General features: G+C 44.5%; 50 protein-coding genes and 2 pseudogenes (2 of these 52 running past the window's edge). 18 read left to right on the top strand and 34 right to left on the bottom strand.

Annotated elements, in window-relative coordinates; translation table 11 throughout:
- The 17 genes and pseudogenes from R3D00_27225 to mnmH form a co-directional block, all read right to left on the bottom strand.
- On the bottom strand, window positions 1-268 hold the 5' end (the start) of the coding sequence (locus R3D00_27225) for an iron ABC transporter permease (protein MEZ4776896.1). It extends 1,298 nt beyond the left edge of the window; 268 of the gene's 1,566 nt are visible here — the first part of the coding sequence; the start codon lies at window positions 266-268; its stop codon lies beyond the left edge, outside the window.
- A 3-nt stretch (window positions 269-271) separates the two neighbouring features.
- A complete protein-coding gene (locus tag R3D00_27220) occupies window positions 272-1,264 on the bottom strand; it encodes a cytochrome D1 domain-containing protein (GenBank protein MEZ4776895.1) in 993 nt (330 codons plus the stop codon).
- Between the two features lie 14 nt (window positions 1,265-1,278).
- Window positions 1,279-2,289 (bottom strand): extracellular solute-binding protein, encoded by a 1,011-nt coding sequence (locus R3D00_27215; protein MEZ4776894.1) that lies wholly within the window; start codon window positions 2,287-2,289, stop codon window positions 1,279-1,281.
- Window positions 2,290-2,679: 390 nt separating this feature from the next.
- Window positions 2,680-3,087 (bottom strand): transposase family protein, encoded by a 408-nt coding sequence (locus tag R3D00_27210; GenBank protein ID MEZ4776893.1) that lies wholly within the window; start codon window positions 3,085-3,087, stop codon window positions 2,680-2,682.
- A 2-nt stretch (window positions 3,088-3,089) separates the two neighbouring features.
- Window positions 3,090-3,581, bottom strand: a complete 492-nt coding sequence (locus R3D00_27205; GenBank protein MEZ4776892.1) for a hypothetical protein — start codon at window positions 3,579-3,581, stop codon at window positions 3,090-3,092.
- A gap of 147 nt (window positions 3,582-3,728) precedes the next feature.
- A complete protein-coding gene (locus R3D00_27200) occupies window positions 3,729-4,817 on the bottom strand; it encodes an efflux RND transporter periplasmic adaptor subunit (GenBank protein ID MEZ4776891.1) in 1,089 nt (362 codons plus the stop codon).
- Between the two features lie 12 nt (window positions 4,818-4,829).
- Window positions 4,830-7,973 carry an efflux RND transporter permease subunit gene (locus R3D00_27195; protein ID MEZ4776890.1) on the bottom strand — a complete coding sequence of 1,048 codons (3,144 nt, stop codon included), beginning with the start codon at window positions 7,971-7,973 and terminating at the stop codon, window positions 4,830-4,832.
- A 1-nt stretch (window position 7,974) separates the two neighbouring features.
- The gene (locus tag R3D00_27190) at window positions 7,975-9,342 is read right to left on the bottom strand and encodes a TolC family protein (GenBank protein ID MEZ4776889.1); all 1,368 of its coding nucleotides are present in this window, start codon (window positions 9,340-9,342) and stop codon (window positions 7,975-7,977) included.
- Between the two features lie 89 nt (window positions 9,343-9,431).
- A complete protein-coding gene (locus R3D00_27185) occupies window positions 9,432-9,926 on the bottom strand; it encodes a PepSY-like domain-containing protein (protein ID MEZ4776888.1) in 495 nt (164 codons plus the stop codon).
- 47 nt (window positions 9,927-9,973) lie between these two features.
- A complete protein-coding gene (locus R3D00_27180; GenBank protein MEZ4776887.1) occupies window positions 9,974-10,432 on the bottom strand; it encodes a chromate resistance protein in 459 nt (152 codons plus the stop codon).
- Between the two features lie 59 nt (window positions 10,433-10,491).
- Window positions 10,492-11,355: a chromate resistance protein gene (locus R3D00_27175; GenBank protein MEZ4776886.1), complete on the bottom strand. Its 864-nt coding sequence runs from the start codon at window positions 11,353-11,355 to the stop codon at window positions 10,492-10,494.
- A gap of 286 nt (window positions 11,356-11,641) precedes the next feature.
- Complete coding sequence (locus R3D00_27170) at window positions 11,642-12,412, bottom strand: ADP-ribosylglycohydrolase family protein (GenBank protein ID MEZ4776885.1); 771 nt, start codon at window positions 12,410-12,412, stop codon at window positions 11,642-11,644.
- A 160-nt stretch (window positions 12,413-12,572) separates the two neighbouring features.
- A complete protein-coding gene (locus R3D00_27165; protein ID MEZ4776884.1) occupies window positions 12,573-13,103 on the bottom strand; it encodes a hypothetical protein in 531 nt (176 codons plus the stop codon).
- A gap of 23 nt (window positions 13,104-13,126) precedes the next feature.
- A pseudogene (locus tag R3D00_27160) lies at window positions 13,127-13,672 on the bottom strand (tyrosine-type recombinase/integrase).
- Window positions 13,673-13,680: 8 nt separating this feature from the next.
- Window positions 13,681-13,968, bottom strand: a complete 288-nt coding sequence (locus R3D00_27155) for a hypothetical protein (GenBank protein MEZ4776883.1) — start codon at window positions 13,966-13,968, stop codon at window positions 13,681-13,683.
- A gap of 81 nt (window positions 13,969-14,049) precedes the next feature.
- Window positions 14,050-15,090: a selenide, water dikinase SelD gene (gene selD, locus R3D00_27150; protein ID MEZ4776882.1), complete on the bottom strand. Its 1,041-nt coding sequence runs from the start codon at window positions 15,088-15,090 to the stop codon at window positions 14,050-14,052.
- Window positions 15,087-16,088 (bottom strand): tRNA 2-selenouridine(34) synthase MnmH, encoded by a 1,002-nt coding sequence (gene mnmH / locus R3D00_27145; GenBank protein MEZ4776881.1) that lies wholly within the window; start codon window positions 16,086-16,088, stop codon window positions 15,087-15,089. The genes selD and mnmH overlap by 4 nt, the downstream gene beginning before the upstream one ends.
- Before the next feature lie 191 nt (window positions 16,089-16,279).
- Here mnmH and R3D00_27140 point away from each other — a divergent pair, with 191 nt between their 5' ends.
- The 6 genes and pseudogenes from R3D00_27140 to serA all read left to right on the top strand — a co-directional run bounded on the left by R3D00_27140 (window position 16,280) and on the right by serA (window position 22,912).
- Window positions 16,280-17,533 carry a glycoside hydrolase family 172 protein gene (locus tag R3D00_27140; GenBank protein ID MEZ4776880.1) on the top strand — a complete coding sequence of 418 codons (1,254 nt, stop codon included), beginning with the start codon at window positions 16,280-16,282 and terminating at the stop codon, window positions 17,531-17,533.
- Window positions 17,534-17,652: 119 nt separating this feature from the next.
- Window positions 17,653-18,846 (top strand): GTPase HflX, encoded by a 1,194-nt coding sequence (gene hflX / locus R3D00_27135; protein MEZ4776879.1) that lies wholly within the window; start codon window positions 17,653-17,655, stop codon window positions 18,844-18,846.
- 8 nt (window positions 18,847-18,854) lie between these two features.
- Complete coding sequence (locus R3D00_27130) at window positions 18,855-19,376, top strand: DUF2480 family protein (GenBank protein ID MEZ4776878.1); 522 nt, start codon at window positions 18,855-18,857, stop codon at window positions 19,374-19,376.
- A gap of 91 nt (window positions 19,377-19,467) precedes the next feature.
- A complete protein-coding gene (locus tag R3D00_27125) occupies window positions 19,468-20,484 on the top strand; it encodes an SPFH domain-containing protein (protein MEZ4776877.1) in 1,017 nt (338 codons plus the stop codon).
- Window positions 20,485-20,555: 71 nt separating this feature from the next.
- A complete protein-coding gene (locus R3D00_27120) occupies window positions 20,556-21,623 on the top strand; it encodes a nucleotidyltransferase domain-containing protein (protein MEZ4776876.1) in 1,068 nt (355 codons plus the stop codon).
- Window positions 21,624-21,679: 56 nt separating this feature from the next.
- Window positions 21,680-22,912: pseudogene (gene serA / locus R3D00_27115) on the top strand (phosphoglycerate dehydrogenase).
- Here serA and sprA read toward each other — a convergent pair.
- The 3 genes from sprA to R3D00_27100 form a co-directional block, all read right to left on the bottom strand.
- A complete protein-coding gene (sprA, locus tag R3D00_27110) occupies window positions 22,909-30,384 on the bottom strand; it encodes a cell surface protein SprA (GenBank protein ID MEZ4776875.1) in 7,476 nt (2,491 codons plus the stop codon). The pseudogene serA and the gene sprA overlap by 4 nt on opposite strands.
- Before the next feature lie 171 nt (window positions 30,385-30,555).
- Complete coding sequence (gene ruvA, locus R3D00_27105; GenBank protein ID MEZ4776874.1) at window positions 30,556-31,149, bottom strand: Holliday junction branch migration protein RuvA; 594 nt, start codon at window positions 31,147-31,149, stop codon at window positions 30,556-30,558.
- Between the two features lie 64 nt (window positions 31,150-31,213).
- Window positions 31,214-31,984: an outer membrane beta-barrel protein gene (locus R3D00_27100; GenBank protein MEZ4776873.1), complete on the bottom strand. Its 771-nt coding sequence runs from the start codon at window positions 31,982-31,984 to the stop codon at window positions 31,214-31,216.
- Between the two features lie 109 nt (window positions 31,985-32,093).
- On the opposite strand from R3D00_27100, the gene R3D00_27095 reads away from it, so the two are divergent.
- The 6 genes from R3D00_27095 (at window position 32,094) to R3D00_27070 (ending at window position 38,312) form a co-directional block, all read left to right on the top strand.
- Entirely contained in the window at window positions 32,094-32,735 is a 642-nt protein-coding gene (locus R3D00_27095; GenBank protein ID MEZ4776872.1) for an L-threonylcarbamoyladenylate synthase, read from the top strand.
- Window positions 32,736-32,738: 3 nt separating this feature from the next.
- Window positions 32,739-33,848, top strand: a complete 1,110-nt coding sequence (locus tag R3D00_27090; GenBank protein MEZ4776871.1) for an anhydro-N-acetylmuramic acid kinase — start codon at window positions 32,739-32,741, stop codon at window positions 33,846-33,848.
- Between the two features lie 66 nt (window positions 33,849-33,914).
- On the top strand, window positions 33,915-34,691 hold the full coding sequence (locus R3D00_27085; protein ID MEZ4776870.1) for a DUF547 domain-containing protein: 777 nt from the start codon (window positions 33,915-33,917) through the stop codon (window positions 34,689-34,691).
- 13 nt (window positions 34,692-34,704) lie between these two features.
- The gene (locus R3D00_27080) at window positions 34,705-36,048 is read left to right on the top strand and encodes an FAD-dependent oxidoreductase (GenBank protein MEZ4776869.1); all 1,344 of its coding nucleotides are present in this window, start codon (window positions 34,705-34,707) and stop codon (window positions 36,046-36,048) included.
- Between the two features lie 4 nt (window positions 36,049-36,052).
- Window positions 36,053-37,825 carry a 4Fe-4S binding protein gene (locus R3D00_27075; protein MEZ4776868.1) on the top strand — a complete coding sequence of 591 codons (1,773 nt, stop codon included), beginning with the start codon at window positions 36,053-36,055 and terminating at the stop codon, window positions 37,823-37,825.
- Window positions 37,826-37,901: 76 nt separating this feature from the next.
- Complete coding sequence (locus R3D00_27070; GenBank protein ID MEZ4776867.1) at window positions 37,902-38,312, top strand: group III truncated hemoglobin; 411 nt, start codon at window positions 37,902-37,904, stop codon at window positions 38,310-38,312.
- A gap of 16 nt (window positions 38,313-38,328) precedes the next feature.
- Here R3D00_27070 and R3D00_27065 read toward each other — a convergent pair whose 3' ends face one another.
- The 4 genes from R3D00_27065 to R3D00_27050 all read right to left on the bottom strand — a co-directional run bounded on the left by R3D00_27065 (window position 38,329) and on the right by R3D00_27050 (window position 41,973).
- The gene (locus tag R3D00_27065; protein MEZ4776866.1) at window positions 38,329-39,246 is read right to left on the bottom strand and encodes a DUF368 domain-containing protein; all 918 of its coding nucleotides are present in this window, start codon (window positions 39,244-39,246) and stop codon (window positions 38,329-38,331) included.
- A 143-nt stretch (window positions 39,247-39,389) separates the two neighbouring features.
- A complete protein-coding gene (gene frr, locus R3D00_27060; GenBank protein ID MEZ4776865.1) occupies window positions 39,390-39,953 on the bottom strand; it encodes a ribosome recycling factor in 564 nt (187 codons plus the stop codon).
- 121 nt (window positions 39,954-40,074) lie between these two features.
- Complete coding sequence (gene gatB, locus R3D00_27055; GenBank protein ID MEZ4776864.1) at window positions 40,075-41,532, bottom strand: Asp-tRNA(Asn)/Glu-tRNA(Gln) amidotransferase subunit GatB; 1,458 nt, start codon at window positions 41,530-41,532, stop codon at window positions 40,075-40,077.
- Between the two features lie 96 nt (window positions 41,533-41,628).
- Window positions 41,629-41,973 (bottom strand): 4Fe-4S dicluster domain-containing protein, encoded by a 345-nt coding sequence (locus tag R3D00_27050; protein ID MEZ4776863.1) that lies wholly within the window; start codon window positions 41,971-41,973, stop codon window positions 41,629-41,631.
- A gap of 235 nt (window positions 41,974-42,208) precedes the next feature.
- On the opposite strand from R3D00_27050, the gene R3D00_27045 reads away from it, so the two are divergent.
- The 6 genes from R3D00_27045 (at window position 42,209) to R3D00_27020 (ending at window position 48,480) form a co-directional block, all read left to right on the top strand.
- Window positions 42,209-43,210, top strand: a complete 1,002-nt coding sequence (locus tag R3D00_27045; protein ID MEZ4776862.1) for a hypothetical protein — start codon at window positions 42,209-42,211, stop codon at window positions 43,208-43,210.
- A gap of 171 nt (window positions 43,211-43,381) precedes the next feature.
- Window positions 43,382-45,154 (top strand): caspase family protein, encoded by a 1,773-nt coding sequence (locus R3D00_27040; protein MEZ4776861.1) that lies wholly within the window; start codon window positions 43,382-43,384, stop codon window positions 45,152-45,154.
- A gap of 132 nt (window positions 45,155-45,286) precedes the next feature.
- Window positions 45,287-45,895, top strand: a complete 609-nt coding sequence (locus R3D00_27035; protein MEZ4776860.1) for a sigma-70 family RNA polymerase sigma factor — start codon at window positions 45,287-45,289, stop codon at window positions 45,893-45,895.
- A gap of 24 nt (window positions 45,896-45,919) precedes the next feature.
- Window positions 45,920-47,206 carry a hypothetical protein gene (locus tag R3D00_27030; GenBank protein MEZ4776859.1) on the top strand — a complete coding sequence of 429 codons (1,287 nt, stop codon included), beginning with the start codon at window positions 45,920-45,922 and terminating at the stop codon, window positions 47,204-47,206.
- Between the two features lie 34 nt (window positions 47,207-47,240).
- Window positions 47,241-48,041: a segregation/condensation protein A gene (locus tag R3D00_27025; protein MEZ4776858.1), complete on the top strand. Its 801-nt coding sequence runs from the start codon at window positions 47,241-47,243 to the stop codon at window positions 48,039-48,041.
- Window positions 48,042-48,231: 190 nt separating this feature from the next.
- Window positions 48,232-48,480 (top strand): GlsB/YeaQ/YmgE family stress response membrane protein, encoded by a 249-nt coding sequence (locus R3D00_27020; protein ID MEZ4776857.1) that lies wholly within the window; start codon window positions 48,232-48,234, stop codon window positions 48,478-48,480.
- 4 nt (window positions 48,481-48,484) lie between these two features.
- On the opposite strand, the gene araA is transcribed toward R3D00_27020, so the two are convergent.
- The 10 genes from araA to R3D00_26970 form a co-directional block, all read right to left on the bottom strand.
- On the bottom strand, window positions 48,485-49,993 hold the full coding sequence (araA, locus tag R3D00_27015) for an L-arabinose isomerase (GenBank protein ID MEZ4776856.1): 1,509 nt from the start codon (window positions 49,991-49,993) through the stop codon (window positions 48,485-48,487).
- 14 nt (window positions 49,994-50,007) lie between these two features.
- Window positions 50,008-51,627: a sodium:solute symporter gene (locus R3D00_27010; protein MEZ4776855.1), complete on the bottom strand. Its 1,620-nt coding sequence runs from the start codon at window positions 51,625-51,627 to the stop codon at window positions 50,008-50,010.
- A 24-nt stretch (window positions 51,628-51,651) separates the two neighbouring features.
- A complete protein-coding gene (locus R3D00_27005) occupies window positions 51,652-52,347 on the bottom strand; it encodes an L-ribulose-5-phosphate 4-epimerase (GenBank protein ID MEZ4776854.1) in 696 nt (231 codons plus the stop codon).
- Complete coding sequence (locus R3D00_27000; GenBank protein ID MEZ4776853.1) at window positions 52,344-54,020, bottom strand: ribulokinase; 1,677 nt, start codon at window positions 54,018-54,020, stop codon at window positions 52,344-52,346. Before R3D00_27000 ends, R3D00_27005 begins: the two co-directional genes overlap by 4 nt.
- Window positions 54,021-54,095: 75 nt before the next feature.
- Window positions 54,096-54,788, bottom strand: coding sequence for an NUDIX domain-containing protein (locus tag R3D00_26995; protein MEZ4776852.1), 693 nt, complete (start codon window positions 54,786-54,788; stop codon window positions 54,096-54,098).
- A gap of 39 nt (window positions 54,789-54,827) precedes the next feature.
- On the bottom strand, window positions 54,828-55,418 hold the full coding sequence (locus R3D00_26990; GenBank protein ID MEZ4776851.1) for an alpha-ketoglutarate-dependent dioxygenase AlkB: 591 nt from the start codon (window positions 55,416-55,418) through the stop codon (window positions 54,828-54,830).
- 24 nt (window positions 55,419-55,442) lie between these two features.
- On the bottom strand, window positions 55,443-55,733 hold the full coding sequence (locus R3D00_26985; protein ID MEZ4776850.1) for a Dabb family protein: 291 nt from the start codon (window positions 55,731-55,733) through the stop codon (window positions 55,443-55,445).
- A gap of 17 nt (window positions 55,734-55,750) precedes the next feature.
- Complete coding sequence (locus tag R3D00_26980; protein MEZ4776849.1) at window positions 55,751-56,683, bottom strand: pseudouridine-5'-phosphate glycosidase; 933 nt, start codon at window positions 56,681-56,683, stop codon at window positions 55,751-55,753.
- A gap of 43 nt (window positions 56,684-56,726) precedes the next feature.
- Window positions 56,727-57,617, bottom strand: a complete 891-nt coding sequence (locus R3D00_26975) for a carbohydrate kinase family protein (GenBank protein ID MEZ4776848.1) — start codon at window positions 57,615-57,617, stop codon at window positions 56,727-56,729.
- A 9-nt stretch (window positions 57,618-57,626) separates the two neighbouring features.
- Window positions 57,627-57,671, bottom strand: the final stretch of a protein-coding gene (locus tag R3D00_26970) for a hypothetical protein (GenBank protein MEZ4776847.1). Its footprint extends 1,506 nt past the window's final position; the window shows 45 of its 1,551 coding nt (coding positions 1,507-1,551); the start codon falls outside the window, past its right edge; it ends in the stop codon at window positions 57,627-57,629.

Genomic DNA, 57,671 nt, shown 5'->3' with positions numbered 1-57,671 from the left:
TTTTGAACGGAAGATTTGTTTTGGCAATAAGAAATGCGAAACCACAGCCAATCGTAACGGATAAAACACTCACCGATGCAGCAATGATTACACTGTTCAAAATACTTTTCAGAACGCTTGCCTGAAATATTCCTGTGAAATTTTCCGTGGTGAATTTTCCATCAGTGAAAAGCGAACTGAAGATTAAAAAAAGCAACGGCAATACAACTGCTGCTGAAAAAACTATTGCAGCAAGCCAAAGAAAGTATTTCGATTTTATATTTTTCACTGGTCAGTTTTTAATCATAGCAACTTTCAAACGCTTAGGAGCAACTCCAACAGGAATGGTTTTCACCACTTCATTTTTTTTCAAATCAATTATGGAAATATTATTAGTGCCTGTGTTACTAACTACTCCGTATTTTCCATCATTGGTAAAATCAATCCAGTTCGGGTCTGTTCCAACTGTAATTTCCTTTACCAAAAGTTGTGTTTGTGTATTGATGATGCTAACGCTGTTTCGTATCTGGCTTGTGATATAAAGCAGCGAGCCGTCAGCCGATAAAGCTATTCCGTGTGATGCTTTTCCATCGGCAGGAAATTTTTCGGTTTGCGGAAGTTGAATCCAACTTACAATTTGTTTTTTTTCTGCATCAATAATTAAAGCACCGTTCAGCCAGCGAAGCGACAGGAAAAGTTTTTTTCCGTCATTGGTAATATCAGGTATTCGGGGAAAACCAAAAACAGGAATTTCACCTGTGAGTTTTAATGTGGCAATATCCATTATCACAACTTTTTCATCGCCTTCAAGTGTGATGTAAGCAAGTTTGCCGTCAGGCGAAGGCAAAACAATGTGTGGGTTTCTTCCAACTGAAATTGTTGTATCAACTTTCCAATCATTTGTATTGATGATGCTTAGTGCGCCATCTGCATTGATTGTCGCAAAAAGTTTTTTACCATCCATGCTGAATGCTAATTGATGCGGATGATTGCCGACAGAAATTATTTTGAATACTTTGTTTGTGGCAGCATCAATGATTGCAACGGTGTTGTTTCCTTCATTGCTCACGGCAACCCATTTTCCATCAGGTGAAACATCCACCCCATGCGGATTTTTTCCTGTTACTATATCCGCAATCTTTTCAAGTTTGTTTAAATCAATGACTGAAATAGTTGAGTCATTAAAATTTGTGATGTAGGCACGGTTAGTTTGTGCGTATGCGGAAAATGCAGTGAGCATAATTGTTATGACGACTGCGGTTAGTAAGACGATTTGCTTTTTCATTTTTATTTTTTAAATTATTTATTTGTCCATTGTTTGAGATACTCTTTTATCTGTTCTGATTTTTGCGCCACTGTTCCGTAGTCCACTTTCATCGGAATAATATTATCAAGAGATGGAACGGTTGCAGGAACAGAAACATTTTTATGCAAAGGCATTTGAGCGCAGCTTTCGGCAAGAATTTTTTCCGCTTCTGCTGATAATAAAAAGTCAATCAGCTTTTTTCCATTCTCATTGTTCGGAGAATTATTTATCAACGAAACGGTGTTCGGCACAATGAGATTTCCAAATCCGTTCTGGTCAAGGAAAATCATTTTCACAGGCGAACCTTCTTTGATGGCTTCGTTGCCGTCATCGGTATCAGCCAAGCCCATTGCAACTTCGCCAGTGGCAACTTTCTTTTTTACATCACCATTGCTGGAAGCAATCACCACATCATTCTTTTTCAAATCTTCCATAAACTGTTTTGCTTTTTCATCACCCAATTCAACATACAAAGCGGCAATGTGAAAAGATGTTGTGCCGAATAAAGGATTGGCAATAGCTACTTTCCCTTTGTATTTTTCATTCGTTAAATCAAGAATTGATTTTGGAATGTCTTCGTCTTTCACCAAATCAGTGTTCACCAACAGCACTCTTGCACGGGATGAAAAACCAATCCAGTTAAAATCTTTGTCAATGAAAACGGGATTGATGCCCGATGAAGCGGGAGAATTATAAGTTTCAGTAATTCCTTTTTGTTTCAGCACATCGGCACGCATGGGGTCGCCACTCCAAAACACATCGCACTGCGGATTATTTTTTTCAACAATCAAACGATTGATTACACCTGTTGATTTAGTTTCTTCCGTATCAAAAATGGATTTCACTTTGATACCCGTTTTCTTTTCAAACGCTTTCAGAACAGGTTCGCTGAATATTTGGTCAATGCTGGTGTAAACCACTACTTCGTTTTTGTTTTGGTTGCAGGAAACAATCGCAACCGAAACTAGAATCAGAAGAAATTTAGTTGAAATGATTTTTGTCATAGTTGCTTTTTATTTTTTTAAAATGTAAATCTCCAAATCAATTTTGCTGCCCCGTTGTTTATAGTTGGTTTTAGAAAATCCGCCTGCTTCACTGGGTCGTAACCGTTATTCCACACGAAATAAAAATCAGTTCCGATTTTCGGAATCCAATGCACACGGAAATTTGTTAGCAGTTGGTCTGCTTCCGAATTGTATTGAGCCAATAATGAAACATCAATCTTAGTTGTGAAAGCATAAGTAACCGTGCTAACGAATAATTGAATGTTGTCGTTAACTGAATTTTTGCTGATGTTGTTTAACTCCAATTGCTCTGTGAAGTTAAGATGTTTATTAATGTTAATTCCCAACGAAACAGAAAATGTATTTAATAGACTTGTTCTGGTTTGATACTCAATTAGTTAGGTTAAAGTTCCATAAACCGGCGGAAATTCCGGCGACTTTATTGTAAAAACAGATATTTTTTGTCCGGATACGATCACTCATAAAGCGAAATCGTTTCATTCCGGCGATGGAATTTTCCACCTTTACCCGAAAAGAACTTTTCTCCCGATTGCACTTTTTCTGCTCTTCGCTCAAAGCTGTTTTCTTCTTTTTCTTCTCCGGGATTTGCAGTTGTCCCATGCGATAGATTTTCTCGATTCCCTGATAGCCCAAATCAACGTGGACCGTCTGGTGATCCAACCATCCCCCCTTTTCCGGCTGCAACTCCATTTTCAAAATCGTAAAGTCATGACAAGTGCCCTGATAGGCATAACTGAGGTAACGGATGCATTTATCTGCGTTGGCAAAAATCATCATTTTCAGGGTATGGGTCTTTTTTTTCCACTGTATAAATCTTTCTGATCCTGTTGATTCACAGGGCGTTGGATCCGTTGCTCGGTTGCATCGATGATGATATCGGATTCCGTTTTCCAGTGTTCCATAAAGTCTTCTTCGGTGGCATATTCCCGCCGCGGCAGATAGCCCCCTCGCGCCAGCGCGGCCTGTAGAACCGTTAAACACATCCCCTGCGTTGCATGCGCATTCGAGGGCGCCAGGTCAAAACTCAAGCCCAGAAGGTCATAGCTTAACCCACTTTTGATGCTAAACAGTCCAAAAAATAGCAACGATTCATACGTCTGAAACGTCGAGGGCGAAGCCTGGTTTTCCTGACGTCTTGTCAAGGACTCTCCAAACATTTCTTCGTAGGCTTCCCCAAATAATCTCACCAATTTTTTAAATTGCTCTTCGGTCAGACCTGTGCTCGATCGCCATTGCCGTTCACTTCGTATCGACGTATATGATATACCCATTTTCTCTTTTTTCTACAAGCTACTACTTTTGACTATCAATTACTTACACCAGAACAAGTCTAATATAAGGCATGGAAAATATTTCACGATAAAAATTGTAGGATTAATCTGATGATTGAAATAGTTAACATAATTAAGTCAACTGCTTTATTCAAATTTCGCAATCACTTTTGTGTCAGTTTTCAGTTCTTCGTTTGCTTTTAATACAAGGGTGTCGCCAAGGTTTATGTTGCCGAAAATTTCTGTTTTGTCGGGGAGATTTATTCCTTGTGAAATGTCTATCCATTCTGTTTTGCCGTTGGAAATTCTTATCACTACTTTCTTTTCAAGTGTTGTGAGCACGGCTGAAAATGGAACTACTAAAGATTTTCCTTCTCTAACCACCGTCAATTTTACATCGGCAAACATTCCTGACTTAATAATTTTGTTTTCGTTGTTCACTTCAAATTCCCAAACTTCGCTACGGGTGGCTACATCAATGCTTCCTGCTTTGCGACTTAAAGTTGCTGTGAATTTTTTGTCGGGAATTCCTCTTGTGGTGAACTGAACTTTATTGTCTAACAATTTTATTCCTACCAATGCTTCGGGAACTGCAACACGCAAGCGAAGTGTGTTATCATTTTCCATTTCTAAAATAGGTTTGTCGGTGGGATTGCCAATGTATGCACCTTCATCAGCATTTCTTTTTGTAATTGTTCCGTTGAAGGGTGCAGTGATGGTCAAGTAACTTTCCATTTCCTTGTAAGATTGATATGCAGAAAGTGCTGCCTGAAATTCGGAACTGTCAGCCATGAATTTATTTTTCGCTACTTGCAAATCATTTTCAGAAATTGCTCCTTTGATTGCAGATGCTTTTAGTAAGCGTTCATAAGAATCTTTGCTTGATAAAAATTTTGATTCGGCACTGTTCTTTTTTCCTAATGCTTCAATTGATTTTGATTTTATTTCGGGTGCTTCAATGATTACAAGCACTTGTCCTTTTTTTACTTCCGAACCAATGTCCACATTTATCTTCCCAACATAACCTGAAACTTTGGAACGGATTTGAACTTTCTCGTAAGGAAGAATTTCACCGGGCAATGAAATTTGTTTTTTTATGGAATCGGATTTCAGAATAAATGCTTTCACATTTATTGGTGCGGAATTATTTGCAGCATCATTCTTGTCCGAATTTTTATTTGAACATGCTGCACAAAAAAATGTGGCAACTGCAATTATTATTTTTAATTTTTTCATTCGTGTATTATTTTATGAATTAAAATATTTGCTTTCAGCATCGTCAGGGTCAAGCGAACCACTCTTATATTTTTTTGTTCCGATGATGCTGTGATAAATTCCGGGAACGATAAATAAAGAGGTGGTTGTTGAAAGTATAAGTCCTCCGATTACTGCAATTCCTAAAGGTGAAGTTTGTTCTCCTCCTTCTCCTAAGCCGATTGCCATTGGAATCATTCCCGCTATCATTGCAAAAGTTGTCATTAAGATTGGTCGCAACCTGCTTTTAGCTGCAACCAATCCGAAGTTAGGATGCTCGGCATTTTGTTTTCGTAATTGTTCTGCGTTGCTCACTAAAAGAATTGCGTTTGATACGGCAACACCAATTGCCATGATGCTTCCCATGAACGATTGAATGTTTAATGATTTTCCGCACAACAATAAAAGTAACCATGAACCAGCAATTACAGCAGGCACTACTGAAAGAACTTTGAGTGATAATTTGAACGATTGAAAATTTGCTGCAAGCAAAAGAAAAATTACTATGATGGCTAACAACAAACCTGTTGAAAGTTCAAACAAAGTTTGAGTTAGTAAATCGGATTGTCCACGCTGATAAATTTTTATTCCTGTCGGCAACTCACCAATGTTTTTTATTTTTTCATCTACATCTTTTATTGCCGAACCTAAATCTTTGTGATTGAGATTTGCAGTAACAGTTAGATAACGCTGCTGATTGATTCGGTCATATTCTCCGGGTGTTGTAATTTTTTTCCAGTCGGCAATGTCACGAAGAAAAATTTCATTTCCATTTTTTGTTGAAACAGGAATTTGCTCAATCTGGTCGGCACTGTTCATTTTGAATTGAGGATATTCTACCTGCACCTGATAAGAAGTTCCTGTTGTTTTGTCCAACCAATAAACGGGTTGCGTTAAACGACTTGAATAAGTTCCTACAACCAATGATTTATTTGCTTCGTCAACAGTCAAACCCATTTGTCCTGTCCGCACACGGTCATAATTTATTTGCAGTGTCGGGTAATCTAACTGCTGTGTTATCTGCACATCTCGCAAATAAGAAATTCCTTCCAATTGTTTTTTGATTTGCTCTGCATAATCACGGCTCTGCGAAAGATTTTTTCCCTGTATCACCACTTCAATCGGAGTGTTAGAACCTTGGCTCATCACTTGGTCAACAAGGTCGGCTGGCTCAAATGAAAGTTTAAGAGAAGGAATTTGTTGCTTACAATTTTCTCTTAATTTTTCTTTGAATTTTTCAATGCTGATTCCTGAATTTTTATTCAGATTAACTTTTATCACTGCTTCCTGCGGTCCGCTTGTCCATAAATAAATCGGATTGATTGCATAGGTTGGCGGTTGTAATCCAACGAATGCAGAAGTGATTTCTACATTTCCTTTTCCTGCCAACGAATCAATTATTGAAAGTGTTTTCTTCGTTGCATCTTCTGTTCTTTCTATTCGTGTTCCCGCAGGCATACTCACTCTTACTTGAAATTGTCCTGCATCCACTTTGGGAAATATTTCTGTTCCGATAAAATGATACGCAAGAAAAATAATGAGTAATGCAGGAATAAAATAAGTGAGGACTACATATTTATTATATCGTGAAAAACGATTGGAGAAATTTTCAAACCGTGTTCTTACTTTCTGAAACCAATCATTAACGGCTGAATGTTTTTTGTCGGATAAAATATAGTTTGCAAAAACGGGAACGAAAGTTTGTGAGAGTAAAAAAGATGCAATCAATGAAAAACCAACTGCAAGCGACAGCGGTAAAAACATTGCTCTTGGTGCACCACTCATAAAAAAAGAAGGAACAAACACAGCCAAAATGCTCAGTAAAATTAGCAACTTAGCCAATGATATTTCTTTTGAAGCATCTATAATGGCTCTTGCTTTTGGTTTACCAGATTCTAAATGACTGTGAATATTTTCGATTGTAACAGTCGCCTCATCAACCAAAATGCCAATTGAAAGTGCAAGTCCTCCCAAAGTCATTACATTAATTGTTTGCCCCATTAGGTAAAGACAAACGACTGCTGAAAGCAAAGCAAGCGGAATAGTGATTACAACTACTAATGCAGAACGCCAGTCACGCAGAAAAAGTAAAACCATTAAACCTGTGAGCAACGCACCAAGCAAGCCCTCTAAGATTAAACTCGTAAGAGAATTAATTACATAACCGCTTTGGTCAAACTCGTAAGAAACTTTTATGTCGTCAGGAATTGCGGCTTGCAAATCGGGCAATGCTTTTTTAATATTTTGAACTACATCCCAAGTTGAAGCATCGGCTCTTTTTGTAACAGGAATATAAACGGAACGCTTTCCATTTATTAAAGCATAGCCCGTTGTTACATCTGCACCGTTTTGAACTGTCGCAACATCTCTGACATAAACAGAAGTTCCGCTTCCAACTTTCAGAGGAATATCTCCTAACTCCTGAATATTGTCAACAACAGAATTACTCGGACTTATCATTGTGTAATCGCCAACACGCACATTTCCCGCAGGTGAAATAGAATTGTTTTTTGCAATTGCAGTTACTAATTCATCGGGTGTAATGCTGTAACTTTTCAAACGGTCAGGGTCTGCCTTAATAATTACCGAACGCTGATTGCCTCCGAAAGGTGGTGGTGCTGAAACTCCGGGAAGTGCTGCAAACAATGGTCGCACTTTGAACAAAGCCAAATCCTGAATTTCATTTAGCGGATGGGTTGTGCTGCTGAAAACTAATTGCCCGACTGGAACTGAACCTGCATCGTAACGCATAATAAAAGGCGGCAAAGTTCCGGGTGGCATAAAGGAACGGGAACGGGTTGCGTAGGCATCTACTTCTGCCATTGCTGCTGCCATGTCTGTGCCTTCGTGAAATTGTAATTTGATTAAAGTTAAACCTTGAATAGTTTTACTTTCTACATTTTTTATTCCTGTGATGTAAAGAAAATGATATTCGTAATAGGATGTTATAAAGCCTTCCATCTGCGAAGGAGAAAGTCCTCCATAAGTTTGGGCAACATAAATTGTCGGTGTTCCTAATTTTGGTAAAATATCTATCGGTAATTTACGAATTGCCATTACAGAAAAAAACACAATGCCCAACAAAATAACTATGATGGTAACGGGTTTGCGTAAAGCGGATGTTATTAGTTTCAGCATTTTAGTTTTTTAGAAAAATATTCAAATCACCTTTTGTTGCGGCTTCATTCAACAACGCTTTCCAAACATCCCAATATGCTTTTTTCAAGTCTGTCTGACTTTTTACAAGATTATATTGTGCCTGAATAAAGTCAGCGTAATTTGCAAGCCCCGCTTCGTATCTTCCTTTCATTGCATTGTAAGCATATTGCGAAGCGGAAAGTTGAATTTCTGTTTTGCTGATTATTCTGATTGCGTTTGCATAAGTGGTGTCAGAAATTTCCTGTTGCTTTCTTAAATCCAAATCAACTTGATTTAATTTTTCTTCAAACGATTGCGTTAGGAATTGTTGTTGCTTATATTTTAATCTCACATCGGCAAAATGGAGTAGTGGCATTGTGAGTTGCACACCTGCACCGTAGTTGTAACGACTGAAAGTAAAGCCATCAGTCGGTGTATTTGAACCTGCACCCGAACCTCTGGCATAAGTTATTCCCCACAAATTTAATTTTGGAAGAACATCTAACTTGATAGTTTTCTCTTTTGCTTTTTGATATTCAACCTGACTTAGATAAAGATTGTAAAAAGGATGAGATGAAATTTTTGCAGTGTTGTCAAATGCTTTTGGAAGATGATGAAAATAGGTTGTGTCCATTGAAATTTTCACGCTGTCAGAACCTAACTGCTGTGATAGAATAATTTGCTGAACAGAAAATTGTTTCTGAACATTCATCAAATCAATTTCTGCTTTTGCTTTTTCAGCAGCGAAAAGTGCAGTGTCAACTCCGGGTCGCAAACCTGAAACTGTCAAAGATTTTGATAATGAGAAATTAAAATTTGTCCGCTGTAAATTTTCCTGATACACTTTTACTACTTCATCGGTAACAAGTGCATCCAAGTAAACACTGATAAGATTTAGTTGCTGTTTGAAAATTTCATTTTGCAAATCGTAATTTTTATTGGAAGCATCTGCATTGGCTAATTTTATTTGTGCTGTCCGAAGTCCGAAAGTGATGGGCTGCCAATTCATGTATAAACTTCCTGCACTTCCAACAGTTCCCGAATAATTATTTGTTGCCGAAGGCGGACCACTGATTGGTAAAATTCCCTGCGGAAAAAACAAACCCGTGATGTTGTTGTAAGTTGAATAGTTGAATTGATACGAAGCATCCAACGAAGGAACAAGTGAAATTTTAGCAAGAGAAATATTTTTTTCGGCTGCATTGAAGTCAGCTTGTTTTGCTTTTAATGCAGGATAGTTTTTCGCTACAAACTGTGTGGCATCCTGGATAGTCAATAACCCTGTTTGCTGTGCAAAAAGAAAATTGCTTGTTGTCACAAGGAGAACAAGCAATGTGATAAACGGCTTTGTGATTTTAATATCTGTCACTTGTTAAAAATTATTTTTTGTCCTCAATTTTGCCGATTAAAACTTTATATTTTACCCAATGATTCGTCAGGCTTTATCACAATTACAGGTCATCCCTTTCTAATTGTCTTAATTATTTTTCCTGTCGAAGAAATATAAATTTCGCATGTTTCATTTGGCGCATCTGAATCAGAGGGAATAAACCATTCATTATCCATTTCCACAACATATATTGTCGTTCCATCAGAAGAATCAATTTGTGTAACCTTTTCTGTCTTCCATTTTTCATTAGCATTTTTATTGGTGCTTATATTGTAAGCTGTTTTTACTACTTCAGGAACTTCTTTCCACTGAATGATAACGGTCGTTTTCAACCATTTTCCGTCTGCACTGAAAGCAGCATAAAGTTTTTTCTTTCCCTGTTTACACTTTGCGGTATATGAATTATTTTCAATCGTCCATTTGTTTTTTGTTGCATCAGGAAATTTTGTTTTTAAAGCATCCTGAACATTTTGTGGCACTTTACTCTGCTTGATTGTTTTTTGCTGTGCTGAGGAGAAACCAAGTATCATCAAGAAACCCATCAAAGAAATAATATATTTCATTTTATTTTGCTTTTAGTAAATTAATAATTTTATTTTTTTGTTGCTCATTATACTTTAAGATTTGGATTCCATGTGTGGCGTTCATCAGAAACATATTTAGCCCAACTGTAAAGCGCATCATAAATTTTCATTCCCACTTTCAGCATTTCGTGGTCGTCTTTTATGTTGTGAGAAAGTCCTGCGGATATTGCCCAAAGTCCCGCGGCTTGTTTTGCTAAATCAAAACGGTCTGTGTCTGCACCACGGACAATAACTGCAAGTTGATGTAATGCAGGGTCGGTGAGATTGTGTTTCTTGATGATGGTGTCAAAGGTGCAAAACTCTCCTTCGTGTGAATACTCAACTTTAGGAATGTCAAAAGGAATTGCATCCAGTTCTTTTGCTTTCGTCAGCACCTGTTCAGTTGGAACATAAATAAACTCTGCTTCTTTGTCCACAAAGTTTTTGATTAACCACGGGCAAGCGATGCGGTCAATCTTTGGTCGTTCTCTTGTTATCCATTTCATGCTTGATAAATTTGCGAATACAAATTTGATGAGATCGTTTTTGAAAAAATAGAACGGAATTAACTTTTTGTATGTGGTTTACTTTTCAGAATATTTTTTCTGAAAACTGAAGGATTTTTACCTGTGTGTTTTTTGAAGATGCGTGTGAAATGGCTTTGGTCTGAAAAACCTGTGAGGTAAGCAATTTCGGTGAGTGAATACTTTGGAGAATGAATTAACTGGATGGCTTTTTCAATTCGCAATTTGCGAATGTATTCACCATAAGAAAGGTCTTCAAAATATTTGGAAAATTCTCTTGACAGGTAGGAGGGATTGACATCAAGGTTTTTTGAAATTTCTTTTAAGCTTAGCGCAAGGTTCGTGTCAATCTGGTCTTGTAGGATTTCTTTCAACTCTTTTGCCCATGAAGGCGTTTTCTTTTTTGTTCCTGCTTTCTCTTTTAAAAATTTATTGAAAACATCTAACAATAAATTTTCAAATGGGCTTTGCGTGTGGATTTCATTTTGTAAATATTTTGCCCAAGTGTATAAGGCATCATAAATAATAAAACCTTTTTCCAATAATTGATGATCGTCTTTTATATTTTGAGAAAGTCCTGCGGATATTGCCCATAACCCGCTTGACTGATTTGCAATGTCGTGCCTATCAGTATCAGCACCTCGAACAATAATTGCGACTGTATGAAGTGCGGGGTCTGTAATTTTATATTTCTTAATGAAGTAATCAAATGTGCAATGGTCATTGTAATGTGTGAACTCTACATCAGGCACATCAAACGGGGTTGCTTTAAGTTCACTGGCTTTGGTGATTACTTCGTTGAAGGGAACATAAATTATTTCGGCATTTTTATCAATAAATCTTTTAATTAGCCACGGACAAGCAATGCGGTCAATCTTTGGTCGTTCTCTTGTTATCCATTTCATGTTTTATTTTTTTTTCAAAGGTAGACTTTTATGAAATGATTTGCTACGAAGAACGGTCTTTGTGCGATGGGGCAAAAGCAAATGTGGTGCAGCCGCGTGTCGGCTTGTGGGCGGGGTTGCACCTCTTTTGATTTTGTCGAAGCGTTGGCTTTTTTCATTTTCTGTCTGTCGCTTTATAGTTGTCTTGTCGTCTTTTACAATGACCGCTAACGGTTGGCTTGCTGCCGTGCCGCCGTGCGTTGGCTTTGCGGGCTGGCTGTTCGGCGGCATGGACAGCAAGCCTGGGTTAGGTGCTGTATTTGTTTTTGAATTCTTCAATTATTTTCCTGAACTCTTTCGGTAAATATTCATTCATCTTTTCTATAAACTCTTGGGGTACCGATTTATAGTATGCTTCTGAGATTGCACCTGTCATAGATGCAATTGTATCACTATCTCCTCCAATCGAAATTGCCGTTCTAATAGCGTCTTCAAAACTATCTGACTCTAAAAAAGCAATTATTGATTCTGGTACACTTCCTTGACAACTAACATCAAATTCGTAAACAAGCCTTATTTCATCTATCGTTCTGTTCAAATCATAACCAAATTTAACTTCTATAAATTCTTTAATTTCTTGCTTTTTGCTTCCATTTTTTGCAAGAAATACGGATAATGCAATTGCTTGTGCCCCTTTAATGCCTTCTTCATGGTTATGTGTTATTACAGCACTCTTTCGAGCTTCTTCCAAAACTTTTTCTACTTCATCAAATGCAAATCCGACTGGGCTTACTCTCATAGCCGAGCCATTTCCCCAACTATTATACGGGCCACTGGTTATTCCCGCCAACCACTTTTTAAAAGCCCCTCCGTAACCAGCAAATGGATAGGTTCTTCCATATTTTTTTACAGTTTTTTCATATCCTTTAGAATTTAGGATGCAATCGGCTATCGCAATGGTTAGTACAGTATCATCTGTGAATCTTGATTGTTTTGTAAACAATTCAAAGTCCTTACTTTTTAGATTCTTCTTCTCAAACCTGGACCCAACTATGTCTCCAATTATTGCACCTATCATTTCGTCTATTTTTTTAGCACCTAACGTTGGTGGTATGGTTTGTTGCCGATTTCGAAGCACTTTCCTATCAAGTTACACTGAACTTTAATATAAGTGAAAACCTTAAAACTGGCACTGCAACGGCAATAAACTATACCACGTGTTGGCACTCGTTGTTTTTTTAATCATCCATGAATTTATCAGAATTACAAATCATTCTTTCAGAAATCCGTAAATCATAAGATCCATCGTTCATCTTTTTGTTGTAGTAATACTTTTTAAATGTCTTACAGGTACAATCACCTTTTTTAAACTTTAAATATAAAAATCTTGGACCTTTTTCCCAGTTGCCAGAACCCCAGTCAACTTGGGTAAATCCCTTTTTAATTAACAAAACCTTTATCAAGGTACTATCATTTATCAACGAAGGCAGTGTGTCCAAGACTGGATATAATCCATTAACTTCGATAGAAAACGAATCACAAAAATTGAAAGTCAATTTATCTAAATCCTTTAAATTATCCACTCTGATAATTTTTGTCTGCAAAGAATCACGGTGACTCTGTCCATAAATCATGAAGTTAAATCCAACCGATAACGCTATAATCAAGGAATAAATTTTCATAGAAGCGTTTTTTACAATGAGTGCCAACATCTTGCTACTCGCCATATAGCGCCTATTCTTTATTCCCCAACCTTTAGTTCCTTCCAAACGCTGATTTCAAAAATACCCCGCTACGAACAGGCGTTAGGCAAATGGACAAATCCAGATGATGAATCAGGGCAAGTAATTTCATAAGTCAATATCCAGAAAATCCAGTGGGCTGCAAAGTTTTTCTTTTGCTTTTGTGTGATACTTGTGATGAGCGAAGCCGAAGTATGGGTGTAGATCTCTGTTGTTTCGCTGCTGCTGTGTCCCAGCAGGCTTTGAATATACCGCAGGTCCATGCCCCGCTCCAGCAGATGGGTTGCAAAGGAGTGCCTGAGGGTATGCACGGTCGAGTATGGATTGGCTCCCGCTTTTTCTACCGCGTACCAGAAAATCTGCTGAATGCTCCGGCTGCTGTACTACCCCCCTTCCTGCCCTTCGAAGAGCCAGTAAGCGGGCCGATAAGTGCGCAGGTATTCTTCCAGCAGGCAGGCCATTTTATCGGAGAGCACCGAATAACGGTCTTTTTTTCCTTTACCGGCTTTGATGAATACAGATTTGCGTTCCACGTATATATCTGCTTTGCGCATGTTTACGCTCTCTCCGATCCGAAGACCGGCAAAAGACTTCACCCAGCGAATTATTTCGCCGCATAAATCGTGTATTGCGAAAAAACCACCAAATTCTCAGCACACTCAACCCCAGAGATAAAACGCGTGTAAGTGGTGAAGTTCTTCGCGATCGGGGTTTCAATTTCCACTACTTCACACACCAGCACCGCACCTCGCGCGGCGATGTATATTATTTTGTGTTCGAACAAGGTTATCTTTCCCTTGACGACGACAGCTATGCCCTCGTAATCAATCACAAGTACCGGAACTAAGCCCACCTGCTGCATGCCCAGCGCCTTGAGTTGCGCTTTTAGCAAATTATCTTGTTTGAGTAAGCAGCCCTAAATTTGGAAACGTGCCCAAACAGAAATTTGAAAATACTTTTTCATTCAGAAAAACTACTTCACTTCAATCAAAACATCCTGTTTGTTGGTCAGGTATCCAAAACTGGTAAGTTCCATGCCCAGGCTGCGGGCCAGTTGGGTAAACTCATTTTCATATTCGCCGACCACGGCAATCAGTAGTCCGCCGCTGGTTTGTGGGTCGCAGAGGATGTTTTTTTGATAGTCGGAGATTTCGCTGACCTTATGGCCATAGCTATCCCAGTTACGGTGCGTGCCGCCGGGGATGGCGTTTTGTTCGATATATAATTTTGCTTCCGGAATGACGGGAACCTGGGAGGCGTACACTACGGCGCTGAGGCGACTTCCTTCGCACATTTCGGCGAGATGGCCCAGCAATCCAAAGCCCGTTACGTCGGTAATGGCTTTGACGTAGGCATAACGTGCAAATATTTCACCTGCCTGGTTGAGTTTAATCATCGAATCCCGGGCAATATCTTTGTGCTCGTCCTTCAGAATGCCCTTTTTCATCGCAGTAGTGAGAACCCCCACGCCCAGGGGTTTGGTAAGGAATAATTTGCATCCGGGAAGCCCGCCGGTATTTTTGCGAATATTGGCAACATTTACCCGACCCGTAACTGCGAGGCCAAATATCGGCTCCGGGCTGTCAATGCTATGGCCGCCTGCCAGCGGGATTTTGGCTTCCGCACAGGCTGCCCTTGCACCTTCGAGCACAGCTCTTGCCGCTTCTGGCGGGAGCTTGTCCACCGGCCATCCGAGTATGGCGATAGCTAACATAGGCGTACCGCCCATGGCATATACATCGCTGATGGCATTGACAGAGGCGATCCGGCCAAAGTCAAACCCATCGTCCACGATCGGCATAAAAAAATCAGTAGTGCTGATGATCGCAGTACCGTCTCCCAAATCGTAAACCGCAGCATCATCCCGGGATTCATTGCCAACCAGCAGATTGGGGTTGGGAAGAATTTGTTGGGTCGTATGGAGGATAGATTCCAATACCTTCGGAGATATTTTACATCCACATCCGGCACCATGGCTGTATTGAGTAAGTCTGATTTGGTCAGGTTGTATCATCTGGGTAATTGTTGACAATATTCAATGAGTTGAATTGCGGTTATTTTCGGATTATCCTGGCCAACGGCCAGTGTATGAATTTGAGACGGAGATCTTTGACTCAGTCCGTGTGAATAAGTTTTATCGTAATACTGAAGGGCAATTTCTGCCCCTGTGGCAAAATCATTTTCATTCAGAGACTTCATCGCCTGCTTTAATTGTTGTCCCCCCAATCTTTTCTGAATACGAAGCAAAGCGTCGGAAATCTCTTCTTTTGGCGCTCCTGCATATTCATTAATCAACCTTTTTACCCGTTCCTGCAACGGTACTTCTACCACCATTACCGGTGCCGCTACCATTTGAGTCCAGAATGGATGAGGAATATATACCCGGCCAATCGCATGGCTTTCATCTTCCACCCATATCCTTCTCCGGCTATCCAGCTGTAAAAATGCTTGATGCAGATTATTTTCAAACTGCTCCACGCTAGGCTGGGGTAGCTGGCCGATTGCACCAAATGAAGAACCTTTATGGCAGGCCAGTGACTCAAGATCAATGATCTGTTCTCCTGCTTTTTTCAGTTCCTGCAGAATTTCTGTTTTCCCTGAACCGGTTTTTCCGCCAAGTACAATCAACTGCAACGGTTGTTCAAAATCTGAAAGAACTTTTTGCCGGTATGCTTTATATCCGCCCGGCAAAACATTGACCTCAAAACCCACTGTTTTCCACAACAGTGCCATACTTTCACTTCTCATTCCTCCCCGCCAGCAATGGACATTGAGCTTTTTTTGAGTAGTGAGTGCCAATGCGTTATGTACAAATCCTGCCATCTTTGGTCCTACAATTTCCAATCCTTTTAAGATGGCTTCTTCCCTGCCCCTCTGCTTGTACAAAATCCCTACCGTTTTTCGTTCTTCATTGTCAAATATTGGAATATTTACTGCACCGGGAATGTGCCCGGCAAAAAATTCGCCTGGCGAACGCACATCTACAATCGGTATGAATTCAGATTCAGCCAATTGCAAAAAAGATGATATGTCCGGTTTATGGATCAGGGGTCGGGGGAATTTTGAACACACTCAGGTCTTTTCCAATCTTTCAGTACGCAAAAGTACGCGCTTGTTTTTGTTCCTCAAAGCAGTACTTTCTTTTTCCTTTAGTACTATTTTTCGATTTTCACTAACTTCCTCATCACTAACTACTACTATCTATGAATATATTAAAAAAATATCGGGGGCTGTTCCTTTTGATGGGAATTTCTGGTTTGTGGTGGGCATGTACTCCCCAACAACCTGCGGGTGGTGATCATTATTCGGGTCAACTGTTTGAATACTCCCACAATTTTGAAACCCATTGGAGCAGCCCGGAAAATATGCATGCCGAAAAAGGCGGGGGCGGAAAAGAAAATATGGGTGCCAAAGGCCGGGCATTTTTTCCACTGGGACCCGGCGAATCAGTGGTATTGCTCGACACCGATGGCCCGGGGATCGTAAACCGGATGTGGATCACCGTAAGGGATCGTTCCCCCGAAATGCTGCGCTCGCTTCGTTTGGAAATGTTTTGGGATCATGCAGACAATCCAGCAGTATCGGTTCCTTTCGGTGATTTTTTTGGTGTGGGGCTGGGGCGAACAGCGGTTTTTAAAAATGCACTTTTTGCCAATCCGGAAGGCCGGTCTTTTAATTGTTTTATTCCCATGCCCTTTAAAACCGGGGCTAAAATTGTCGTTACCAATGATTCGGACCAACCACTTTCACACATATTTTTTGATGTCAATTTTCAGAAAATCAAAAAGTGGGAGGATCAATATCTGTATTTTCATGCAAGGTGGAACCGGGACACGGCTACCACAGTTGGAAAAGATTTCGAACTGTTGCCTTCCGTAACGGGTAAAGGCCGGTTTTTGGGAGTAAATGTAGGGGTAAATGACAACCCCGCGTATGGTGATATGTGGTGGGGGGAAGGTGAAGTAAAAATATACCTTGATGGCGACGACCAGCATCCCACGCTTGTCGGAACCGGCACAGAAGACTATATCGGAACCGGTTGGGGGCAGGATCAGTTTTTTAATGACTATGCCGGTTGTCTGATTGCCGATGATAAAAACCGCCAATGGTCATTTTACAGATTTCATTTACCCGATCCCGTATTCTTTGATAAAGACTGCAAAGTTACCCTTCAGCAAATGGGCGGAAACCCCAGGGCAAATGTCCAAAAGCTGATTGATAATGGGGTGGCCCTCCTTCCGGTTACCATTGATGACGGCGGGAGCCTGATCCACCTGATGAAAGAAGGGGGCAATATTCCGCTGACAGATCCCTCGCTTCCCGATGGCTGGACCAATTTTTACCGCTCAGACGATGTTTCGGCAACAGCATATTTTTACCTCGATCAGCCTTCCGGAAATACCCGGGAACCGGCACCGCTTGCTTTGCGCACGTGGAACCTGAAAAGTGGGCAGTAATTATTTTCAGTTCATTATTCGCTCGGATTGGCCTGATTTTCCCCAAAATTCTGCGTAACTTGCTGTACCGAAACCCGTAATGGAAAACTCACCCCATTATTTTCGGGATTAGTAAATATATGATTGAAAAACAAAAACTTACACGGGACAATGTAGAGGAAAGGGCCATACTTGTAGGGGTATGTACCCGTGAAATGACTTTTGAGCAGGCGAAAGAATATTTGGATGAACTGGCTTTTCTGACGGAAACAGCAGGTGCAAAGGCCGTCCGCAGTTTTATTCAGCGTCTGGATAAGCCGGTTCCCGCTACCTATGTGGGTTCTGGAAAACTGGATGAAATAAAAGCCGCGCTGATCGAATCCGAAGCGAATATGGTGATTTTTGACGATGACCTGTCGCCTTCCCAAATACGGAATATCGACCGGGCACTGGAAGTGAAGGTGCTGGACAGATCTTCGTTGATTTTGCATATTTTCTCCGAAAGGGCGCAGACCGCACAGGCCAGAACGCAGGTCGATCTGGCGCAATATCAATATCTACTGCCCCGTCTTGCGGGTATGTGGACGCACCTTTCCCGCCAAAAAGGAGGTATCGGCCTTAAGGGAGCCGGTGAAAAAGAAATTGAAACGGACCGGCGAATCATTCGCGACCGGATCTCCATGCTGGAAGACCAACTGGAAAAAATTGACAAGCAGGATGCGGAGCGCCGGAAAAACAGATCTGAATTTGTGCGTGTAGCACTGGTGGGCTATACCAACGTGGGAAAATCCACGCTGATGAACCTGTTTTCCAAGTCGGACGTGCTGGCCGAAAATAAACTGTTTGCCACCCTGGATACCACCGTGCGCAAAGTAGCTTTCAGCGGGATTCCTTTTCTGCTTTCTGATACCGTTGGGTTTATCCGCAAATTGCCCCACCACCTTGTCGAGTCTTTTAAAAGTACCCTTGCCGAATCAAAAGAATCAGATATCCTCATTCATGTGGTGGATGCCTCTCATCCCAAATTTGAAGACCAGATAGCCAATGTCAAAGAAACGCTGAGAAGCCTTGATATCCGCGATCGCAGTATTATTACAGTTTTTAATAAAATCGATCTTTTGACAGAGGAGGCACAAGCGCATCTGCAAAATAGCTGGCTGGTGAAAGAAAATGCACCATCAGTGATGATTTCGGCAGAATCCCGCCTGAATGTCGATACCCTTCGTACGTTGATAACCCAGTTGCTCGTTGAAAAATATACCGCAAAATCACATACAGGGACGCATCATTTTCTGGAAAATTATCAATACTACGAACTGAACAATATTGAATAAGCACCAATATGAGTGGAGAGATTGTAAACAGAATTGCCAACAGCCCGATTATTACTTTTAAGCTGGAAGAACATTATCCCCAGGGGGACCGGCTTTTGCTCGATATCAAAGACCAGTTGTTTCAGGGCATGATTCTTCGTGAACGAGACTTTCGCGCATGGATCAAATCACATGACTGGCAACAATATGAGGGTAAACATGTCGCCATCAACTGCTCGGCAGATGCCATTATTCAGACCTGGGCATGGATGCTTTTGGAAGTAAGTCTCCAACCTTTTGCAAAAACCGTCGTCTTTGGTTCGTTGGAAGACCTTGAAACACAGCTCTGGCGCAATGTTCTGGATAATATATCATTTCCCGAATTTGCCGACAGGCCGGTAGTGGTGAAAGGTTGCACCAACATACAAATACCCACAAGTGTGTATGTTGAAGTCACCCGCAGGATGATGCCCTACGTCAAAAAACTGAGCTTCGGAGAGCCCTGCTCCACCGTGCCGGTGTACAAAAAAGGAGCCGAAGGCAGTGAGTGACCTGAAACATTAGATCGAGTCAAAAAGACAAATTATTTTATTTTTTCAGATAAGTTGTTTTCTTTTATAAAAACTATTAAAAATCGCTACCATGGGACTTTTCGATTTCATTAAAGGACAGTTTATAGATGTCATTGAGTGGGTGGACTACAACCGCGACGTGCTGATGTGGAAGTTTCCCGATCAGGACAAAGAGGTGAAAATGGGTGCGCAACTTACGGTGCGTGAATCTCAGTCCGCTATCCTCATCAATGAAGGGAAAATGGCCGACGTATTTGAACCCGGCCGTCATGAACTTACTACGCGTAACATGCCCATTCTCACGACCATTAAGTCGTGGAAATATGGCTTTGAATCTCCATTTAAGGTGGATGTGTATTTTTTCAACACCCGCCAGTTTGTAGACAATAAATGGGGTACACCTACGCCGGTTACGATTCCCGACAGCAAATTCGGGCAGGTAGAATTCCGTGCGTTTGGCTCTTACAACTTCCGCATCAACGACTTTGAAGCTTTCTTTAAGGAAATCGGTGGTACCAACCCCATCATTACCCTCGAAGATGTTCACGGTATGCTCAGAGGCAAACTCGTGGATCGCTTCACCGAAATTGTCGCCGAAATGGCCGAAAACAATTTCTCTTTTGTACAAATGCAGGCCAATAAGACTGAGTTTGTACAGGCGCTGATCCCACGTATCTCCGAATATTTTGCCGGATTTGGTATGGAGCTTACCGATTTCTCCATCCAGAGCATTACACTTCCCGACGAACTGACCGAATACCTCCGCAAAAATACCCAGATGAATATGGTGGGCGACATGCAGCGGTTTATGCAGTTTCAGGCTGCCAACGCCATGCAGAAGTCTGCTGAAAACCCCAATGGGGGGAGCGGTGGAATGGAAATGGGCGCAGGCCTTGCTATGGGACAAATGATGATGAATCAGATGAACCAGATGAACCAGCAAAACAATCAGCAGGGCGGAAATAAAGAAATGTCCAAAGACGATATTATGAAACTGTTGAAAGATCTCGGAGAACTGAAAGCCTCCGGTATCCTCACGGAAGAAGAATTTAACGCCAAAAAGACAGAGCTTCTTGCAAAACTTTAGGAACAACGAATCAATTTGCATAATCAGAGGCTGTCCATGTGGCAGCCTTTTTTTTTGTCAATCATTTACCTATGACGATCGAACAACTCAAAACCTCTGGATGGATTATCTTTGAATGTATCAGCGGCAGTAAGGCTTACGGCCTCGATTTGCCGACTTCCGATACCGATATCAAAGGCGTATTTGTATTGCCTGAGGACCATTATCTCAGCCTTGACTATATCGACCAGATCGCCAACAAAACCAACGATATCGTCTATTATGAAATCGGGCGATTTATCAGCTTGCTACACAAAAACAATCCCAACCTTCTGGAAATGACCGCCATGCCGGAGAATATGATATTATACAAACATCCGGTGTTTGACCTGATTCGCACAGAAGACTTTCTGGCAAAAACCAGCAGAAATGCTTTTGCCGGGTACGCTGTGCAGCAGATCAAAAAAGCCCGCGGCCTCAACAAAAAAATCCTCAACCCGATGGGTGAGGCGCGCAAATCCATTTTGGATTTTTGTTACGTGACCGAAGGGCAGGGCTCACGGCCACTCCCTCTTTGGCTGAGAGAAAATAACCTTATGCAGGAGCAATGCGGGCTGGTCAATATTGACCATATGAAGGACTATTATGCCCTTTTTTACGATGATTCCGGCGCGTATGAGTTCAAAGGGATTATGCAAAAAACCACAGCCAATGAGGTTTTGCTCAGCAGTATTCCCAAAGGCCTGAAACCGTTGACTTACCTCTATTTCAATCAGGATGGTTATTCGACCTATTGCAAAGACTTTCGCGAATACCACGAATGGGTGGAAAAACGAAATGAACATCGCTATGAAAATACCCTTGAACATGGCAAAAATTACGATGCAAAAAATATGATGCACACTTTTCGCCTGCTGGATATGGCCATAGAAATACTTTCCGAAGGCCAAGTAGTCGTGCGTCGTCCCAACCGGGAAGAACTGCTGGCGATCCGTGCCGGAAAATTTACGTATGAAGAGCTGATCGAACAGGCAAATCAAAAGCTGGAGCAGGTAAACAAACTGTATGAGACCAGCCCGCTGCCTGAAAAATCCGATAAAAAAAGGGCGAATAAGATATTAGTAGAAATCCGAAAAACAATTTGGCACGACAGGGCTTAGATGAAAGTTGTATTTATATTCTCCCTGAAATCTTTACCTTTGCGCCTTCTTAAAGAGTAAGTCCTATGGAAACTTCTTATCCCAAAAACCGAATCAAAGCCTTAGTGCTTGAAAATATTCACCCCAATGCTGTACACACCTTTGAAACCGAAGGGTATCAGGTGGAATTTGTGAGCAGCGCACTCAACGAAGATGAACTTTGCGAAAGGATAAAGGGCGTATCCATCATCGGCATTCGCTCCAAAACCAAAATTACCCGCAAAGTGCTTGAACATGCCAACCGCCTGATGGTCGTTGGCGCTTTTTGTATCGGTACCAATCAGATTGATCTGGAAGCCTGTGCAGAACAAGGTGTGATCGTCTTTAATGCTCCCTATAGCAATACCCGGTCGGTGGTAGAGCTCGCCATTGGACAAATCATTATGCTCATGCGCCGTACGCTGGTCGCCAACAATGGGATGCACCAGGGCATTTGGAACAAATCTGCCAAAAATAGTTTTGAGATTCGCGGAAAAAAACTCGGTATCATTGGATATGGAAATATTGGCGCCCAGCTTTCAGTTTTGGCAGAGGCGATGGGAATGAATGTTTTTTACTACGATGTCGTCGAAAAACTTGCTTTAGGCAATGCCACAAAAGTCTCATCGATAGAAGAGTTGCTTTCGAAAGTGGATGTCGTCACGCTTCATGTTGATGGAAGAAAGGATAATAAACTGTTTTTCGGTGAGCGGGAATTCAGCGCCATGAAGCCTGGGGCCATTTTCCTAAATCTCAGTCGCGGGTTTGTCGTAGATATTGAATCGCTGGTCAATCACCTGAAAAGCGGACATATCGGCGGTGCTTCTGTGGACGTATTCCCTTCCGAACCTAAAAGCAATGACGAAGAATTTATGTCGCCGCTCAGGGGTATGGATAATGTGATTCTTACGCCCCATATTGGCGGAAGTACAGAAGAAGCGCAGGTAAATATTGCGGAGTATGTGCCTGCAAGGATCATTGATTATGTCAATTCCGGAAACTCATTTACGAGTGTGAATTTCCCCAATCTTCAACTTCCGATCTTGCGCGATGCACACCGGTTGATCCATATTCACAAAAATGTGCCTGGAATTCTGGCTAAGATCAACCATGTTTTGGCGAATAAAGATATCAATATCGCTGGTCAGTATCTCAAAACCAATGAGCAGATTGGCTATGTAATTACAGACATCGACAAACAGTACGACGACCATGTACTGGATGAGATGAAAGAAATACCCGGAACCATCCGGTTCAGGGTATTGTATTAGTTTGCGAGCGTAAACCGTATCTGCACACCACCCGATGTGAATGCGGTACGGAATGCGTTGGCGACGTAAGGATTGTTGATATTCCGTTCGAAGAATAACTTTACATTCAACCGGGTGTTTACCACATAGTCTATCGAAGGCGAAAGAATGAAGTTATACGTACCCCGTGTAATTTCCGGAAGCCGTACCTGGTCATTGGAGGTTCCAGTCGGCCCGAGATTTCGGTTGATTTCCTTGGTGTCGCGCATGGTGGCGCGGAACTGGAAGTTGACGCTATTTTTCAGGTTTACATTTTTCCCGCCAAAGTTAAAGCTCAGGTTCAGCTTATCTTTCCGGTAGCCAATCATGACGGCGAGGTCCTGGTTTCGCATCTCGGTGAGCTGAAGGTTTCCCACGTTGAAATTCATCTGCCGTCCGCGTTTGTAGTCAATCTGCGCTGTCGCTCCATTTTTCATGTTTACATTCACACCCAACAGTGGGGCAAACTGCTCCATAATCTGCACAGTCTGAATATTTTCAATCGAATAGAAGTTTTCTATCAGCCCAAAATTATCGGTACCCACCGTATCCGGTCTTGCCGGAAATCCGCCTAAAGTGAGGGCGTTGAGGTTATTGGTATAGTTGCCTACCGAATAAGTACCGCGGTAAGTATGCTTCAGCGTTACGGAGTTGAAATATTTCTTCAGTAAAGGAATATTAGACAACCCATTGTAGTTGATACTCCAGTTTGGCAGCGGGATACGCGGGAAATTGGAAAGCGCAATTTTTTCAGAACTAATAACACCATAAGCAGAAAGAAGCGAAGGAATCAGTACATCCTGGTTGGTGCCGAGATACCCGTTCTGGAATCCTCCTTCGATCAGTTGTGTCCTGGGAGTAAGTCGGGCATTATTGGGGTTTCTGGCCGAAAGTCTACCTGAAATGGTGGAGCGGTTGCTGGAAAATTCATCAAATGCAGCGGAGGTTTCCCAGCCTTTCTCGAAAGCAGAATTGATGAAAATATAAGACATACTGAAACTTCCGTTGTTCAACGGGTCAAAACTCCGGTACCTGTCTTCGGAAGGATCCCACCTGAAAAATTCGCTATCGTCTTTACTTTCGGTTCGGTTTGCCGAAATATCTATCCTGAAACCTTTAAACAGTTCCACAGATGTGCGGGCTGTAAGGATTTCATTGCGGTTTTTGAGGAAGAGATTTGACAAAAGCGTATCGCGGGTAATCCAGTTGTTTTCACCTGCTTCATTTCTTATATCGCGCTGGCTACCCATGATAAAACCATAGGTAGGGGGAAGCAGGGGAGAAGTGCCCTGACGTACAGAGTCGTAATACCCAAAGTCCAGTCCAAAATTATCGGTTTTGGGAAGGTAACCCGGCAGAATGGTTCCTGCATTATTGCTATAGGTAAAATCAATACTTCTGACGCTCAAACCTACCCGTATTACTTCTTTACCTACCAGTTTGAGGAACCGGAAGGGATCGGGTTTGTTGGTTGTGTCTGTTTCAACCGGGTTTTCTCCGACCCGGTTTTCTATTCTGGGTCCGGTATTCTGAGGGGCTTGAGGTGGTCGCGCACCCTGAGGAGCCTTATTCTGGCCGTCCAGTATTTTTTTGAGGAAACCGACCTTTCGGTACAGACTGTTAAGATCCAGCCTTCCATTTCCCTGTATATTCTGTGTATTGCCGATGGTCGCACCAAGGCCGGGATTGATCTCCGGAGCCTGTGCCCAGTTAAATGATCCCGAATAGTTTACCGTACTGCTCACCCAGTCAAGCATTTTAAACTTGTTGAAAGGCACCTGATAGGCTGCATTGAAGTTGTGGGTAAACTGTGTGGTACGGCCAAAATTGATAAGATTGTCGTGACCACGGGAGGGATCTTTTCCGATATGCAGAAGATTATCCATGAGTGAACCCACTGAATCAATTTCTGCCTCAGAGGCCGTTTTCCAGTATCCTTTAACTTCATCCACACGGGATATATTATTGGCTGTATAGCTGAGCTGGAGATTTCTGGTAAAATTCCAGGTCAGGTTGTAGTTCCGGTTGATGAGGAAGTTTTTGGTGAAAGTCGGTGTTACCTGACCGCCAAAAAGTTCGGTTGCACGCATTTGTCGCTCTTCAAACTGCCTGTCTCCGGTAATCGATACATTAAATGCAGTTGGCAGCGGCGAGAAGTTAAAGTCCTTGAGGAACTGTATTTTTTCAAATGCCTTAATATTTTTAAATGGCTCAACTACCAGTTGTGGGAAATTATACCGATAATTAATCGCCCCCCGGTGCTGGGTGTTGAACCGGCGTTCAATCACGGCATTTCGCGAGAAGTTTTCATTGTATGCGTAGGTAAAGTCGAAGTTGGAAATATCCCACGGATAGCTGACTCGCCCTCCACCGCCACCGCCGCTTCGGTCGCCAGTTCCTTTGCCACCCTGTCCGCCTACACTGGTGGCTCCTCCGGGTCTTGCGTTTGTACCGGGCCTTCCACCTCCCGGGCCACCGCCACCACCGCCGGTTCCCTGTGATTTATTTTTCCGCCAGTTATTGAAAGAAAGGCTCTTTGTACTTCTGAAATCCTGAATCTGCATCAGCTTCTCCGACCGCGCCTTGGGATCGAGTTGTTCGAGCAAGATATCCGTTCGTACGTCAGCCTCCTGTGGATTAAATACCGGGCTGATACGCTGTTCACCAATCGTGGCATAAACAGGCATCTGAAGTCCCCATTTTTTAGGGAAAAGTTTGTCAAGATAGAGATTTCCCGCAAGGTCGTAGCGGAGGACGTCTTCCTGCGACCGGGTGCTGAGCCTTTGCTCGAGCGGGCCAAACCCGGAGGACTTGTAGGCAGCATTGGCGCTGATGCTGCCGATATCTGCGAGTTTGACCGAAATATTGGCATTGGCAGCCCAGCCTTTGGTTTTGTCAAAGTTCGTAAGCCTGAGCTCGTTTACCCACAACTCCAGACATATTGGCCGGGCGTCGGGATCACTGGGGTTTCTCACCCCGATCATGATATTGCGAACGTCGCTGAGTTTGGGCGTACCTTTTATATAAATGACATGGCCTTCGGGCATACTGTCATTGCGGTACGCATGGCGGTAGATCAACCCTGTACCAGCAGTATTTCGATCGTCTTTGGCGAGTGCAAGCAAAGCCAGTTCAAAGTCGAATTCATTGGCTGAAAGCCATGTATTGGTTTTCGAATTGGAAATCGCCGGATCGGAAGGCGTGAGGGGAATTTCGTATTCGTAGTAATTCTGATCATTGTCGAGTCCCAAACGAATGAAAACCCGCGCATCATCATACTGGTAAAAGTTGGATGGCATTACCCCAGACTCTGTCGCCTCTGCATGTACCCACATTTTCAGTCGGTTGTAGAGGCGAAGGTCACTTTTGGTATTTTTAAACATGCCCCGGGCATCTCCGTCTTTCAGGTCGCAGACTTTCATAGTAAGAGACCGTTCGTCCTGAAGGAATCCTGCCGCCGTATTTCCATTGATAGATTGTTGTACCACGCCAGGAGGAAGCGTATAGTTAAACGGCAGTTTTTGTGAGTTTTCTTCCAGACTCACACTTCCCAGTTCAAATGTCGCAAAAGGTGGTTCGGGTGGTGTGGCAATACCTGACTCGTTGAGGTTTCCGCTGAATCGGCGCCATTGGGTAGAAACCAGTTGGAACTCTGTCAGACGGGTAATCACTTCTTCCTGAAATCCCGTCATATACATCCGCATGAAGGAGATTGTCTTGAAGTTGGTGATATTGTTTACCGGACGTCCTGTATTAAGCGGAATACGGAACTGATACCAGGTAACGGGCGTATTTACCCCTTGTGCAGTATTAACGGTATCAGTGATTTTATCTACCACAAAATTCATCCCCCGCTGGAGTGAGTCAGGGTGAAGTTTGATGCGGTATTCCCAATATTGTTCGGCGAAGTTGAGACTTCCGTTGTTGTTGAGGTCTTCATTGTCAGGTAACTGGGTCGCCTGTACCGTATAGTTTCTGTTATCCTGGCCCACCGGGGAGTTGTTTTCCAGACCGTTAAAATCTTTATACCTTTCCAGCACGCCCGCTTCATCGGCTTCATAAGAGTCGTCCCGAAAATGTTTGAAGTTATCTGTACTGGGGTCAGCTTCTAACTGTGCCATAGCCGCTGGGCTCAAAAATGTGCGGAGGCTATCCAAAACCCGGCTGAAGAATATGGCCTCAGCTTCGTCATTTAAACCATCAAAACCGATATCCTGTGCGATACGATCATCGGGGTTGTTACTGAAAGCATTGACCGGCGGGTTGCCGATAGGAATTCTCCCCCAGGGGGTTTCCTGAAGGTTGCCCGGATCTCCCGCACCAGGCAGTCCATTTTCCCGGCTCAGGCTTTCATCAGTCAGAATATCTTCATTTACCAACCCCAGATTCACATAAAACTCACCGCCTTTATGATTGGGGTTATCCATAAAGGGATCCATCATCCAGAATTCGACAAACTCAACATTGGTAGCTTCAAAGTCATTGTTGACGTCGATTTCGCGCATGATCCCAGCCCAGTTGTCCTCGGGCCGAACAAAAGTACCGTCAGCACTTCTGAGTCTGCTTTCCCGGTATTCGTAGTTATAAGGGCCTCTGGTATTGGGATTGAAGTGGAGGTCAAAGGTATTTTGAATATTGTTTCCAAAAGCTCTTTTTGCTGTGGGAAACAATTCGAAGGGCTGTACCTGTCGGGTATAGTTGTTGCTGAGATCCTCCTCCGGAAATTTTATCCCAAAACGCTGGTAAAAGGCCTGATCGATCTGATACCATGCGAGTTTTGCCCGGGTAAAGTTGGTCGAAAGAGGCTCTCCGGCGTATTCAGGGTTGAAGATTTTTGTATTCCCTTCGGGGAAGGACGCCAGTTTCCATCGTTGTGTTCCCTGAAGGCCAAAAGGCGTTGCAGCTGCTTCAAAGTCATCGAGGAAGACAATGCCTTTTTCAGTTTGCGTTTTATTAATTGCAGGGGTACCCGGAATAAACTGCGCAAACTCAGCGGCAGCATCTATCGTGGATGTCTCCTTTGTACTGATCAGCGGCAACCTGTCGATAAGTTTGGTCAAAAGGGGCGATTCTCTTCGAAAGCTGGCGTCAAGTCCCCACAATGTATTGTTGAGTGGTTCATCTCCCAGGGTGGTTTTTTGGTTGAATGGCTGCTCCCGAAGATTGAGTATGGTTGCTCCCAACTGCAGGTTGTCTGATGGGCTAAATTCGGCTCTTGATCCCAGAAGGGTTTTTGTCTGAATATTATAGAGGGAATTGCTTTCAAACGATACGGCGATATCCTGCCCGGAGGTAAGAATAGACGGGTTGATAATGGTTACTTTCCCTCCGTAATAATCAACCTGATAATCACTGCCTTCACTCAATGTTCTTCCTCCGGCCGTGACGGTTACTGATCCTTCGGAGAGGTTAAATGTGTTGAGTGGGATTTCCGAGCTGCTGGAAGATCGGTAATACCCTTCAAGGGTAAAACGATTGAGTTCGGGGTGGTTTTGTATTGCCCCCTGCTGCGTATCATCATAGAGTGGCTGGAATACATAAGTGGCTACAGCATCCGGGTCATTGTTGAGCTTGGTCGCAAGGTGACTGCCAAAAGGTTCCAGTACCGGAAATATGACCAATCCTTTATCGGAGAGGATAGTTATCCCTTCGACAAAGTCGAAGTAGTTGTCAGGCCCGGCAGAGGTGTGGTTGGTCAGCCGGTCGAGTTCCATTACCTGTATCAATGGCCGGTTGGCTACCGCTCCGGTTGGGAGGAAGTTGATGCGACCTGCGCTGGTTCCGGATTCGTATTTAATATCGAGGAAAAAACCATCGCGTTGCAGACCGTATCCCACACTGTAAATGTTTTTCATCATCAGATCCCACGCAGGGAAAGGATTGATGCGAAGTACGGAAGACTTCAGCATGCGGAGATAAAGCACATTGGAGTTGAGTCCGTTGGCGGGGACATCATCTGAAAATTCCCCGACCTGGTGTACTTGTCCGTTGAGGGTAAAGTTATAGGCAATAAACAGTACCTGGTCTGTAGGGATTGGCGAATTGAGTGAGATATAACCCAACTGGTTGTTGACAGTATATTCGTTGGGGTTCAGGCGACGCATATTGCCCAGCACCTGAAAATCTTCGGTATTGGCCATATTCAGCCCGGGGAGGTTTTCTATTGCGCTTTTGGCTGTGTTTTGTTCGCGTATTGCCGGATCATTTTCGAGAAGGCTAAACAAGTTGTTGGCGTCGTTGTCAGGTACGCGGATATTGGTATTGCGCTGAAGATTGTCGTTGTAAACGCGGCCCACACCTTGTCCAAAGGGGAGATCATTTTCTCCTAAGTCCACAAAACCCACTGCATTTCGGTTGTTGCTGGTTGAGCCTTGCTGCTCTATCCAGACTTCGACTCTGTTGATTCGCAGATTGGATTGAATAACCGGGAGATTGGCCAGTGCACGTTCGTAAGTGGACCGGAAATAATGGGAGAGAAAAAAGTGGCGGTTCATATCGTAGTCCGAAACTTCCTTTTCGAAGGGAGTTTCGATGGCCCCGCCGCCAGATATATTGATAGTTTCCACCTTTCCTCTTTCGGTGGACGCGATAGCTGTGACATATACAGGCCCAAAACGAAGTTTGGTTTTAAGACCAAAAAGATTTTGACGTCCCTGAATCAGGGAGTTGCCCAGTTGCATGTTGACATTACCCGCTTCAATTTTCTGGAGAATCTGGTCTTCGGTTCCGCTATGTTCGAGTTTGAGTTCATTTTCAAAATCAAAAGTAGCCTGGGTATCAAAATTGGCATTGAGGCGCAATTTTTCCCCAATCTGGCCGATAACACCAAGTTGGATCTGCTGGTCAAAATTGAAGGTAGTGGTGCGTTGTTGGCGCAGCGGAAGTGAGGGGTTGTCTGTACGGTTGTGGTCAATGGAGAAGTCGAGTGTGGCAAATCCTGTCGGGCGAATCGACACAGATCCACCGCCAAACACGTCTGAAAGCTCTTCTATATCAATATTCAGCGCCAGCCCCTGCCGGGATTCTGCGTTGGCAGACATGGATTGTTCGCGGAAATAGTCCTGCTGAGACTTTTTCTTGCGGTATTCGAGGAAGTCTTCATAGGAAATATAGGAGGGTCTGCGGAAATCTACTTTCCCGACACGTTCATAAATATTAAAACCTGAGCCATCATCATTCAGCTCGAAGATGGTTTCAAGGTTTCCCGGATTACCGAGATACAAAGGGGTTACATACTCCTGCCGGGTAGCATCCCCGATGCGATTGTTGGGGTTACTTTTGACTTTAGAGGTGTCTCCGTCAGGAGTGAGCAATTCTTCAACAGAAAAAAAAGAATCCGTTGAGATTACCTCCACTTGTGGGCAAACCTCCGCTTCTTTCCCGGTAGTACCAGTGTCAGCAAAAAAGAATGAAGTAATTGCCGACACCAGCATGGCTAAACTGAACTTGGACAAAGCTAATTTAATTTAGTTTTGACACTGAAATACAATTACTTCAGGGTTAGGTAGAGGTTTACACCATAGGCACACACAGGTTTTTAGCAGTTGAATACTGTACAAACATAGAAAATATCCAAGAGAAATAAAGGGTAATTTCTTCAGGACTTTATACACCCCGAAAGATTATCAGGGGTTTCGAAGGGCAAGTTTAATAATCTGTTCGGTTGAAATTTCCATACCGTGTTCTTTCATAATCTGGTCTACACGTTTGGTCATAACGTTTTTGGCAAGTCCCAAACTGGCAAGTGCCGCAAGCGCTTCCTCTTTTTTCTGGCTTCCCGGGATATTCGATTCAATCGCCGTCAGGTCTCCATTTTCTTCCAGTCTGATCTTATCTTTCAGTTCGAGTACGATACGTCCGGCTGTTTTGGCGCCAATTCCTTTAATTCTTTTCAGCGTATTGATGTCTTCAGAGCGGATAGCCAGATAGAGATCCGAAGCGGATATGCTGGAAAGAATCACCATTGCCGTATTGCCGCCTACTCCCGAAATAGTTATCAACTGCTCGAAGAGCATCCGCTCCTTTTCCTCTGCAAACCCATACAGCACATGTGCATCTTCTCTGATTTGGAGAAAAGTATGCAGCATGACGGTTTCTTTGTCCTGAATACGGGTAAATGTATTAAGCGAAATTTTAACAAAATACCCGATGCCATTGACATCCACCACAGCAAAAGCTGGCTCAACCTGAGCGAGTTTCCCTTTTACGTATGCGATCACATTCTTTGGAGTTAACGATAGAATCAGCCTTTATTGTTGCCTGGCTGCCACGTCGTAAGTTTTATTATTCTATTGGCGCGAAAGTATAGGTCAGGCCGATGAGAAAGCCGATATTCAAACTGGCGGTTTCTGCATTAGCCGTAGCACCGCGTACCCATTCCCAATAATTTTGCTGGCGGGTCAGACCTCCGGAAGTAAGGCGAAATTCCGCATCTTTATTTTCTGAATCTACGAGTCCATAATCTCCCCGGATACGAAGGTTTAATACAAAATTGCGGGGAGAGAGTTTGATATCTGTACCAATATCTCCTACAACGCTATAGTGAAGCGTGCGGTATGTCTCGTATTCAGAAGGGAAGTTGGTGAAGTTGTCTGGCAGAGGCAGCTCATATGCGGGGTTGTCGTTATAGGAAAATGCTTTTGTCAGCAGATCCAGCTGTACACCTCCGTAAAACACAAAAGCTACCTTTCGGTCGGGGTTGGAGTTGACTCCCAGCATCAACGGTATTTTCAGGTATTCCTGACGTTTGACAAAGTGGTTGCGTAAAACAACATCTCTCCGGCTGGAATATTTTCCTCCCTGCTGAGAATAAAGCATATTGAGTCGAAATCCAACATAATCGTTGAAATTATATCCAAACACGCCACCAACAGCCATTCCACCCAAAAGCTCCTGGCGGTACAAATCCTCATCGAGGTTCTGATCATCGGCGTTGAAAAGAAATACTGACTGTGGCAGTGCAAATCCTCCCACCTTCAAACCCTTCTGGGCAAAGGCCGGGTGGGCACAGAATAACAAACAGACAATTGTCAGGTGTAAGTAACGCTTTTTCATTTTGTGGAACTTTAATCAGCCAAAAATAGAATTCATTTATCTCTTTTCCAATTACCGCAATAATTTCAAAAATTTGGCTACCTTGTTTGAGAATCATTGATTGATTTTTATGATTATTTCCATCAACCCCAAAAATCCGCAGGAACGAATGTTGTCTCAGGTAATTGACTGCCTGCGGGATGGCGGTGTGATTATTTATCCTACCGACACTATGTACGGCCTCGGATGTGATATCAATAATCGCAAGGCTGTAAACCGTATATGCAGGATTAAGGGGATTGACCCGGAAAAAAGCCAGCTTACCTGTGTGTGTGAAGATATCAGTATCATTGGTACCTATGCCAACCATGTGACGACGCCTGTATTTAAAATCATGCGTCAGGCACTTCCCGGCCCATATACCTTTGTTTTGCAGGCATCTAAAGCTATTCCCCGACATTTTCAACCGCGCAAAACGGTCGGCATACGGGTGCCCGATCATAAAATTCCGGTAAGTCTGGCATCCCTGCTTGGCAATCCGATTGCCTCTATCAGTCTTCCGCTTGATGAAGAGTACACGGAGTTTAATACCGATCCATCTCTGATCGATGAGCGCTTTGGCAATCTCGTCGATATGGTGGTTGACGGGGGATTTGGCGGACTTACCCCTTCCACCGTGATAGATTGTAGTAAAGGCGAAAAAGATATTATGGTTATCCGGGTGGGAGCAGGCCCGCTTGAGCCTCTGGGACTGATTCTTGAAGAGTTTTAATCTATGACAACCTATCGCGGAATCGGTGCAATGAGTGGCACGTCGATGGATGCCCTCGATCTCGCATATTGCACATTTACCGAAGAAAACGATCGCTATACGTTCTCGCTGGATCTGGCAGAGGCGCTGCCCATTGACCCGGAATGGAAAGCCCGTCTCCTGCATCTGCCTGCTCAAAATGCTGAGATTTTTGCCAAAACTCATGTGTACTTCGGCCACTGGCTGGGGCGTTCGATCCGTGAATTTATCGACAGACATAATCTTACCCCCGACTTTGTTGCTGCACATGGGCAGACAATTTTTCACCGACCCTATAAAAACTATACGGTACAAATCGGCGATGGGGAAACGCTGGTTTCCTGGTTGCCCTGCCCGCTGGTGACCAATTTCCGGAATAAAGATGTTGCCAGAGGCGGAGAAGGCGCACCGCTGGTTCCCCTGGGAGAAAAATATTTATTTCCCGACCATCAGCTTTTTCTTAACCTGGGGGGATTTAGCAATCTCACTTTTCAGGGTAAAGCATTTGACGTTTCGCCATGCAATATTCTGCTCAACCACCTTTACACAACGCGCTACCCACAACACGCCACCGATTATGATCCAGGAGGAGCAATGGCCAGATCGGGAGTTTTACAGACAGAATTACTTGACGCACTGGATTCTCTGGCATTTTACAGTCAGCCATTTCCCAAAAGCCTGGGTTGGGAATGGGTAGAAGAAGAGGCTTTGCCGGTGATCAATGCTTTCGATTATCCCCTGGCAGACCTTTTACATACCTGTACCCTGCATATTGCGCGGCAGATCAGACTCGCCGTATCGCTGGTAGGTGCAACAGGGATCAAAATGCTGGCAACAGGCGGAGGCAGGCACAATCAGTTTCTGATTGAATGCCTTGAAAAAGAATTAAAAGCATTGGCAGTATCTCTGGACAGCCATGTCTCTGACGATATTGTAGATTATAAAGAAGCGATCGTTTTTGCCTTTCTGGGATTGCGAACGCTCACAGGAAAAACCACCACACTCGCTTCAGTGACCGGCGCAAAAAGCGATCTGGTTACAGGTTCCATTCATCTGCCTGCAAATGGCGGGTTCAGTTTATTTCGCAAATCGTAAGCCAGCAGACACATCAGGTTTTATACCACAACTAATATTGCCTGCGTTACCCAATCAGATTTGCTCATGAATAATGTTTTTTTAGGGTTTTTCCCGATGGTTACTTTCCTGTGTATTTCCCTGCTCTCCTGCCATAATTATAAAAAAACACCGGCAGGCAAAAATGATGCTCCGGCCATAAATCATTCTATTTGGAATGAATTGCTGGCTGAGAATGTGGACAGTGTGGGTATTGTCAATTATGAAGGATTTATTCAAAAACAGTCCCGGCTGGAAGAGTACCTGGACCTGCTCAGCCATCATCCTCCCTCACCTCAATGGTCTGAAGCAGAAAAACTCGCCTACTGGATCAATGCCTATAATGCTTTTACCGTCAAAGTGATTATTGACAATTACCGGCCCCGCAGTATCCGTGATCTGAATACGATACCGGGAGTTGCAACCATCTGGCATAAAGAATTTTTTACCATAGGCGGCGAACCCGCCAGTCTGGATCAGATCGAACATTCTATCCTGAGGCGGGAGTTTGACGAGCCAAGAATTCACTTCGCGATCAATTGTGCATCAAAATCCTGCCCGGTATTGCGTAATGAGGCTTATACACCCCAAAAACTGGAGTCACAACTTACTTCTCAGGCACAGCGATTTCTCCGCGAGCCGCTAAGAAACCAGATTACCGCAGAAGAAGTTAAATTATCGCCAATTTTTTCATGGTTTAAAGAAGATTTTATCCGACATAGTACATTAATTGAATATCTGAATCAGTACGCCCCAATACAGATTCAGGACGATGCGAATATATCGTATCTTGATTACGACTGGTCTCTCAACGATCAACCCTGAAATTTTTATCACTATGCATATTGTCATTATTGGAAATGGAATTGCCGGAATTTCTGTGGCAAGACATGTCCGCAAACTCAGCCAGCATGAGGTAACCGTCATTTCGGGGGAGACGGATTACTTTTGGTCCCGCACAGCGCTCATGTACATCTACATGGGCCATATGAAGTTTGAGCATACCCAACCCTACGAACCCTGGTTTTGGAAAAAAAACCGGATCAACCTTGTCAAAAAATTTGTTGTGGCCATTTCTCCCGAGAATAAAGCCCTTTTGTTTAGCGACGGGACCAACATGACCTACGATAAGCTTGTATTGGCTACCGGCTCCTTGTCCAACAAATATGGCTGGCCCGGGCAGGAGCTCGACGGCGTAACCGGAATGGTAAGCAAGCAGGATCTGGATGCTATCGAAACCTATTCGAAGGACTTAACGCATGCAGTCATCGTCGGGGGCGGACTTATCGGGATCGAACTAGCGGAAATGTTTCACTCACGGCACATTCCGGTGACTTTTCTGGTGAGAGAAAAAAGCTTCTGGAATATAGTCATGCCGCCGGAGGAGTCAGAGATGATTAATCAGGAGATTTATGCTCAGCAAGGAATTGACCTCCGGCTTCAAACGAGTTTGAAGGAAATACTGCCCGATGAAAATGGCAGGGTGAGGGCTGTCGTAACTGATAAAGGCGAGGAGATTGCCTGTCAGTTTGTGGGACTTACCGCGGGCGTTTCCCCAAATATATCTCTGGCGAAAAACACGGAAATCGAAACCGCCCGTGGTTTTCTCGTTGACGATTTTCTCCAGACAAATATGGAGGATATATATGCAGTTGGCGATTGTGCGGAGTTGCGTAATCCATTGCCGGGCAGAAGAGGCCTTGAAGCCGTATGGTACACCGGAAAGCTCATGGGACCAGTGCTCGCAAAAACGCTGTGCGGACAACCTACGGTTTACAAGCAGACTACCTGGTTTAACTCCGCAAAGTTTATGGATATGGAGTATCAGGTCTATGGGGCAGTCGGAAACGCAATCCAGTCAGGAGAAAAACATCTGTTCTGGAAACACCCTAAAGAGAATAAATCCATTCGGCTGGTGTATTCGGCAGAAGATTCAAAGATACTTGGCTTTAATCTTATGGGTATCCGCTACAGGCAGAATGTATGTCATAAGTGGATAGAATCAGGCGCTCATATCGAAGAAGTGCTGCAGAATCTTGGCGCAGCCAATTTTGACCCTGAGTTTTTTACTCAATACGAATCAGAAGTCGTCAATCTTTACAATCAACAAAACCCCGGGCGTAATCTTCAGCTTCTTCGCAAGAGAAGCTGGAAAAATATGTGGGCCTCGTTAAAAGCTTAGAAAAATGAAATACTTACAAAAAGCCGGTTTAGGCATATTTATAGCCGCTTTGCTGACATTTGTCTCTTTACTTTTGCTCAGCAAGTACGAGGTCACCGATGCAGGCCTGGAGACACTGTCAGGCAAACTGAAAGACTCGCACAGAGAAATTCTGCTGGAAGAATTACAGCAATTGAAAGGCCGTGAATTCAGTTCCAAATTTACTTTTCTGGGAGCTGCCAGTGCAGTGATTGACCTGACCAATGATCGGGTCCGGAAACAGTATGGACTGCCGGAAGAAACCATCGAGCAATTTGTACAGACAGCAGTAGGCGGCGATGACAGAAATCTCTCCGTTTCGCAGGACTCTTATGACCAGGCCATTGCTTTGGTGAAGGAAGACATGCGGGAAACCGTCGTTGCTTATTCAAACTGGCTGGTCGGGCAGTCTGCCGGCAATGAAGACGAGCTGAAACAGAAAGTCCGTGATGGCATCAATGGTGCAATCAATGGCTACGCCGGCAATTTTCTCATCTCCGACTACGATGCCCAGGATTACCTCTTTGCCATGGCAAAGACTATGGCGAAAGGAGCATATTGGGAAAACCCGTTTGTTTTTTTCTTTTTTATCGTGGTCATAGGCACGATAGGGGCTTTGTTCTGGATATTTCCCGCCTTTTTTGACGGGATGCCGGGTATTAAACACAATGGCATCTACCACAGCTCGGCGACTTCGCGGGGGATTGTCGGCATTTTGGCGGGTGCCTTTCTGATCGGGTTTTACATTCTTCTTTATTTCAAACACGCCTATATCGCCGAATGGGTTTCCCTCGCCGATCCTGTTTCCGGTTTGCTCCGCAAAGGTGCCCCGGCAGACCGGTGGTTTATGTATGGCTTCCTGTACACGGTCGCGATTATTGTGATGGGTATCAGGATGTTTACCAAATATCGGCACAGCAAATATCATATCGTGCGGACCGCATCGGTCATGTTTTTCCAGATAGCTTTTGCCTTTCTCATTCCACAGGTATTGCACAATCTCAATCTTCCTGAGCAGGATTTGAAGAATATGTGGCCGTTGGACTATTCGTTTTTCTTTGATTATCGGCTGACAACTTTTTCGGCCACACAAGCCGGTATATGGATGATGGTCTGGGGAATTATCCTGTTTGTCATAGGAGTACCTGTAATCACTTATTTTTTCGGCAAAAGATGGTATTGTTCATGGGTATGTGGCTGTGGAGGGCTGGCAGAAACATTGGGAGACCCTTACCGCCAGCTTTCGAGCAAAAAACTATCCTCATGGCAGATCGAAAGGTATCTGATACATGGCGTACTTGTATTTTCGGTGGTTATGACCGGGCTGGTGTTGTACACCTATTTTACCGGGCAGTCAACCATTTTGGGGTTAAACAGCTATTCGGTCAGAGGTTTGTACGGATTTGCCATTGGCTCTGTGTTTGCCGGGATTATCGGAACCGGTTTTTATCCATTGCTGGGCAACCGGGCCTGGTGCCGTTTTGGTTGTCCACTGGCAGCATACCTGGGCATTGTGCAGCGGTTTAAGTCCCGGTTTCGCATCACAACCAATGGCGGTCAGTGTATATCATGCGGTAATTGTTCGACCTATTGTGAGATGGGGATAGATGTCCGGGCTTATGCACAGAAGGGGCAGAATATTGTTCGTTCTTCCTGCGTAGGTTGTGGCGTTTGCGCGGCAGTTTGCCCAAGAGGTGTACTTGCACTGGAAAATGGCACCAATGACGATAGCAGTCGTATGAGTGAAGTGTTGTTTTAAGCCTCGCAGGAAATAAATTCTTCACGGGCTGCTGCATATCATTTTGAATAGTTTTCCGGTTTGCGTAATTGCGGGTATGGATAACAGAAAAGATATTACAGATACAGCAGATATCCGGTTGCTGGTAGATGAATTTTACGCACGGGCACTGGCAGACGAACTGCTGGGGCCCGTATTCAGTTCGCGTATCAGTGCAGAAAAATGGCCCGCACATAAGGCGCGTATTTACTTGTTTTGGGAAACGGTTTTATTGGGCGTGGAGGATCCGGAAAAACGCTATGGAGGCAGCCCGTTTGCCCCACATATTGGTTTGGAGCTGGAAGCAGCACATTTTGAGAAATGGCTTGAATTGTTTAATGATACCGTAAGGAAATACTTCGAAGGTCCCAAAACAGATGAAACCGTATGGCGTGCAAGCCAGATGGCACAATTGTTTTTGTACAAACTCACCGCGATGAAAACCAAAGGAAATATTCCGTTGGTTTGAAGTCTTTCAGGATAAATTATGCTTCTGTTTTGCCGGAAGACATTTTTTCCAGTCCCCATATTACCAGGCCCCCCAGGACGATAAACCCGATTGTCCAGAAAGTCTGAGGATTTCCAAAATCCGGCATATGCCATTCGAAGCCGGTTACAGCAACTTTGGGGTCTTTACCGACTCTTTCAATCGTTTGGGTGAGGGTGACTTTCCATGGCCAAATTACCAGGAGGGAGCCCAGCACAAACCCCGTCATCATGCCAATCGTCTCGTCGCGATAACTTTTAAAGACCCATGAAAGGAGGTGCGAAAAGGCGACAAGTCCGAATACACATCCAATGCCAAGGGGAATCAATATTCCCAGGTCAAATCTGCCAATGGCGCTTAGTACGAGAGCATAATTACCCATGATCAGAAGGACAAACGAACCCGAAATCCCTGGCAGAATCATACTGCATACCGCAACAATTCCGCAGAGAAAAACATAAAACATCGCCGGGTTTTCACTGGCAGGGGCGAGGAGCGCAATACCCACGGCAATGCCCGTGCCGATGACAAGAGAAACAATGGTAGCTGGAGACCATTTTTCTATGGTTCTGCCTACTGAGTAAACAGAAACGATAATAAGTCCAAAGAAAAAGCCCATGGTGGGGACTTCCTGCTTGTCAAGCAGGTATTCCAGCAGCCTGGCCAGGCTGAAAATACTGACGGCAACGCCGGCAAGTACTGCGGACAGAAAAGAACCGTTGATATGTTCCCAAAACGCTTTGAATTTAAACTGAAATAAAAGTTTTATCGCAGTCAGATCAAATGATTTCAGGGCATCGATAAAAGTCTCATATATACCCGTGATAAGAGCAATTGTGCCTCCGGAAACGCCGGGAATAACATTCGCGGCGCCCATCCCAAGGCCCTTGAGAAACAGGATCAGGGCTTGTTTCATATTGGTACGTCCAGAAAAAAGGTGTAGGCAAATTTGTTTCGGCTAAGGTAACAAATTTGCCGGTTATGGAAATGTTTTTCCGGAGGGGACAGGTAAAATGGCCGGGTTAAGGGTATTTTCTCCCGTTCTAGCTGAAAGTGGGTTTATACAGTCATGATTTCGTCCTCCTTTACCTTGAGGACCTCATCGACTTTACGCATAAAATCCTTAGTGCCCTCCTCTACTTTTGACTCCGCAGTTTTGATGGCATCTTCGGAGGTTCCATCTTTTTGCATTTGTTTTAACGTGCCGATCACATCATGGCGGTGTTTGCGAATGGCAACCCGCGCCTTTTCACCTTCCGCCTTGGCCTGTTTGACCAAATCTTTTCTCCGGTCTTCCGTAAGACGGGGAATCGGAATACGAACCATCTCACCGTCACTCATAGGATTAAAACCCAGGTTTGCATCTCTGATTGCGCGTTCAATGGCGGGGATCATTTTTCGTTCCCACGGAACCACTGAAAGGGTATGTGAATCTATTACGGAAACTGTACCTACCTGATTGACAGGGGTAGGAGTTCCGTAATATTCGACCGTAACACTATCAATCATAGCCGGGCTTGCTTTTCCCGCCCGGATGGAATGTAACTCGGTTTTTAGATAATCAATAGATTTGATCATCAGCACTTCCATGTGTTTAATTACCTCTGACAGACTCGGGTCCATATTCGTCAAAATTAAAAATCAGTGAAAATAATTTGTTTTCTGAAAGCCCAAATTTAATACTACAAATGAAAAACTCAACAATCAAATCGCCAGGCTTCCTTTATTTATCCTGCAATATCGCTCATCCAAGCATGCGTTCTACCACATCATTGACCTCTCTGGGACTGGCTTTTCCCTGAAACTGGCGCATAATATGGCCCACAAAAAATCCTTTAAGGCCTTTTTTCCCTGAGCGGTAGCGGGTGGTCTCCTGTGGAAACTGATTCATCAACGCAATCATTGCATTTTCTACCTCATCCTGCTTCGATTCCAATAATATATTCAGTTCGCCGGCAATAGCAAGTGGCGATTCTTCAGGTCGGACAAGCATGATCGGGAAGACCTGGTCTCTGGCTGCGTGGTTGCTGATCTTGTCTTCCTGAACCAGCCGGATCAGATCCGCAAGCTTTTCTGTGGAAATGGGGAAATCGCCAATTTCTTTTCCGGAATCATTCAGCCAGGCTCTTACAGGCCCCAGCAGCCAGTTGGAAGCTTCTTTCTCAAAAGGAGTCAGCTTGCGGATTGCCTCAAAATAATCGGCAAAGTTTTTTTGTTCGGTAAGCGTCATTGCCTCGTTGTGGGCAATTTGCAGCGATTCCGTGTACTCCAGATATAATTCCTGAGGGAGACGGGGAATTTCACTTCTGATTTTTTCTATATATTCTTCCGTAAGTCCCAATGGCAAAAGATCGGGTTCCGGAAAATAGCGGTAGTCATCGGCGGTTTCTTTCTGGCGCATGGGCGAGGTTTTTTGGGTATTGACATCCCACGTGCGCGTTTCCTGCACGACTTTTCCACCTGCTTCAATCAGGGCTATTTGTCGCTCGCTTTCATAAAGAATGGCGCGTGTCAGGTGATTAAATGAATTCATATTTTTGACCTCGACACGTGTGCCCAGGGTTTCACTTCCGACCGGCATGACCGAAATATTGGCGTCGCAACGCAGGCTTCCTTCCTCCATATTGCCGTCGCTGATTTCGAGGAAACGAACCAGTCTTCGAATTTCAGCCAGTAAGGTAGCGGCATCTTCGGCAGAGCGAAGATCAGGCTCTGTGACGATTTCTACCAAACCCACACCTGCCCGGTTGAGGTCAATCATCGAAATATGAGGATCCTGATCGTGAAGGGATTTGCCCGCGTCTTCTTCCAGATGAATACGGCCGATCCGGATTTTCTGCTGCGAGCCAGATTCTGTGCGAATATCGATAAACCCGTGTGTGCAGATGGGATCTGTATCCTGCGACATCTGATAGCCTTTGGGAAGGTCGGGATAAAAATAATTTTTCCGCGCAAAAAAACTGTTGCGGTTGATCTGGCAATGCGTGGCCAGGCCAATCTTTACCGCATGGTCTATGCAGCGGCGATTGATTGAGGGAAGGGCACCCGGATGTGCCATTGTGATTACGGAGACATGGTGATTGGGGAGAGAACCAAAGGAAAAACCCTCCTGTGCAAATATCTTGCTATTGGTCAGCAGTTGCACATGTATCTCAAGCCCAATGACAGTCTGATATTGCGCACGGATTTCGGACGTCGGCATAATTCAAACAGTTGTTTGTGTATCTCGGGCGCAAAGGTAATAAAAAATGGCCTCCTGCAAGGGAAGCCATTTTCTGTTAAGCAACAGATTGTTTTGTCAGATATGCATCCAGGCTTTTTTGGCCAGAAGCACCTCTTCCGTCTCTTCGTGATCGGGATCGGGCACGCAGCAGTCTACAGGGCAAACAGCCGCGCACTGAGGTTCTTCATGGAAGCCCATACACTCGGTACATTTGTGGTGCGTGATGTAATAAACATCATCAGAAATAGGGTCATGCGCATAATCTGCACTGATGGTTTCCCCTTTAAACTGGATTTCACCTGACAACCCTGTGCCATCTGAAAACTTCCAGGAAACGCCTGGTTCATAGATAGCATTGTTGGGGCACTCAGGTTCACATGCACCACAATTGATGCATTCTTCGGTAATCATTATAGCCATAAGAAATCCTTTTACTAATTTGGCACCTAAAATATACGATCCCTTTTAGATAAACAAAAGCCTGGAGGAATTGTTTCGGTGCCATTAGCGCTTTTTTTTTATCCGTTCGCGTCAGATCATCCATTAAATGAGTTTGAAACTGCTTAACTTGATTTGCATGAACCAGTATTTTTTTTGTGAAAATGGCTGTGATGATAATTTTTTCTCACTATTTTATTATTATTGCAGATAATCCATGAAAAAAACAATTCATCGTTATTTGATTGTTGAAAGTCTCGCAAAACTTGGTGAAACGCTGAGAAAAAACGGGGTGCCCGCAGGTGTTGTGGCGAAAGCTGTACATGAAAACCCGTGGTTTACCCCTGGCTATATTCAACAAGCAGTTTCGGCACTTGGTGTATGGATGGAAGAAAATACATTGAAAGCTTTTGTAGATTCTTATCCTGAAAGAAAAACCAAACCCCGAAATGTGGCTTTGATAGCAGCCGGTAATATCCCTTTAGTGGGTTGGCATGATGTAATGGCGGTAATTCTCAGTGGACATATCGCCCACATCCGTTGTTCTCACAAAGATCAGGTGCTGATGCACTGGCTTGTGGAAGCATGGGTACAACAATTGCCGGCATTGGCCGACAGGATATTCTGGGATGTATCTATTGCGAAACCAGATTTTCTGATCGGTACAGGAAGCAATAATACCGCGCGGTATCTTGAAGCGAAGTTTTCTGATGTTCCCCGGATCATCAGAAAAAACAGATACTCTCTGGCCGTTCTTCGACCCAATATGGCAGAAGACGAACTGGACGGTCTGATGGAGGATATTTTTCTTTACAATGGACTGGGATGCCGAAATGTGAATAATCTTTTGGTAATGCCGGGAACAGACTGGGAACGGATATGGAGAAAAATCGATCAATATCCATCAGAATATCTGAATCCGCTTTATTTGGAACGGGTTTTGCACGAAAAAGCAAAGATGGTTGTTTGGGGTGAACCACTTATGGATTGTGATAAGTTGCTTATTCTGCCTGCTGTTTCGCCCGGAAGGTCAGAAATGGGGGTAATAAGGAAAATATCTGTCGAAGGAGAGGCCGCACTGGTGGAAATGATCGCTGAAAATAAGCACGAACTCCAGTGTATTGTTGGCATAGATACACCGTTTGGCGCAACTCAATATCCATCATTGTCTGATTTTGCAGATGATATTAATACCATGGACGCACTCTTACAGATTTAAGGAATATTCGATTCCTTCGTTCTTTAAAAATCATGTTAGGTTTCACCAGATGTTATTGTGTATTATATATAGCTATGTATTTATTTTACTTCTGTAACCACATATTCAGCAAATACTACATTTTAACCTTTGACATCTGCGTAACTAACATCTGGAGAATTGCAATCCCCCATGATTGTAGATACGCTCAAACTGATTGAAAAAATCATGAAACTCCTTAACACATTGTCTTTTAAACCACTCTTGTTCTTGTTGTCCTTGCTCGTGTTAGGATCTCATGTCGTTGAGGCTCATCTTGCCTGGGTTCCAGGTGATTATTATGGAATTCCGGACAGAGATAAGCAGATTGCTTTCTATGACGAATTTGAAAATAATGACAGTAACTGGGATTTCGGATCTCTATATCTGAAAGAGCGCATAGAAGACAGCGACTTTTACTGTGAAACACTTACTTCACATCCTTATACGAAACGCCGCCCTGTGGCAATGAATCATTCCGGGAACTATGAGATTGAAATCCGGATGCGTTTTGTAAATGTGAAAGGGTCTGGTTTGAGTATGACTGGCCTCACCTTTGGCCGGGATGTCAGAGGCAATGAATATAGTTTTATGTTTAGCCCCAGCCGCAGTTACCGTGTGGCAAAGTTTGACAGAGGAAGATCGCAGGATCTTGTGCCGCTCAGCTATGGGAAAAATATCAACCGCTATTCTTACAATACACTTCTCGTAAGAAAAGTTTCTGACAAGTGGTATTTCTTTATCAATGAAGAGCTTGTCTCTGAAATGGTTGCCAGTCCACTGTTTGGCAATGAATATGGTTTTACCGTGGGCGGAAATATGGCGGTAGAAGTTGATTATCTTAAAGTTTCTGAAATCCGGACGGTTGACAATATGGGTCCTCAGATTTCCCTGATCGAACCCAGCCTCAAAAATGGAGAAACCGGAAAATTCAGCGACCACCAGCAAATCATCCGTGGCCGTGTTTATGATGTTTCCGGCGTTGATGGCGTCGTTATCAACGGATATAATGTAACCATCAATGAAGAAGGGCTTTTTGCCGCTTCGCTCAGCCTTCGTCCCGGACTTACCGAGATTCAGATTGAGGCAAAAGACAAGTTTGAAAACATCTCAAAAGAGAAGTTTTATATGGAATTGGTGGAGGAGCCAAGGCCTGCTTTTCAGCCGCCTGTTGCTACGAATTTTGCCAATCAGAACGCAGGCCGGGAGCAGAATATGGCGATGCCCGGTAAAGGGAAAAATTATCTTCTGCTCATTGGGGTCAACGAATATACCTACTGGAATCGTCTCCACAATGCAGTGAAAGATTGCAGCGATCTCTCCAAAGTGCTTACTTCCTATTATCAGTTTGACCAGGCCAATGTCATTACGCTCTTCAATGAAGAAGCTACCCGCGAAAATATCCTCGAAACCCTGGAATCTCTTCAGGATGTACTCAATAAAGAAGATAATCTCGTCATTTATTATGCAGGTCATGGTTATTATGATGAGCAGGCCTCTCTCGGATATTGGGTACCTTCAAATGCCCGACTCAACAAAATTCCCGACTTTATCGGCAACTCTACCATTCACGATTATCTGCGCACCATCAACAGTAAACATACCCTGCTGATAGCAGATGCTTGTTATGCCGGATCACTATTTGCCAATACCCGCGGGGTGGTAGATGAAAATAACCGCTCCCGCTGGGCGTTTACTTCCGGTGATATAGAAAAAGTATGGGATGGGCAGCCCGGTCAAAATAGTCCATTCGCCCGCTGCCTGATCCGTATTCTTCAGTCCAATACAAAATCAAAACTGCGTGCAGATGAACTGATCCAGATTGTAAGTGATCTGGTAGCAAGAAATACTGCTCAGACTCCCAAAGGCGATGCCCTCCGTAACGTGGGTGATGATGGGGGAGTATTTACTTTCGAAAGAAGATAATAACCAGATAGATTATTTAGTATTAAGGGTCGGAACAGCAATCGCTTTCCGGCCTTTTTTTTTCTCATTACGGAATCCCGCATCGAATTGTGAAATTTGACGGGGTTTCTTGTTATCTTAGTATGTTGTTATATGTTTTTTCGAAAGCACAGACATATTAAATCTCTTTCCGATGAGGAGCTCGTACTCGAATACAAAGAGTCCGGGGATACCGCTTTTGTGGGGGAACTGTTTGAAAGATATACCCATCTCGTCTATCTCGTATGTATGAAATACCTGAAAGACCCAATGGAAAGCGAAGATATGGCCATGCGTATTTTCGAAAAACTGCTGATTGACCTGAAAAAATACGAAGTACGCAAGTTTAAATTCTGGCTCCACACGGTGACCAAAAACCAATGCCTCATCTGGCTTGACAAAAGCAAACGCGCCAGAGAAAAAGCCGATGAATATCTTGAAACCGAACCCGGTTTTGTGGAATCTAAGGAAATTTTGAGTCTTTTGGATGACGGCGATTCTACTGAACATCAGTTGAACCGTTTGGAACTGGCGATGGAACGATTGAATGAAGAACAGCGTATCTGTGTAGAATTGTTTTACCTTCAGCAGAAAAGTTATCAGGAAGTGGCAGATGAAACGGGGTTTTCGATGAAACAAGTCAAAAGTTATATTCAGAACGGAAAGCGAAACCTGAAAATTAACCTTAGCCAAATGACAGACGGCGAATCTCTGGAGAGGTAAAACCGGTATTGGGAGAAATAATCAATGAGTGCAAAAAAACATATACCTGGATCAAAATATGAAGCAGAACCTTCGGTGGTAATGCTTCGCCGGTATTTGAACGGAGAGACTACAGAGACAGAAAATGCGCGGATTGAAGCCCAGTTGGCCGAAGATCCTTTGCTTGCTGATGCACTGGACGGGTTAATGTTGGTCAAAGACAACAATAGTGTAATCCTCTCTGTAAGTAGAATCAAGGCCGCTTCCCGCAAACGACTGTTTACCCGAGCCAATCGCCGGGAAATGCTTTCCCGGAGGAAGAGTCGTGTAAGTATGCCGGAAAACTTCCCCATGATTTTTGTCGCTACGGCTGCTGCAATCACTTTGCTGTTTGCTACATTTTTTGTCGTACGCGATCTTGGATTCAACCAAAATGAACCGCCAGCAATAGCTGAAAGCTACACAACGGATGAAAACCCGCCCGTTGTTACTGAAACATCACCTGCTATTACCGAAACTTCGCCCATAGAATCCGAACCGCTGGTCGCTTCTGCCGAGGTTTCTGAAACGCCGGTTACCAATCGCCTTTCAGTCAGGCGTGATAGAATAATTGCCGAAAAGCCTGTAAGTACATCGTCCGGTGCTCTCACAACGCTTCCTGCGGGCCCGACACCCCATGCTGCGCCTGCAATCATGCCTGGCGAATCGCTGGCTGTCGGGAAGGAAAACGTGGATATGGATGATGTACAACCGCGCGACAGGCGTTCAGATCAGATGCGTGAAGAAACCGCCGGAGGCATCGTAATATTGAGTGATTCTTTAGGAGAATACATGAAACAGGAGCAGGTATCTGCTATCCCAATTACAAAAAGTAATCCTGCACCCAGCGCAAACGGTGTTTTGCCGCCTTCCCTTTCCACTTCTGAACAGGCAAAATACGATGATCATGGAAAACTGTTGAAAAGCGTGGCGATGGCAGATTTGCTTACAGAGGCAATCGCACTTCACGATACCCAAAAATACGCTGCCGCCAGAGAAAAACTGGATGAGGTGCTGCAAAGTGAACCCCAAAATCAGGTAGCCCAGTATTATAAAGCCAGTACATTCTTTTACCAGGGCTTATACAGGGAAAGTATTACCCTGCTGAAAATTCTTGCCAGAGCACCAGAATCTTTACTTTTTGAAGAATCACAGTGGCTGCTGGCTCAAAACTACTCCCTGAGCGGCCGGAAAAAAACGGCGATCAGATTGCTGAACGAGATTGAAGCTGCCGGTGGAAAATATCAGGAGGAGGCCCGGAAATTGCGGGAATCCTACGGCGAAAACCGGTAAAACAAATTGCCAAATTGCGTATCTTGCCGCCGGTATGGAAACAACTCAGGAAAATACCTGGCGGATTGAACTCCCACAGTTTGAAGGACCTTTTGATCTCCTGCTCTTTTTTATAGAGCGGGACGAACTCGATATTCACGATATCCCGATAGCGAAAATCACTAATGATTTTCTCGACTATATGCATACCATGCGGGAGATGAATATTGAACTTGCCGCAGAATTTATTCTTGTCGCAAGTACACTCATGCGGATCAAAGCGAAAATGCTGCTGCCACGTCCTGTATTTAATGAGGCGGGAGAAGAAGTTGATCCCCGGGAAGAGCTTGTACGCCGTCTGCTGGAGTATAAACGATACAAGTCGGTACTCGCAGATCTTGAAAAAATGGAAAAAGATCAGGCGGAAAGAGCTGCGCGGGGCTTTTCCAAAGAAGAGGAAAAATTGTTTATGCAGTCCCAATATCCGGAAGAAGAACTCGTCGGCCTGGATATGTACGCGCTGATGAGAACATTTCAGCGAATCTGGGAACGCCATCACGAACAAATGCAGAAACCCCGCCATGTAATTCGCAAATATCCTTACACGGTTGAAGAAGTTAAAAATAATCTTTTAGAGAAAGTGCAGCTCAGTTCGCGGGTTGATTTTGTGTCTTTTGTAATGGAAGAAAAGGTGCTTATCTATGTGGTATTCACCTTTTTAGCTATTCTTGAGCTGGTACAACTTCAGAAAATATCCATCACTGTAGGAGAAGGGTTTAATAATTTCTGGGTGTCAAAAAAAGAACCTGTGGAAGGAGAATCTTTCCTGTTGGAAGATAATACGGAATCCGAATAATTTGCAAAATAAAAAACCCACCCTTATCTTTGAATTGTTCTTATAGGCATTACGCCAGATACAGAAGCTAGGGGTTAGGGTTGACTCTCCCAATGGGATAGAGTCCCCTAATTTTTTTTTACGTGTAAAATTTCCCATATTAGGAGTGCCCTGATATGGGAAATTTCATTTTAACCAAACCCCGAAAATTATGAGCTTACTGTATTATGCACTCATCGGAATCGCTGCCGGATATCTTGGTGGCCAGATTATGAAAGGACGCGGTTTTGGCCTGATAGGCAATCTGATTGTCGGGCTGATTGGCGGCGTTTTGGGCGGCTGGGTACTGGGTGCTTTAGGCTTCTATAGCGGAACCGGTATCATCCCTTCCCTGCTTACTTCGGTATTAGGCGCTGTGGTTCTTCTGTTTGTAGTTGGCCTGGTGAAGAAAAGCACCTGATTTTTTACCGTATTCCTTTAGCCAGATGGTAATACAACTCATTGTTCCGCAGTTCCTGTTTGAAACTGTGGACAGTGGTTTGTTGATCTATCAGCACAAATTCGACGCCTGCCATTTCCGCAAAATCTTCAAGATATTCGGTGGATAATGACTGGCTGTAACAAGTGTGGTGTGCCCCTCCGGCAAGTATCCACGCTGCGGCTCCGATCTTTAGATTGGGCTTTGGCTCCCACAATACCCTTGCTACAGGCAGATTCGGGAGTGGCGCCGGAGGTGTTTTTGCTTCTACAGTATTGACCAATAACCTGAACCGGTTGCCCATGTCGATCATGGATGCATTGAGCGCGGGTCCTGCTGCCACATTAAATACCAGTCTCACCGGGTCAGCTTTGCCGCCTATTCCCAGCGGGTGTACTTCACAGGCAGGTTTTGTTTCTGCGATAGAAGGACAAATCTCGAGCATATGTGCGCCCAAAACCTGCATACCTTCAGGATGAAAATGATAGGTATAGTCCTCCATAAATGAATTTCCCCCCTTCAATCCATGTCCCATGACTTTCATGGCCCGCACCAGTGCTGCGGTTTTCCAGTCGCCTTCGGCTCCAAAGCCATAGCCGTCGGCCATCAGTCTTTGAGCGGCTATACCGGGTAACTGTGTGAGGCCGTGCAGGTTTTCGAATGTATCTGTAAATGCCCCAAAATTTCCGCTTTCCAGAAAGGCCCGCAAGCCAATCTCAATCCGGGCAGCTTCGCGAAGCGAAGTATGGGCGATGCCTCCCTTTCTGAGTGCAGAGGCGAGCATATAGCTATCGGCATATTCTTCTGTCAGTCGGTCGATCGCAGCATCAGAGACCTGGTTTACAAAAGCAGTGACATCTCCCAGCCCATAACCATTTACCGAATAGCCAAATTGAATCTGTGCCGAAACCTTGTCACCTTCCGTAACGGCTACCTGCCGCATATTGTCACCTATGCGGGCGATTTTGAGTTGTTGTGAATCCTGCCAGGCGGTTGCAACGCGCATCCATACGGCAATACCCTGATGTACTACAGGGTCCTGCCAGTGGCCGACGACCACTTTCCGGTTGAGGCGAAGCCGGGTGTTGATAAATCCAAACTCCCTGCCTCCGTGAGCAGACTGGTTGAGATTCATAAAGTCCATATCTATCTCTCCCCAGGGAATGTCGCGGTTGAACTGTGTATGGAGATGTAGCATAGGTTTTTGAAGGGACTTCAAACCGCCGATCCACATTTTTGCCGGAGAAAAAGTATGCATCCAGGCAATGACCCCAATGCAGGAAACTTCAGCATTGGCTTCCATACAAATCTGACTGATGGATTCCGGGGTGGTGAGCACAGGTTTGAATACCACATTCACCGGTATTTGCTCCTGCTGATTGAGTACCCTGACGATTTCCAGGGAATGCGCCATCACCTGTTTTAAGGTTTCTTCACCATAAAGATGCTGGCTGCCTGTGAGAAACCAAACCTGGCAGGATTCAAAGTGTGACATATAGGTCCAATAATTTATTTACCGTTAAATGAGAACATGACATACGCTACAATAGCTACCACGGCAGCCGAAGCAGCGATGTCCCACATATTATAACTACTGCGATTGGCTGATTTCTGCTCCTGGGTAAGGGTTTGGAATGTCAGTCCTTTGAGTTTTTCGGCTGAAGGAATTTCCGAAGTCAGACTTACCACTACTGCGATCAGTACTGATGCCAGGAAAAACCATGCCGCAAAAGTCAGGAAGTTCATGGCTCCAAGTGTATGAAGAAAACTACCTTCGGCAAAGTGGGCTTTGCCCAGCTCCAGTGAGATCCGAATCACGCCGATTACCAGACCGGAAACAAGCGTAGCCATTGCACCGCGGGAATTGATTCGTTTAAAGAAAATACCCAGCAAAAATACCGCTGTGATAGGAGGAGCAATGTATGATTGAACCGATTGCAGGTATTCGTATAATACACCAGAGATATTTTGCATTACGGGTATCCAGGCTATGCCGGCAATCACCACGATGACCGTCGCTATTTGCCCGACTCTCACCAACTTTTTGTCATCTGTCCCGGGTCTGAGCTTTTGATAAATATCAACTGTAAATAAGGTAGAACAGGAATTAAATACCGAGGCGAGAGAACTCATCAGTGCAGCCAGCAAACCGGCAGCTACCAGCCCTCGCAATCCGGAAGGAAGTACCGTCATCATCAATGTGGGAAATGCCTGATCCGGGGTGTCCCACTGAAGTTCGCCTTTTTGTTTGAGCGCAAGTGCAATCACACCGGGGATCAGGAAAATAAATACAGGCAAAAGTTTCATAAACCCGCCAAATATCGTTCCTCTGCGACCTTCTGTTATATTTTTAGCGGTAAGGGTGCGCTGTACAATGTATTGGTCTGTACACCAGTACCATATCCCCACGATGGTGCTGGTAATCACCAGGCTTGGCCATGGAAAATCGGGATCTGTTGCCGGGCGCCACATGTTGAAATAGGATGGGCCGACAGTAGATTTCAGCTCTGCCCAGCCGCCTACGGCTTGCATACCGATGATTGTCAGCAAACCAGCCCCGATCACCAAAACAACCGCCTGCACCGCTTCTGTATAGACTACAGCCCGCATTCCACCCAAAACAGTGTACAAACCTGTAAGTATAACCGTAGCCAGTGCTCCCAGCCAGAAATCTATTCCCAGCAAAGTGGAAATTACAATACCGCCTGCATAAACAGTCACCGAAACTTTGGTGAGGACGTAAGCAATCAGCGAAAAAATTGACAAAAACCACCGGGCATTCGAATCAAACCTTCTTTCCAGAAACTCTGGCATGGTAAATACCCCCGCCCGTGCATAAAAAGGCAGAAATACCCATCCGAGCATAATCACTACCCAGGCATGCAATTCATAAATAAGCAGAGGCATTTTGTCAGAGGCACCCGTACCAGCAAGGCCGACGACATGCTCCGAACCGATATTGGATGCGAAGATAGATGCACCTACCACAAACCATCCAATATTTCTGCCTGCGAGAAAATAGTCTTCCGTACTGTTTTGTTTTTGTCGGATTACCCAAAGTGCGATGCCGAAGAGTACGAGAAAATATCCTACCAGTACACTCCAGTCTAACAGGTCAAGTTGATTCATAATAATAGTAGTAGATAGTTGATTTTATTGCCCATAATAAGCATTTTTCCCGTGTTTGCGATCGTAGTGTTTTTTGATCAATGAATTTTTTAACCGGGGTGAATCCGGGCGAATCTGCCGGGTAAGCCAGGCCATGCGCGCGATTTCTTCAAGCACCGCGCTGTTATATACAGCTTTACTGACAGTTTTTCCCCATGTAAAGGGGGCGTGACAGGCTACCAGTACCATTTCCACTTCTTCACAGGAGAGCTGTTTTTCCTTGAAAATATCCAGAATCTGGAAGCCCGTCATATATTCATAATCTCCTTCTATCTGGGCATCGTTCATCACCGGTGCGCAGGGGACGTCACAAGCCAGATGGTCTGCATGAGTAGTCCCAAATATTGGAATATCGGTCTGAGTCTGCGCCCAGGCTGTGGCATAGGTGGAGTGGGTATGTACAATACTACCGATTTCCGGCCAATGTTGATACAGTACTGCATGTGTTTTGGTATCGGAAGAAGGACGTTTTTTCCCATCGACAATCTTCGACTCAAAATCTACCACAACCATATCCGCTGGCGAGAGCTCTTCGTAAGGCACACCGCTGGGTTTGATGGCAAAAACACCTTTATCTCTGTCCACGGCACTTACATTGCCGAAGGTAAACATTACCAGGCCCAGTTTGGGCAGAGACATGTTGCCCTCGTAAGCGGCTTCTTTTATGTCCTGATAACTCATGGCTTAAGTGTCATTTTTTCTATCATTGCTCCCGCTTCATCGTATCGTTGGTAGAGCTGATTGTATTTTTCAACCATGAGGGGGTTGGGCAAATATTCAGCGTCAAAGCCTGCACTCATGGCTTTCATAGCCGCGGGGACATTGGGGTAGATTCCTGCTGCCGTGGCGGCAAACATCGCCGCTCCCAGTGCGCAGGTTTGTTCTGATGCGGCAATTTTTATCGGGCGATTGAGTACATCGGCCATTACCTGCATCACAAAGGGCGATTTTTTCGCTACGCCTCCCAGCCCAATGACACCTTTTATCGGAATCCCTTCGGCGATAAATCGTTCTACGATTTTCCTTGCGCCAAAGCAGGTCGCTTCTACCAGCGCGCGAAATATCGCCGGTGCGTCACTGCCCAGGTTTAACCCCAAAATAGCCCCTGTCAAAGCCTGATTGGCATCAGGGGTGCGTCTGCCATTCATCCAGTCGAGCGCAATAATTCCGGAAACTTCGGGATCTGTGGCTTCGGCTGCCTTCGTAAGTTCGGGAATGATACGGTCGAGAGATTCTTCAATCAATTTTGCTTTGAGCTCTTCGCTGAGCAGAGCACTTTTGCCAATAACCGACTCCACGGTCCAACCCAGGATATGTTTAAACCAGGCATATACATCACCGAAAGCAGATTGTCCGGCCTCAAGACCCAGCATACCCGGAATCACAGAACCATCAACCTGCCCGCAAATGCCCTTCACAAGTGTCTGGCCTACTTCGTCCATAGGTGCAACGAGAATGTCGCAGGTGGAGGTTCCCATGACTTTGCTCAGAAAGTAGGGCTCGAGCGTGCCACCGACAGCGCCCATATGTGCATCAAATGCGCCTGTACTGACGATCACGTCGCTGGAAAGGCCGAGCCTGGCCGCCCATTCCGCAGAAAGTGTACCCGCGGGAATATCAGAGGTATAAGTTTGGGAGAATAACCGGTCGGTAAGCCCGTCGAGGAGCGGATCCAGTGCCACAAAAAAGTCATTGGGCGGAAGTCCGCCAAAATCTTCATGCCATAGCGCTTTATGTCCTGCCGCACAGCGGCTTCGCTTCATATCGTGGATATTTGTGCCTCCACAAAGCAGAAAGGGAATCCAGTCGCAGTGTTCAACCCAAGAGTAGGCTGCATTGCGTATCTGGGGAGAAACTCTCAGCGTATGGAGGATTTTGGCCCAAAACCATTCGGAAGAATAAATACCGCCAGCATATTGGGCATAATCAGTCTCCCAGCGGGCACATAGTTCATTGATCTCTGCGGCTTCCCGGATAGCAGTATGGTCTTTCCAAAGGATAAACATCGCATGAGGGTCTTCTTCGAAGGGGGCAGTAAGTGCGAGTGGTACACCGGCGGCGTTAACCGCGACAGGGGTCGAGCCGGTGGTATCTACCGCAATCGCTTTTACCCGCGAGGCCGAGCCCGTGGGGGACTTCGCCAGCGCCTCCGTGACGCAAGCCTGAAGGGCCTCTATATAATCAAGCGGATGCTGGCGAAACTGGTTGGTTGCAGGATGGCAATATTTCCCGGTTTTCCAACGGGGATATGTATGTACTGCGCTGGCAACCTCTTTGCCGTCGGCTGCATGAATGATTGCTGCCCGAGCAGAGTCTGTACCAAAGTCGATTCCAATCAGTAAGGCATTTTCCATGAGGCGAGTTGTAGTCAGTTAGATAAATGTATTGACTACAATTATTATATACAAACATTCTGCCCAGAATTTTTTCTACTTCAGTTCAAATAATAGCCCTTCTTTTTGAAGTTCTTCATATCGAACCTTATCAAACCGATAATAATAGGCTCCTTTTTTGGATTGGGACTTGTCTTTTTCGTCCAACCGGGTGAGTAGTTTCATACTGTGAAGCTTCTTGCTGAAATTGCCCGGGTCCAAATATTTTCCATTGATCGCTTCGTATAGCGCTCTTAACTGAGGAATGGTAAATTTTTCGGGTAATAATTCAAATCCAACGGGTTGATTGCGGGTTTTTTCTGCCAGAACCTGTAAAGCATCCTCCACCATGCGGTTGTGGTCAAAAATCAGCGACGGAAATTTGTCAATGGGAAACCACTTTGCACCGTGGCTTTGCCCCAATGCTTCGTCATACTGTTCGACACGAATCAGGGTATAATAAGCGGTAGAAATTGTTCGGGCTTCTGTGTCTCTGGCGACCTCTCCATAAGTATAAAATTGCTCCATGAAGACATCTGCCAGTCCGGTAGTGTACCTGACGACACGGGCTGCCGCTTCGTCGAGGCTTTCGTTTGCCCTTACAAACCCTCCCATGAGTGACCACTCTCCTTTGCAGGGTTCGATTAGTCGTTTGACAACAAGCAGCATAAGCCCTGAGCCATCAAAACCGAATATGATATTATCGACTGCGACGAGGTGCCTGTCAATATTTTTGTAATGGTTACTCATAGTACGGTAAAATACCCTGTTACAAGTTATAAATACCTGTTATAAAATCCAGCGAAAAGTGAGGTTTACCCTTGGATTAATGGTTTTTGCCGTTTTGGGAACCTGATGTTGCCAGAAATGTTGTGTTTCTCCCAACATAATCAACAGGCTTCCATGGGCCAACACAATCGAATGTCGTTCTTCTTTTTTATGAAGCCGGTGCCTGAGTTGGAAGTTTCTCGACTCGCCAAAACTAACAGAGGCGATGACCGGATTTTTTCCCAGTTCAGGCTCGTCATCGCTATGCCAGCCCATACTGTCCTGCCCGTTGCGGTAGAGGTTGAGTAATACGCTGTTGAAAGAAGCTCCCCGGGAAACGGATTCAATCTTTGTTTTGATTTTCAGCAGAGCCGGTGTCCACGGCAGAGGATTCCAGGTAAGTCCGGAGTAGGAGTACACCTTCCCCGGATCTCCGTACCAGGCCGTCAGCCTCGGCTGAGGAATTTTTCGTCCGAATATCGTAACAGATTCCTGCCTCCAGGCAATGTCTTCCTGTAATTCTGCCAATAAGGTATCGCTTTCTCCTGTGGGGAAAAAGTGAGGATCATACCAGAGATGTCCGTCTTTTAACAGAATTTCAGGTGAATCCATTTTCCTGAAATTTTATTTACCTGGTCAGTCTTCTGCATCGTATACAACCACCCGCTTCCAGAGTTGTGAACATTCTTCCACAAACTGAAGGTGAACCGGGTGATCCTGGTAAATATCATGATCTTCTTTCGTTTCAAACATGATCATGAGAGAAAGGTCGAATGAATCATCCACAACCTCTCTGGGAGAAGGTACGGCATCTCCTATATGGATGGAGTAGATTTCATCAACTTCTTCGAGGCTTTCAAGTCCTTCGCGGAGGGCTTCTTTGTCAGCACCTTCTTCGAGCCAGAAAAAAACGTGGTGGATAAACATAGTCGGTATTTTAGTGTTCAATTTTTGAGATTCATTGCCGCAAGGCAGCAGGCGATTTCCGATGCTACCCGGGCATTATTATACACAAGCTGTATATTGGAGAAAAGGCTTTTTCCTTGTGTAATTTCTTTAATTTTTGCCAATAGGTAAGGCGTAACGGCCTTGCCACTTATCCCTTCGCGATCTGCCGCTGCCAGTGCCGTTTCGATTGCCTGGTCAATGGTTTTTTTATCCATCGAATAAGCTTCCGGAACCGGGTTGGCAATCAGAAAACCTCCGCCCAGCCCCAGCTGTTGTTGGGCAAAAATCATCTTCGCAATTTCCTCCGCAGTATCCAGCCGGAAGGGCGCCTGACTGCCACTCGACCGGGTATAAAATGCCGGAAAATCATTCGTGCCCAGACCTACGACAGGGACTCCCATTGTCTCAAGGTATTCCAGGGTGAGCGGTATATCGAGAATGGATTTGACACCGGCAGAAACAACGGCTACGCGCGTACGGGCAAGTTCCTGCAGGTCTGCGGAAATGTCAAAACTTTGTTGAGCGCCTCTGTGCACACCGCCTATTCCGCCGGTGGCAAACATACGGATACCGGCAATATCGGCGCAGATCATGGTCGCTGCTACGGTTGTGGCAGCGCTTTTGCCCTGGCTTATAATGTAAGCCATATCTCGCCGGCTTGCTTTATGCATTTCTTTGGATTCGGCCAGAAAATGCAGATCATTTTCCGGTAACCCCACACATATTTTTCCTTTGATCAGCGCAATCGTAGCAGGTACAGCGCCCGATTCCCGCACAATGGTTTCCACTTTGTTTGCGGTTTCGAGATTTTGCGGGTAGGGCATACCATGGGAAATAATCGTGGATTCCAGCGCGACTACCGGGCGGTTTTCTGCCAGTGCATCGGCGACTTCTTCAGAAGGCAGGTATGGAATGTCCGATTGTTTCATATGCCGCAAATCAACGTATTTTCAGGCATATGGAAAAATTTATTCAGCCTCGTTCACGCAAAACCTGTTGAATGGCTTCGCTGGATATCTCTTTATTGACCGTTTCTGTCGTCTCAAGGGTAAGGGTGGCCGCCGCCATTCCCCAGTGGATCGCCTCGTACAAGGTTTTTCCCATAAACAACCCATACACCAACCCTGAAACCAATGCGTCCCCGGCACCCAATGCGTCCTCTACCCTCGCCGGAAATGCCGGGTAAGACTGCCCCGCTTCCAGATCACCTGAAAACCATCTGACCCCATCTGCACCGGCAGTGACCACCACTTCCTGTATATGGGGTGTGCCGTTGAGATCTCTGAAAATCTCCCATTCCGCCTGGTTGGGCGTGATCAGGAAAATATCGCCACTAAGCCTCGCTACTTTTTCGGTCATCTCGTAAGAGACGGGGTCGATAATCAGGGGGATATTGTGGCTTTTGGAAAAACTCACCAGATATTGAAGCGATTCGATCGGGATATTTGTATCTGCTACCAGATAGGTGCTTTCTGCCATGACCGCTGTACAGGATTGAAGATATCTGATGTCAATTTTTGATGCGATGTCCATATCCGTATAAGACAGGTATAAATCACCGCCATTGTCCATGAAATTGATATCCACGCTGGTGGTGGCATTTTTCTCCTTACGCACCCATTCTGTATTTACGCCTGCTACCTGGGTTGCGGTCAATAGCTTTTCACCCATCGAGTCATCTCCTACCATGCCCATTAATACTACCGGAGCACCTAGCCTTGATAGATTTTCTGCAATATTTCGCCCGACTCCGCCAGGGCTATAAGTCATTCTCGCCGGATTGGAGCTGTACAGGCGCAAAAGGCTTTTGGGGTGCGCCTTGATATCCATGATAATGCCACCAATAACGGTGATATGTGCCATAGACGATGATTAATTGGTTACATATACCTGATAACTGTATTTCACTACTTTTTC

The sequence above is a fragment of the Bacteroidia bacterium genome (assembly GCA_041391665.1).
In the GTDB taxonomy this organism is placed as follows: domain Bacteria; phylum Bacteroidota; class Bacteroidia; order J057; family J057; genus JAGQVA01.
Note: the sequence above shows the minus strand (reverse complement) of the source record. Positions and strands in the feature narration are given on the sequence as shown.

Bases quoted from the DNA above. Each gene is read 5' to 3' on its own strand.
- R3D00_27185 (MEZ4776888.1), bottom strand. From the start codon at position 9,926: ATGAAATATATTATTTCTTTGATGGGTTTCTTGATGATACTTGGTTTC.
- R3D00_27215 (MEZ4776894.1), bottom strand. From the start codon at position 2,289: ATGACAAAAATCATTTCAACTAAATTTCTTCTGATTCTAGTTTCGGTT.
- R3D00_27075 (MEZ4776868.1), top strand. From the start codon at position 36,053: ATGAAATACTTACAAAAAGCCGGTTTAGGCATATTTATAGCCGCTTTG.
- R3D00_27035 (MEZ4776860.1), top strand. From the start codon at position 45,287: ATGTTTTTTCGAAAGCACAGACATATTAAATCTCTTTCCGATGAGGAG.
- R3D00_27005 (MEZ4776854.1), bottom strand. From the start codon at position 52,347: ATGAGTTATCAGGACATAAAAGAAGCCGCTTACGAGGGCAACATGTCT.
- R3D00_27045 (MEZ4776862.1), top strand. From the start codon at position 42,209: ATGAAAAAAACAATTCATCGTTATTTGATTGTTGAAAGTCTCGCAAAA.
- R3D00_26995 (MEZ4776852.1), bottom strand. From the start codon at position 54,788: ATGAGTAACCATTACAAAAATATTGACAGGCACCTCGTCGCAGTCGAT.
- R3D00_26980 (MEZ4776849.1), bottom strand. From the start codon at position 56,683: ATGAAACAATCGGACATTCCATACCTGCCTTCTGAAGAAGTCGCCGAT.
- R3D00_27085 (MEZ4776870.1), top strand. From the start codon at position 33,915: ATGAATAATGTTTTTTTAGGGTTTTTCCCGATGGTTACTTTCCTGTGT.
- R3D00_27200 (MEZ4776891.1), bottom strand. From the start codon at position 4,817: ATGAAAAAATTAAAAATAATAATTGCAGTTGCCACATTTTTTTGTGCA.
- R3D00_27195 (MEZ4776890.1), bottom strand. From the start codon at position 7,973: ATGCTGAAACTAATAACATCCGCTTTACGCAAACCCGTTACCATCATA.
- R3D00_27120 (MEZ4776876.1), top strand. From the start codon at position 20,556: ATGACGATCGAACAACTCAAAACCTCTGGATGGATTATCTTTGAATGT.
- R3D00_27065 (MEZ4776866.1), bottom strand. From the start codon at position 39,246: ATGAAACAAGCCCTGATCCTGTTTCTCAAGGGCCTTGGGATGGGCGCC.
- R3D00_27040 (MEZ4776861.1), top strand. From the start codon at position 43,382: ATGATTGTAGATACGCTCAAACTGATTGAAAAAATCATGAAACTCCTT.
- gatB (MEZ4776864.1), bottom strand. From the start codon at position 41,532: ATGCCGACGTCCGAAATCCGTGCGCAATATCAGACTGTCATTGGGCTT.
- R3D00_27100 (MEZ4776873.1), bottom strand. From the start codon at position 31,984: ATGAAAAAGCGTTACTTACACCTGACAATTGTCTGTTTGTTATTCTGT.
- R3D00_26975 (MEZ4776848.1), bottom strand. From the start codon at position 57,617: ATGGCACATATCACCGTTATTGGTGGCATTATCATGGATATCAAGGCG.
- R3D00_26985 (MEZ4776850.1), bottom strand. From the start codon at position 55,733: ATGTTTATCCACCACGTTTTTTTCTGGCTCGAAGAAGGTGCTGACAAA.
- R3D00_27030 (MEZ4776859.1), top strand. From the start codon at position 45,920: ATGAGTGCAAAAAAACATATACCTGGATCAAAATATGAAGCAGAACCT.
- R3D00_27205 (MEZ4776892.1), bottom strand. From the start codon at position 3,581: ATGGGTATATCATATACGTCGATACGAAGTGAACGGCAATGGCGATCG.
- R3D00_27070 (MEZ4776867.1), top strand. From the start codon at position 37,902: ATGGATAACAGAAAAGATATTACAGATACAGCAGATATCCGGTTGCTG.
- R3D00_27210 (MEZ4776893.1), bottom strand. From the start codon at position 3,087: ATGATGATTTTTGCCAACGCAGATAAATGCATCCGTTACCTCAGTTAT.
- R3D00_27050 (MEZ4776863.1), bottom strand. From the start codon at position 41,973: ATGGCTATAATGATTACCGAAGAATGCATCAATTGTGGTGCATGTGAA.
- R3D00_26990 (MEZ4776851.1), bottom strand. From the start codon at position 55,418: ATGGATTCACCTGAAATTCTGTTAAAAGACGGACATCTCTGGTATGAT.
- R3D00_27130 (MEZ4776878.1), top strand. From the start codon at position 18,855: ATGAGTGGAGAGATTGTAAACAGAATTGCCAACAGCCCGATTATTACT.
- R3D00_27000 (MEZ4776853.1), bottom strand. From the start codon at position 54,020: ATGGAAAATGCCTTACTGATTGGAATCGACTTTGGTACAGACTCTGCT.
- araA (MEZ4776856.1), bottom strand. From the start codon at position 49,993: ATGTCACACTTTGAATCCTGCCAGGTTTGGTTTCTCACAGGCAGCCAG.
- selD (MEZ4776882.1), bottom strand. From the start codon at position 15,090: ATGATACAACCTGACCAAATCAGACTTACTCAATACAGCCATGGTGCC.
- R3D00_27095 (MEZ4776872.1), top strand. From the start codon at position 32,094: ATGATTATTTCCATCAACCCCAAAAATCCGCAGGAACGAATGTTGTCT.
- R3D00_27175 (MEZ4776886.1), bottom strand. From the start codon at position 11,355: ATGAAATGGATAACAAGAGAACGACCAAAGATTGACCGCATTGCTTGT.
- R3D00_27220 (MEZ4776895.1), bottom strand. From the start codon at position 1,264: ATGAAAAAGCAAATCGTCTTACTAACCGCAGTCGTCATAACAATTATG.
- hflX (MEZ4776879.1), top strand. From the start codon at position 17,653: ATGATTGAAAAACAAAAACTTACACGGGACAATGTAGAGGAAAGGGCC.
- R3D00_27025 (MEZ4776858.1), top strand. From the start codon at position 47,241: ATGGAAACAACTCAGGAAAATACCTGGCGGATTGAACTCCCACAGTTT.
- R3D00_27020 (MEZ4776857.1), top strand. From the start codon at position 48,232: ATGAGCTTACTGTATTATGCACTCATCGGAATCGCTGCCGGATATCTT.
- R3D00_27125 (MEZ4776877.1), top strand. From the start codon at position 19,468: ATGGGACTTTTCGATTTCATTAAAGGACAGTTTATAGATGTCATTGAG.
- R3D00_27010 (MEZ4776855.1), bottom strand. From the start codon at position 51,627: ATGAATCAACTTGACCTGTTAGACTGGAGTGTACTGGTAGGATATTTT.
- R3D00_27080 (MEZ4776869.1), top strand. From the start codon at position 34,705: ATGCATATTGTCATTATTGGAAATGGAATTGCCGGAATTTCTGTGGCA.
- frr (MEZ4776865.1), bottom strand. From the start codon at position 39,953: ATGGACCCGAGTCTGTCAGAGGTAATTAAACACATGGAAGTGCTGATG.
- R3D00_27170 (MEZ4776885.1), bottom strand. From the start codon at position 12,412: ATGATAGGTGCAATAATTGGAGACATAGTTGGGTCCAGGTTTGAGAAG.
- R3D00_27090 (MEZ4776871.1), top strand. From the start codon at position 32,739: ATGACAACCTATCGCGGAATCGGTGCAATGAGTGGCACGTCGATGGAT.
- R3D00_27180 (MEZ4776887.1), bottom strand. From the start codon at position 10,432: ATGAAATGGATAACAAGAGAACGACCAAAGATTGACCGCATCGCTTGC.
- R3D00_27140 (MEZ4776880.1), top strand. From the start codon at position 16,280: ATGAATATATTAAAAAAATATCGGGGGCTGTTCCTTTTGATGGGAATT.